Origin of the sequence: Streptomyces sp. NBC_00557 (genome assembly GCF_036345995.1) — a bacterium.
GTDB lineage: Bacteria > Actinomycetota > Actinomycetes > Streptomycetales > Streptomycetaceae > Streptomyces.
The window spans coordinates 1-57,367 of the sequence record NZ_CP107797.1 but is presented as its reverse complement, the minus strand read 5'-3'; the positions used below and the strand labels follow the sequence as shown (position 1 = coordinate 57,367).

The window sequence follows — 57,367 nt, the reverse complement described above, 5'->3', positions numbered from 1 at the left end:
CCCCTCCTGGACAACCGGTACGCAACGGACGTGTTCCGCCCGCGGCTTCAGCGGGCGGTACCGCGGGCCGGCCGAGAAGGCGGAGCGGCCTGGGCGGACGCGCCGCCGCGGGACGGGCCCCGGACCGTCCCCTCGTCCGGGATCGGCTTGGCGGGTCCGCCGCGGGGACGCGGCACCCGGCGGCGGACCCGGGCGTCAGGGGAGGTCACCGGGAGTGCCTGTGGCGCCCCGCTGAACCGCACGGCGTATCCCCGCGGCCCCTGCCCGCCACACGCCGGCGTCCCTGGCATCCGGCGGAGATACGCCTCCGGCTCCCGCTGCGGCTCCTGCTGCGGTACCCGCCGGCCGCTGTGGCGCTCTCCCATGGCCGTCCCCTCACACTCAGCCTCCCCACGCTAGCTCCGCCGCGTCCCGTCCGTCCGTTTTCTCCAGCCGTCCGCGAACGGTCCCCGACCTGCGCTCATCCGGGGCGGACACCTGCTCGCGCGGTACCGCGGGCCACCGGCCCGTCACCCGGCGTCGCCCGCGCGGCCCTCAGCCGCCCAGCAGGTCCGGACGCAGCCGCCGTACGCCGCCCGGCATCAGCATGGCGTCGAGGTTCTCGTGGTCCGGAGCGCAGCGCAGTACGCGGTCGAACCCGCCGGCGCACAGGGCTCGCTCGGCGCGCGTCGCGCCGTGCTCGTGCAGTCGGCGCCCCGACACGAGCAGCCGTATTGCCTCGTCGAGACCGAGCACGCCCGCCACGTACGCCGCGGCGCAGGCGCCCGCGCCCTCACCGGCGACCGCTGCGACCCGCGGCACGTCCCACTCCCGCCACAGCCGGAACAGCGCCACCTGGTAGGCGAACAGAGCGGTGCGGCGGAACTCGGCGCGGTGCAGCAGGCGGGCGTCGACACCGTCCTGCGGGGCGAACACGGCGGCGGCCAGCGGCACCGGCAGCCGCCGGTCCGCCACCCGGCACGTCGCGTCGAACGCGGCGCGGAACTCGGAGCACGCCCCGTACAGGGTCCGCGCCACGGCAGGCCTGACCCCCGGCCCGGAGGCGAACAGCACGGCCGTGTCGCCGTCCGGGTCGACCACGACGGGCCGCCCCCTCAGGGCGGAGTGGCCCGCTTCCCTATTACGCCGTAATAGCCCGGCCCAGCCGGACGCCACCCTCACGGGCCGTCCCCCTCTCCTGCGGCGGTAGGGGCCGACGGTGGCGTCCGCCGCTCGAGAACCGGCCGAGGCGCGCTCGAACTCCGCCGGAGCCCCGGAAGCCGAGGTCCGATTCAGCGCTGCTGCGCGCCGGGCACCAGGATGTCGTGGACGTGGGCGACCCGCCCCGCCGCGTCGAACCGGAGTTCGGCGACCAGCGACCAGGTCTCGCGTCCGGCACGGGCGGTCGCCCGCAGCACGACGACGTCACCGTCGGCGAGGACGCTCTCGACCGTCAGCCCGAGCCCGTCGGGCAGGGCCCGCCCGCCCGGGCCGCCGGGACCCGCCCAGTGCCGGGTGAGCCGGTTGACCTCGCCCCGGTTGCCCGCCGCGACCAGTTCGAGGACGAGTTCCTTGTTGCGCTCGCGCAGGCAGCGCGCGGTAAGGAGCTGGTGCAGCACCCCGCTGAGGGGCTCGGTCAACGTGGGCGCCATGACGAGAGGTCCTTCCTCATGGTTCGTCATCCCGTACAGCCGTCACCGAAACCATGCCCGCCACTGCTGGAGAGGCGATGGAGCACGGGTGAAACACAGCGGACCCGGGGAAATCACTTCGCGCTTTCTCACGTTCCGTGAAGGCATTCCGAAAAGCTTCAGCCAATTCCTGCCGCTTTTCTTGAATTGATTTCGGCCGGATTCATTCGCCCGGCCCTCGCCGCCGGGGGCGCACTGGTGAAACGCGCACTACACCCCTACGTACAGGGCTGTTCGCACACCTCCTTGTAGGGGGGTACGGACCGTTGCCAGGCCCGACCGCACCCACCAGGATGGATTCCTGGTTCTCACCGCTCTGGCGCCCCCGGACGGCATTCCGTTTTCCGGTGTACGTCGCCGCGCGTGAATCCGACGACCTGGTAAGCCGTGGGCCGCTCGCGGGCTGGAGGTACGTGTGCGAGTTCAACCGATGCCCGGACTGAGCGTGAGCGTCGACGCGCAGGGGCGCCTGGACGTGGTGCCGGAGCCGTCGGCACCGGCCCGCGCGGTGCGCTGCGGTCCCGTCGGTACGGCGATGTGGCTCGCCCTGCGCCGGCACAGCGGTGACGTGGGCGCCGCGGCCCGCATGCTGGCGTCGCTGTGGGGCACCGAACCGGCCGACACCCTCGCGGACATGGACATCTGGGTCGACGAACTGCGCGACGCCGGTCTGGTGCGCACCGAGCCCTGACCGGCGCGTGCCGCGTTCCGCCACGGCTCCACCACCCCTGTAGGGGGTGTGGTCAGGCTGGTCCAGGTTAGGGGTGGACCAACCGAGACGGGGCGACTATGACGTTGGTCGGAAGGACCACGGCGATCAGGACTCTGACGGATTCCTTCACGGACTGTGCGGAGGGGCACTCCCGCACGGTCCTCGTGGAGGGGCCCACGGGCTGCGGCAAGAGCGCGCTCGTGCACCTGCTGGTCGAACAGGCCGCGGCCGCGGGGGCCGTCGTGCTGTGCGCGACCGGCTTCCCCGCCGAGCGCGCCACCGCGTGGGGCGTGGTCCGCCAGCTGCTGGCCGGCCGGTCCGGGCCGGCGCTGTGGGAGAACACGGCGGACCGGACACCGCGCATCGAGGACCTGCAGGCCCTCTGTGCCGAGCTGCGCGAGATGAGCGAGAGCAGCCCGCTGGTGCTGTGCCTGGACGACGTCCACCACGCCGACGACGAGTCCCTCGCCTTCCTCCAGTACCTCGCCCGCTACGCACGGCCCTCGCGCATCCTGCTGGTGGTGGCCACCACGGTCCACCACGAGGCCGGCGACCCGGCGTTCACGACCGAGCTGATGCGCCAGCCGACGTTCCGCCGCATCCGCCTGGAGCGTCTCGGGCCGGCCGAGGTGACCGCACTGGCCGAACGCGCGGGCTGCCGCGAGCACGCCTCGCTGCTGTACGAGACCAGCGGCGGCAACCCCCTCCTGCTGCGTGCCCTTCTGCAGGAGCGCGCGCTCACGGCCCCCGCCGGCTTCGCCGCCTCCCGCCCGGGACCGACCGCACCGGCGCACCACGGCACCTGGCCCCCGGCAGCGGCCGAGGTGCCCCGTGTCCTCACCGACCGGACCCGCCCGCCGGCGCCCGCGCCGCACGCCCCTGCCGCCGCAGGCCCGGCCGGTGCCGCGGCCACCGGCTGCACGGCCGGCCCGGTCCCGGACGTCGACGGCCCCTTCGTCCAGGCCGTCCACGCCTGTCTGTACCGCGTCGGCGCCACCGCGGCGGCGGTCGCCCGGGCCGCCGCGCTGCTGGGCGAGGCCGCCACGCCGGAGCGGATCGCGGAGCTGGCCGGCCTGGCGCCGCCCGCCGTGCGGCAGGCCATGGCCGGCCTGCACGGCGCGGGTCTGCTGAACGACGCCGGCTTGGCGCACCCCGCCGTGGGCGACGCGGTCCTCGGCGCCCTCGCCCCCGCCGACCTGGCCGCCCTCCACCGCCGGGCGGCCCTGCTGCTGCACCGCCGGGGCAGCCCGGCGGTGGAGGCGGCCGGACACCTGCTGTCCGCCGCCGCCGTGGCCGGTACCGCCCGGTCGGCCACCGATGAGGAGACGGAACTGCTGTGCGACGCGGCCGAGAGCCTGCTCGCCGAGGACGACGGCCGCGGCGCCCTCGGCCTGCTGCAGGCGGCCCACCGGCTGTGCGCCGACGACGTGCGGCGCGACGGTGTGGCGATCCGGCTCGCCCAGGTCACCTGGCGTTTCGACCCGGCCGCCGCCGAGCGGCTGGTCACCGGCCCGCTCGCCGCGCTGCGCGAGGGCCGCCTCGACGGCGAAGGCACCCAGCCGCTGTCCCAGCTGCTCCTGCTCCAGGGACGCCTCACCGACGCGGCGCGCCTGCTCGGCGACGGTGACCCCGAAGGGGAGGAACCGGGCGCCTCGCCGCTGGACATGGTGATCGACGCCGGTTCCGCCGCCGAACGTCTGCTGCGCTCGGCCAGTCCGGCCGAGGCGACGATGACGCCGATCGTGCAGGCGCTGCGCTCGCTGCTGCTGTCCGACCATCCCGAGCGGGCCGTCCCCTGGAGCCGCACCCTGCTGGAGGACGCGGAACGGCGTGACGCGCCGGGCTGGGCCGCGGTGTTCGCCACCCTGCACGCGCAGGCGCTGCTGCGCATCGGCGACCTGGCCGAGGCCCGCGCCTACGCCGACCGGGCCCTTCAGTCGCTGCCGGAGCGCAGTGGCGGGGGCCTGCCGTACGCGGCGACGGCGGTGCTGATCCGCGCCCACAGCGCCATGGGCCACTACACCGAGGCCTCGCGGCTGTGCGACCGGCCGGTGCCCGCGGTCCTGCTGGACAGCCTGGACGGGCTCGCCTTCCTGCACGCCCGCGGGCTGCACCATCTGACGGGCAACCAGCCGCAGGCCGCGCTCACCGACTTCCTCACCATCGGCCGGATCATGCAGGCCCAGGGCATCGACCGGCCCGCCTGCCTGCCGTGGCGCACCGACGCCGCCCAGGCGCTGCTGCGGCTGGGCAAGTCCCAGCAGGCCGAGCAGCTGGTGCTGCAGCAGCTGGCGCTGCCGGACGCCCGCCGGCCCTGGGTCCGCGGGGTCTCGCTGCACCAGCGGGCACTGACCACCGGACCGGCACGGCAGCGGATCTCGCTGCTGGAACAGGCGGTGAACGAACTCCACCGCTCCGGGGACCGGCTGGCCACCGCCCACGCGATGGCCGATCTCGGCCGGGCCCGGCAGTCGGAGGCGGGCGCCCCGGCGAAGGGGACGGCGACGATCAGGGCGGCGTGGAACCTGGCGAAGGAGTGCGGTGCGACCGCGCTGTGCAAGGAGATCCTGCCCGACGCCCCGCTCAGCGACCCCGCGCCGGACCGCGCCGAGCGGCCGGGACCGGAACGGCTGGAGGGCACGCTGAGCAGTTCCGAGCAGCGGGTGGCGACGCTCGCGGCGCAGGGACTGACCAACCGGGAGATCTCCGCGAAGCTGTATCTCACCGTCAGCACGGTCGAGCAGCACCTGACGAAGGTGTACCGCAAGCTCCGGATCAGCGGACGCGGCGATCTGCCGTTCGCCCTGTCCCCCGACGGCCCGCCCACGACGGCCGGCCACCTGGTTAGGGGTGAGTAACGGGTTCCCCCTGCCGACACGACCGGTATTCCATCGAGACACCGACGACATACAAAAGGGTGAGGTCAGCAATGGCTTGGGACAAGAAGTTCGAGGAACTCCTGCGCGACTACCTGCCGTTCCTCGACGCGGAGGAACCGCTGGAGGCCGACACCGACCTCAGGGTCTCGGGTCTGGACTCGCTGGGTGCGGTGGAGCTGCTGGGCTCCCTGGAGAGCGCCTACGACATCCGCTTCGTGGACGAGGCCCTCTCCCTGGACACCTTCGCCACTCCGGCGGTCCTGTGGGAGACGGTGACCCGGTTGCAGGCGGCCGCCTGAGCCCCTGCGCGAACACGCCGAAGCCGCCGTCCCCGGATGGCGGTTCGGCGGTTCGGTGCTGTTCCGTGTCGTGGCGGGTGGGGCGTGCCGTGCTCTGTGGTCCGGGCGGTGCCGCCCGTCACGCCGCGAACAGGTCGAACGTCGAGGTGCGGCGCGGCCCCGCGAGCACGTCCAGCTGCGGATCGACGGCCAGCATGGCCTGGTGCAGGCGCTGCAGCTGCGGCGAGGGTTCCACGCCGAGTTCGTCGATGAGCCGCATGCGCAGTCGGCGGTAGACCTCCAGCGCGGTGGCCTGCCGGCCCGACCGGTACATCGCCACCATGGCCTGCGAGTGCAGGCCCTCGTGATGCGGATGGCGGGCGGTCAGCTCGGTCAGCTCCGCGATCAGCTCCGCGTGACGACCGAGCCGCAGATCGGCGTCGATGCGCCGCTCCACGGTCACCAGCCGGCTCTCCTGAAGCCGCATCACCTCGATGTCGAGGACCGGTCCGGCTTTCACGTCGACCAGCGGTGCGCCGGTCCACAGGTCGAGTGCCTCGCGGAACTGCGCCGCGGACGCCTCGTTGTCCCCCGCCTCGAACGCGGCCTGTCCCTGCCTGACGAGTTCCTCGTACCGGTGCACGTCGACACAGCTCTTGTCGATCTGCAGCAGATATCCCCCGTGCCGTGTGGCGAGGACGTCCTTCGCTCCGGTCGGCGCGCCGGGGCCCATGGCCGTACCGAGCCGCCTGCGCAGTTGGAGGATGTAGGTCTGCAGGGTCGTCAGCGCGCTCGCCGGAGGTTCGGTTCCCCAGAGTTCCTCCATGAGCGTGGGAACGGGCATGACCCGCCCGGGATAGAGCGCCAGCAGCGACAGAATCTGTCGCGGCTTACCGGCCGTCGGAACGATTGATCCCCCGTTGACCTCGGCACTCAACGGACCCAGAACCTGAATCTGCATCGGTGGCCTCCCCACCTCGTCGAGTTCCTTGTCCAGTTCCTTTTGGTGGCCTGAAATTCTCCGCCACCACGCCACGCTAGCCGTGTCCATGCCCCCCGAGCGATTTTCTGTAGCGGTCCTCCAGCGGCACTCCAAGTGGGGTGTTGCGTAAGGCCGGTAAAGCACTCAAGAACACGTGTACCAATGCTGGAAATGAACTGTCGATTCCGGTGTGGAATTCGGGACGACGGATAGCCTTGCGGGCACACGATCTCTTCCCGCCCGCCGATGTGAAACGGAGACGCGATGCGAGCGCCCGGTTCCGCCTCACCGGCAGACGCGCCGGCGACGGTCCCCGCGGTGCGCCTGTTCCTCTTTCCGCACGCGGGCGGCTCAGCGCTGATGTACCAGAACTGGCCGGCGCAGTTCCCCGCCGGCTGGCGGGTGACGACACTGGACGCGCCCGGCCACGGCACGCTGGCGGGGCAGCCGCCGCTGAGCGACGGTGACGCCCTGGTGGCCCACCACCTCGACCGGCTGGCCCCCGAACTGGGCGCCGGGGAGCCGGCGTTCGCGCTGTTCGGCCACAGCATGGGCGCGCTGGTGGCGTACGAACTCGCCCGCAGGCTGACGGCGCGGGGCCGCCCTCCGGTGTGGCTGGGCCTTTCGGCCTGCGGTGCGCCCCGCCGGAACGGCCCGCCCGTGCCGGCGCGCGCCCGGGAGCTGTCCGACGAGGAGCTGCGGCGCCGGGTCGCCCAGCTGGGCGGCACCCCTCCGAAGGTGCTGAACCACCCTGGCCTGTGGCGGTACTTCGCGCCGGTCATCCGCGCCGACCTGCGTCTGGTGGAGAGCTGGCGTCCGGCGCCCGCCGGCGAACCGCTGCCGGTGCCGGTGTCCCTGTTCGGGGGCGCCGAGGACGCGGTGGTGGGCCCGGCCGCGCTGGAACGCTGGAGCGGGCACTGTGCCCGGCTGCTGGCGACGCACGTCTTCCCGGGAGGTCACTTCTACTTCCAGGACGACCTCGCGGCCGTGGCCCGGGCGGTGACCCACGACGTGACCGAGGCCCTGCGCCCGGCGTCCGCGCCCGGCCGCTGAGCCCCCTGGTGCCGTCCGCGGACTCCCGCCGCCCAGCTGGAAGGCGCCACGCCGACGACAGCACCTGGTGCCCCGACAGGCAGCGTTCGCCCCGTCGCGACGCCCGGCAGGCCCTCTTGCCGCACCGGCCGAAAGCCGGAGTACGTCCAGTACGGGGACGTCCGGCGGGGCACTAGCCATGCGTCGCGCCCACGGGCTCGGGCAGGGCGATGGTGTGCGGCGTGGCGCGGCTCCAGGGGAACCCGTGGTGCAGCTCGAGCAGCGGGGCGCCGTGTTCGTCGGCGGGTACGGCCACGGCGGCCAGCACGTCCGGCACCGGCTCCAGCTCCAGGAACCGCCAGCGCCCGGCCGGATCGTCGGCGGGCGGCCGGAAGGCGAGCACGCCCCGGTCGTCGGCCAGGGTGAAGCAGAACTCGTCGAAAGGCAGTCCGAGGCCCAGTCCGCGTGCCTTGGAGTACGCCTCCTTCAGGGTCCACAGCCTGAGCACCCGCCGGTCCCGCTCCCGTCCCCGGGCCGCGCCGGCCACCCACTGCTGCTCCTCGGGGGTGAAGGTGGTCAGGATGGTCTGCAGGGCCTGCGCGTCCCGGCCGAGGCCCTCGACGTCGACTCCGATGCGGTGCCTGCGGACGATACCGAGCAGGCTGTAGCCGCCCGCGTGGGAGAGGTTGAAGTCCAGGTGGTCGCCGCCGCGCGGCAGGCCGCCGGGCAGCGGCTGCAGGAAGGGCCGCCCGCGCGAGGAGCGCCAGATGACCAGTTCGGCCTCGGCGAGGCCGGCCTCCAGCGCCAGCGCGCGACGGACCAGGGTGTGGGCGACCAGGTACTGCCGGCGGTCGCGTTCGAAGAGGAAGCGGGCCGCCGTCTTGTGTTCACGCTCGTCGAGCCAGTGCGAGGCCAGGTCTGCGGCGATGGCCGGCGGCAGGGCGTCGTTGGGGCACAGCCACAGCTTCACCGGGGCCTGCGTCTCCCCGAGCGGTGCGGGCCCGGCACTGAGGGGCTCCGGTGCGGTGATCGTCATGGCGCCGCTTCATCCATCCGCCAGGAGCCGGGCGGCCTCGTCGACGCCGATCCTCTCGCCTCGCACGGCGTCGAGCAGCGCGACCACCTCGTCCTGGGACAGCGGGGGCCGCTTCGCGGCGACGGTGACCGGCTCCTGCCTCCGCTCCGCCCTGGCCGGTACGGCACTGCCGGCGCCCGGCGCGGCCTGGGTCACCGTGCCCCGGGTGCGGGAGGCGACGTAGGCCGCCATGGCGGCGAGGCTCGGATGCTCGTGGACGGTGACGGGGCGTTCGGTCAGGCCGTAGGCGCGGTTGACGGCGGCGGCGAACTCGGCGGCCAGGATGGAGTCGATGCCCAGTTCGGCGAAGGCGGCACCGCCGTCGATCTCCCAGGGGTCGCAGTGCAGGATCCGCGCCAGTTGCGCGCGCAGGCTCTGGAGCACCGCGGCGGAGGCACCGGGGTCCTGGACGGCGGGGGCCTCCTCGGCACCGCCGCGGACGGCTGCCACATGGCGGGCGAGGAGGGCCGGCGTGGGGTGCTCGTAGAGCGCCGCGGCGGCGATCCGGACGCCGAAGTGCCGGCTGACCGCCGCGACGAACTCGACGGTGAGCAGGGAGTCCAGGCCGAGCACGGGGAAGGGCTGTTCGGGGTCGACCCGGTCGGGGTCGACGTGGACCACGCCGGCCAGCACGGCCGTGAGCTCGGCGAGGATGTCGCCGCGGGCACCGAAAGGTGCCGTCGGCTCACTGGTCATGGTGGATGCCTCCAAGGGATCGGCCCCCGCGCCGGAGGGTCAGTGGGTCGGTGTCAGGGGTCCGGCGTACGGGCGGTGCGTGGTCCGGGGAGCCGGGGCGGGCGCCGCCGGGCCCGGCGTGGTCTCGGGCGCGGCCATCAGGATCGAGTGCTGCAGCCGGCGCAGCCGCGGTGACGGTTCCAGGCCCAGGTCGCGGCCGAGCGTGGTGCGCAGCTGCTGGTAGACGGCGAGGGCCTCGCCGCGGCGCCCGGAGCGGTGGAGCGCGAGCATGAACTGGGCGTGCAGGTTCTCGTGGGTGCGGTAACGGCTCGTCAGCACGGTCAGCTCGGCGAGTACTTCGCGGTGCCGGCCGAGCCGCAGGTCCGCCTCGATGCGCTGGTCGAGTGCGCACAGCCGGCTCTCGTCGAGACGCTTGGCCTCCATGGCGAGCTGGACCCCGGTCTGCACGTCCGCGAAGGCGGATCCCGACCACAGGTCCAGGGCGGCGGCGAGCGTGCGCGAGGCACCCGCGAAGTCACCGGCGTCCATGGCCCGGTAGCCCTGTCCCGCCAGCCGTTCGAACTCGCGGACGTCACTGGTGCCGCCGCCGGAGGAGAGCAGGTATCCGCCCGGCAGGGTGAGCAGCACGTCCTTGGCGGTACGGCGTGCGCCACGGTCACCGGATTGCTCCGCGGTGTCGTGGGCGAGCGCCGCCGCGATGAGCTCGCGCAGTTGCAGCACGTAGGTCTGCAGGGTGGTGCGCGCGCTGCGCGGCGGCCGGCCCGACCACAGTTCCTCGATGAGCGAGGCGACCGGCACCACCCGGTCCGCGTGCAGCGCCAGCAGCGCCAGCACCTGGCGTGGCTTCGGCGCTGTGGGGGCCACGGACACCCCGTTCTCCCTCACGTCCAGTGCGCCCAGTACGTCGATGTCCACGCCGTCTCCCCTAGTTCACCTGCGCTGCTGGCACTACACGATTTAAAAACAGCGCGCACGGTATGTCAATAGCAGACCGTACGTTCTGTTTTTAACAACTCTCAAGTGACGGCACAGCAGGTCTCGAAGACCGCCATTCACCTGCAACTATGGGGTAGGTCAGCAGCGTTGACGGCACGCCAGGATCCGCCTCGGACCGGCCCGCATTCCCGCAGGAGGGAGCGATCCGCCCTCGGACCCTGACTGAACAGACCGCCCAGCATCCTCATGCAGTATCAAACAGACCAACAGGTTTGGTCTGTTGGCCCTACTGCGGGGGGTTGCCGTGCTTGCGGGAGGGCAGGTCGGCGTGCTTGTGGTGCAGCATGGCCAGCGACCGGATGAGGACCTCGCGGGTCTCGGCGGGGTCGATGACGTCGTCCACGAGGCCGCGCTCGGCCGCGTAGTACGGGTGCATCAGCTCGGCCTTGTACTCCTTGACCATCCGCGCCCGCATGGCCTCGGGGTCCGGCGCCTCGGCGATCTGGCGGCGGAAGATGACGTTCGCGGCGCCCTCGGCGCCCATGACGGCGATCTCGTTGGTGGGCCAGGCGTAGGTGAGGTCGGCGCCGATCGACTGGGAGTCCATGACGATGTAGGCACCTCCGTACGCCTTGCGCAGGATCAGCGAAATCCTCGGCACGGTCGCGTTGCAGTAGGCGTACAGCAGCTTCGCGCCGTGGCGGATGATTCCGCCGTGCTCCTGGTCGACACCGGGAAGGAACCCGGGCACGTCCAGCAGCGTCAGGATCGGAATGTTGAAGGCGTCGCACATCTGCACGAAGCGCGCGGCCTTTTCACTCGCCTCGATGTCCAGCACGCCGGCCAGCGTCTGCGGCTGGTTGGCGACGATGCCGACCACGTGCCCGTCCAGCCGGGCGAGTGCGCAGATGATGTTCCGCGCCCAGCGCTCGTGGACCTCCAGGTACTCGCCGTCGTCGACGATCTCCTCGATCACCCGGGTCATGTCGTAGGGCCGGTTGCCGTCGAGGGGCACCAGGTCGAGCAGAGCCTCACCGCGCCGGTCGGCGGGGTCGGCGGACACCACCCGCGGGGGGTTCTCGCGGTTGTTCTGCGGGAGCAGCGACAGGAGGTAGCGCACCTCGGCGATGCAGGTCTCCTCGTCGTCGTAGGCGAAGTGGCACACGCCGGAGGTCTCCGCGTGGACGTCGGCGCCGCCGAGCCCGTTCTGGGTGATCTCCTCGCCGGTGACGGCCTTGACCACGTCCGGGCCGGTGATGAACATCTGCGAGGTGTCACGGACCATGAACACGAAGTCCGTCAGGGCGGGGCTGTAGGCCGCACCGCCCGCGCACGGGCCCAGCATCACCGAGATCTGCGGGATGACGCCGGAGGCCTTGGTGTTGCGCTGGAAGATGCCGCCGTAGCCGGCGAGGGCCGAGACGCCCTCCTGGATACGGGCGCCCGCGCCGTCGTTGAGCGACACCAGCGGCGCGCCGGCCGCGATGGCCATGTCCATGATCTTGTGGATCTTGGTGGCGTGGGCCTCGCCCAGCGCGCCGCCGAAGATCCGGAAGTCGTGCGCGTAGACGAAGACCGTACGGCCCTCGACCGTGCCCCAGCCGGTGATGACACCGTCGGTGTACGGCTTCTTCGCCTCCAGCCCGAACCCGCTCGCCCGGTGCCGACGCAACTGCTCGACCTCCTGGAAGGACCCCGGGTCCAGGAGCAGCTCGATCCGTTCCCGTGCCGTCAGCTTGCCCTTGGCGTGCTGCGCCTCGGTCGCCTTCTCGCTGGGGCCGGCCACGGCCCGCGCACGGATCTCGTGCAGCTCGCCGACCCGCCCGCGGATGTCGGCGGGACCGGCCTCGGCCTCGGCGGCGGCCATCGTCATCGACATGTCGTCAGATCCCTTCCTGAAGGGGCGAAAGCATCCATCACTGCCAGCTGCGCGATCCCTGGTAGGCTCGGGGCCGCCGCCACCAGCGCGAACCATTGATCGGCCGCCGCTGTGCGTCCTCCTCCGCCGGCCCGCCGCGCAGGGCGAGCAGTACGACGGTCAGTGCGGCCAGTTCTTCCTCGGTCGCCGTGCCGCGCTCGACGCGCAGAGCCGGTTCCCCGTGGTCCGTGTCGCCCATGCCGCCTCCTCTTTTCGGCCACGGTCCGCCATGGCGCTCAAGAGGGGGTCTCGGCCCGCTAGAGAACCGGTCGGCGCCGGCGGCGGTCAGGTACTGCGCGCCCGCACCGCCCGCAGGGCCCGGGACAGTGCCTGCGCGCTCTCCGCGGCACCGCCGACCCCGGTCATGACCACGGCCGGGGTCTCGCCGGTCTGCTCCGCCGTGCGACGGGCGATCTCAAGGGCGACCCGGCCGGCCGGACCGGCGCCGCACAGGATCAATTGCCGCCCGGGACCGAGCATTTCCTGGAGGGTGCCGGGCGACACGGCCCGGCCCGTCACGCTGAGCAGCACGATGCGCTCCGGCCCCGCGTGCTCGTGCACGAGCGTGTCGTACGCGCCGGGCGTGACACCGGGGACGGTGACCAGGCACACCACGTCCGCCTGAGCCTCCCCGGCCCGCAGCACCGCCAGCGCGAGCCGGCTGCCGCCCGGGCCCGGTGGTGTCATACGGGGCACCTCGGAGCTGCCCAGCAGTCGCAGCGCGTCGGCGACGGTGAACGTCTCGTCCGGGTGCTCGGGCAGGCTGCGCAGCAGGTGCAGGCACTGCGAGAGGGTGCCGGAGGCGTCGGTGTCGGTGAACCTGGCCCTGTCGTACAGAGCGGTCAGCACCAGGGCGCCCTCGGCGTCGTAGTGCGCGACGAGGGTGACCGGCAGGGTCGTGTCGCCGCCCGCGCTGCGCGGCACACCCACCCGGATGCCCTGCGCCGCCAGTTCGGCGCGCAGGTTCTCCGGCAGTTCGGGGGGGTTGTCGAAGCGGACGGTCGTCTCGGTGAGGCCGGGGCCGGGGGCCCGCCCGCTCCACTCCTGGATCCGGTCGGCGCAGACCCAGGCGTAGGGGTCGAGGTCGAGCGCGGCGTCCCGCACCTGCAACAGCAGGTCCACCAGCGGCGCCGCGGGGTCCACGGTCACCGTCATCGGCAGCGGGTTGCCCAGCAGTCCGGGGATGTCGGCCGCGGCCCGCAGCGACATGTCCCGCCCGGACAGGTGCACGCCGAAGGCCACCGGCAGCGGCCCGTCGGCCCCGGCCGCCCGGTACAGCAGCAGCGCCCACACCACGTGCAGCGCGCTGCTCTCCCCCGCACCCCTGCCCGCGGCCCAGGAGCGCAGCCGGGAGGTCTGGGGCGGCCTGAGCCGGCGCTGGATCCGGCCGGGCCCCTCGGCGTGCCGGGGCGGTCCGCCGGGGCGGCCGGGGCTGACGGCGGCGCCCGCGGGCGGCGCGGCCGCCGCCCAGAACTCCCGGGCCCCGGCCGGGTCCTGGCGGGCCAGCCACTCGGAGTGGTCGCGGATGTCGGGCCGCCGGTCACCGCCGGGCAGCATCCCGCCGGCGAGATAGGAGCGGTAGAACTGCCGCAGGAGCAGGCGTGCGCCGCGCTCGTCGAGCAGAGCCCGGTGATAGGTCACCAGCACACGGGTGGGCGACCGCCCGGCGCCGGTCGTGTCCGGCGGCCCGTCGAGCAGCGACACCCGCAGCAGGCCCGGCCGGTACAGCTCGAACCCGCGGGCCCGGTCCTGCCGCAGCAGTTCGCTCCAGCCGACGGCGGCGTGGACATGACGTACGACCTCCACCACCGCGCGCTCGTGCAGCACCAGGCGGGCGGCACCCGACCAGTCGAAGGACGCCCGCAGCACCGCCTCCCGCTCGGCGACGGACTGCCAGGCGGAGATGAACCGGGTGAGGTCCAACGGGCCCGCCCAGTCCCAGAAGATCTGCTCCACGTACCGGCCGGGGCCGCCCTCGGCGTCCACCGCCGCGGTGAGCAGCTCACGCTGGTGCCCGGTCATGGTGATCGTGCCCGCGGCGAGCGGTGCCAGCAGGTCCGCCAGCAGATCGTCGCTCAGCGGCAGGCCGGGTGTGGCCGGGCCGCGCGGCGTGAGCCGCAGCAGATGCCGGCCGGGGCGCCCGGCGTCCAGGGCGCCGTCCAGTTCCACGTCGTACGCCGGATGGCGCTCGGCGACGCGGGCGGCGATCGCCTCGGCCTCCGCACGGGCGAGTCCGCACAGCTCGAAGACGAGTGGTGACGAGGTCCGGGTGCCGAGCGGTTCATGCACCACGGCAAGGACGGCGCCCGTGTGCGAGTGATGACTCCTCATCCGCTGCCCGGGGCGCCGGACACCTGTGCCGCAGCAGCGGTGCCGGGTACCCCGACCTCCTTTTCGAATCGTTTCTGCACAGCGTTTCCGGCCACGGCCCGCCACCCCCGCCCGAACCGGCCGCCGACGCCTCGCCTCACCGCCGTCCGGGGCCCCGCGCCCCCGGAGGACCGACGACGCGGGGGCCCGGCGGCTCCCTCAGGGGGGTCCTGCCCGGCTCGACGGGTAAGGGCGCCCGGAGCCTGCCCTCCGACGTCGGCACGGCATCCAGGCGGTGCGCCTCGCTCACCAGGAAGCGTTCCTGGACGAGATGGGTGGCGAAGGCCCACTCCCCGGCCGTGTCCCCGGTCAGCCCGGCGGCCCCCGACGCGTCCCATGCGAAGCCGACCGCCGAGAAACGGCGCCGCATGCCGTGCCCCAGCGCCTTGGTGTACGCCTCCTTCAGCGTCCACAGCCGCAGGAACCGGTCGGTGCGCTCCTCCTCGGGCAGGGCCGCCAGCAGTTCGGCCTCCCCAGGAGTGCACACGTGCCCCCGCAGCAGCTCGAAGGAGATCCGGCGCCCGGCCGGCTCGGCGTCCACGCCGACCGGGCCCGCGCGGCTGACGCCGACCACGATCAGCTCGTCGGTGTGGGTGAGGCTCACCTGCAGGTCCGCACCGAGTCCCCGCAGCACGGGCCGCCCGCCCGGCAGATAGGCGAGGTCGAGCCGCCCGGCAGGCACCTGGAGGGCAGCGGCGGCGGCGTGCTTGACCACCACCCGGGAGACGGCGAAGCTCAGCCGCCCGGCGGGGGCCGGGTGCTGCCGGTAGCGGGGCCAGTCGCGGCCGAGCAGCGTGCGCAGCCCGGGATCGAGCAGGGCGGGTGCCAGCCACTGGCCCCACGTGGTGTGCACCACCGCCCGGCCCGTCTCCTCGATCCGCTCCTGCACCTCCTCCCACGGCCCGTCCGGCCCGGGCACGTGACACGGCGGCGGAAACGGTCCCGCCGGGACGCGGACCCGCGCGCTCACCACCGCAGCCTCGTCGCATATAGATCGCAGTCCAGGCCGTGCGCCCCGCGCCGGGCCAGCTCCGCCCACACGCCCGGCTGCGGATCGGGGGTGCGGTCGGGCAGCGGCAGCCCGAGCCGCTCGGTGATCCGTCCGAGCGCCAGCAGCGCCCAGCCGGCTCCGCCGAGGAAGGGCAGCCGTGCCCCGGCCGCCGCTTCCCGCACCCCCAGCACGGCGCCGGCCAGCACCAGCAGGGCCTGGCGGTCCGCCAGGGCACGTGCCGCCGGGTCAGCGGGATGGTGCGGGGCGGTGGCCGCGCAAGCCGTGGCCACCGCCCGCCGCTCGACGACCAGTCTGCGGCCGACCCGGGCGAGCGCCGCGGTGGCGGGCTCGTCCGCACCGGCCAGCCGGGCGGTGGCACCGGCCAGTGTGGCCGCGACGGCCGGCACCCGGTCCGCGCCTGGCGCCACGGCGGGAGCGGCCTCGGTGATCCGGAACAGCGCCGCACACTCCGTACCGTCCCCCGGCCACGGGCCGTCCGCTTCCCTCAGCCCGCGCACGATGCGGGCCTGCGCGGTACTGGCGGCCGTCCAGTCGACTCCGGCGAACGCCCGCTCCCGGACGATCCTGGCCAGCGTGCGCCGCTCGGGCGTGTCACGGTGGAAACCGCACTCGTCCAGGACCAGTTCGAGATCGCCCAGCAGCTCACCGACCAGCTGGGGTACGAGATACCCCACGACGGCGGCGAGCCCCTCCCCCTGCTGCGGCGAGGGCCCGGGGCCGTCCGCGCCGCGCTCCTGTGGCGGGCCGGACCGCAGAGCCACGGCCGTCAGGCTCTCGCAGGCCAGCAGATCCGCGAAGGCCGAGGCCAGGACCGGCTGCCACTGCCTGACGCCGGGTTCGTGCCTGCCGAGGCCGTCCACGATGCCGGCCGCACCGCGCAGGACGCCGCCGGCCGCCGCGGTCAGCGCCCCCGGCCCGAGCAGCGCGGCCGCCGGGTGCGGCACCGGTGCGCACAGCAGCGGCCGGATGCCCCAGGCATGAGCGAGGGCGAGATCGCGCCGGAAGAGCGGGCGCAGGGCGCGGGCGAGCCGGTCGGCGGCCGGCCGCGGCTCCCCGGCGCCGGGCAGGCCGGCGGGAGGGGCCGGCACAGTGCCGTGCTCCTGGGCCCACAGGGCGGACCGGCCGTAGGGGTTGCCGGGATCCCGGGGGTCGCCGAGCAGTTCCTCCAGGCGCGCCGCTTCGGCCGCCGGCTCCGCGGGGTCAGGGGCTGTCCGGGGCGTCGGGGGCCGCCCGACACGCGAGACGGGCCGGGTCAGGGCCATCGCCGATCTCCTCGTCGTCGTGGTGCCGGTCGCCGTACGGTGGTTCTCCGGCGGGCTCATCGCAGTCGGCGTACGGCGCTCTCGGCGTGCCACCGCGCCAGGCTCAGCGCCTCGGTGCTGGAGCGGCCCAGCCACTCGCGCACATACCGGCGGGCGTCCACGAGGAGGGCGCCGCCGCCCAGGACGGCCTCCACCGCGCTCTCCCGGAGCATCACGTGGTGGGCGGAGACGACCCGCACTCCGGTCTCGTCGGGCTCCAGGTACCACTCCCCGTAGTGCGCGGCGACGGGGTCGGGTGTCACGGTCTCCTTGTGCACGATCCGTCCGGCGGCCGGGAAGCACAGCCGTACGGCCTCGGAGAGGATCGTCTCCCCGGTCTCCGGGGCGCAGGTGTGCAGGACCGTCGTCTGCACACCCGGTCGGTCCTCGGTGACCTGGGCCCGGTCGACGTCCGGAACCAGGTCGGCCCAGTCCTCGATGCGGTAGAGGAAGTCGTAGACGAGTTCGGCGGAGCCGGAGACGTACACGCTGTCCTCGAAGGACAGCAGCAGTTCGTCCAGCCGGTCCCAGCGCTCGGCCGCCCGGCGCAGCTCCTCCAGCTCGGCCCGCACGTCCGTCTCCAGGGTGCCGGGCGTCTCGTGGGGCCCGGCGGGGCGCTCATGGCGCAGGGTCAGCAGGCACCTGCCGTCGCCGTCGGGCGCCACGCTCCAGGTACCGGACGTCGGCGCTCCGGGCAGCAGGGCATCGCGCCGTTCGAACTCGATACGGCGCTCCTGTGGCCGCAGCACGCGGCGGGCGAGGGCGGAGGACACCTGGCCGCCGAGCAGGTGCCACAGCCGCAGGTCCTCCTCGGTGCCGTCGAAGTCGACGCGTTCGACGTGAATGTAGGGGGCCAGCAGAACGGGCCAGCGGGGGGCGTCGACGAGCAGGCCGTAGACGACGCCCGCGGGCGCCGCGACCGGGACCGTGTGCTGGGCGGCGTGCACTCGCTGCGACGACATGCGCGACCCCCTCCTCCAGGTGTGATCAACGCTGCACCGCAGGGCCTGAGCGGGGCTCGATTCCTGGTGGAGGAGGTGGTGGCTGAGGGCTCGTCAGCCGACGGGGGCCACGGACACGCCCGTCGTGGGGCGGGCCGTGAGGGTGTCGGGGCCGGACATCAGGATGGAGCGCTGCAGCTTGGCGAGCGCGGGGGACGGTTCGAGGCCGAGGGTGCGCACCAGGGTGGCGCGCAGGCGCTGGTAGGCGTCGAGCGCCTCGCCGCGGCGCCCTGAGCGGTACAGCGCGAGCATGTACTGGCCGCACAGGCTCTCGTGGGTGGGGTACCGGTTGACCAGCACGGTCAGTTCGGCGAGCAGCTCACGGTGCCGGCCGAGCCGCAGGTCCGCTTCGACGCGCTGGTCGAGCGCGCACAGCCGGCTCTCCTCCAGCCGCTTGACCTCGGTCTGCAGATGAGGACCCGTGTGGACGTCGGCGAGCGCGGGCCCGGTCCACAGTTCGAGCGCCTCGCGCAGCAGACGGGCGGCCTGGGGGTAGTCCTCGGCGTCCATGGCCCGGTACCCGGAGCCGGCGAGCCGCTCGAACTCCCGCACGTCGCTCGTGCCGTCGCCGCCCTTGAGCAGATAGCCACCGGGCACGGTCAGCAGCACGTCCTTGGCCTGGCAGCGCTTTCCGGCGTCGTCCCCGGGGCCGTTCTCCAGGGCGGCCGTGATGAGTTCGCGCAACTGCAGAATGTAGGTCTGCAAGGTGGCGCGGGAGCTGCGCGGGGGCTTGCTCCCCCACAGCTCCTCGGACAGGGCGCCCACCGCGACGACCTGGCCGGCGCGCAGCGCCAGCAGGGCGAGCACCTGGCGCGGTTTGGGCGCCGTAGGCGTGATGGACACCCCTTTGTGCCGTACGGCGAGTGTGCCGAGTACATCGATGTCCACGCCGTCTCCCCCGTTCCCGTGCGGTCTGCAGCGTTTCCCTAGCACCTCGAGTAAAAAACAGCGCGTGCGGTATGTCAATGCCAAACCGGGAAACCTGCTTGCTCTCCATCCGCACCCGAGGATCGCTCAATTGACCGGACCAACGCCCCGGAAGAAGCCGGGCAAACGGGACAATCAACAGAAGAGTGCCGGTAGCGCCGGGGTATTTGACCCAGCCATTACCAGACCGTGCATGCTGTTTTACTGGAGAGACCCCTGTGTCCGCGTCTCGTCCGACACTGACACGAGCACACGCTCGGGAACAGCCGCCAACCGCGGCATGATGAAGGACCAGAACTGCGCCATGCGGTCGGCCGAGAGCCAGTCGTCGTCCGCCGCCGAGACCAGCTCCATGCCGACGGTCGCCGCCACGATGGTGGTCGTCGCGTCATCCGGCGAGACCCCGTCCGCCAGTTCGCCCGCGCGCTGCGCTTGCAGGACCAGGTCGCGCACACAGTCGTGCCACCAGCCCAGCATGGCCGCACGGCCCTTCCGGGAGGGGTCACCGCTGAGTTTGAAGCCGGCCCTGACCACCGGGTCGTCGGCGACGGCCAGCAACAGGCCGGACATCACGGACATGAGCGACTGCAAGGACGTCCCTGCCGCGTCACGGCAGCGCTCGGCCAGCTTCTCGACCGAGTCCGCGGCCGCCGACTCCACCTCGGTGGCCAGGGCGTCCTTGCTGGCGAAGTGGAAGTGGAGAGCGCCGGCGCTGACCCCTGCGCGCCTGCTGATCGCCGGAAGGGAAGCGAGGGCGTACCCGTCGGCGGCGAACACCTCGGCCGCCGCACGGATCAGGGACTGGCGCGTCCGTGCCGCCCGCACCTGCTTGACCATCACACCCTCCTCCTCAGCGCGCGGAGACCTGAGGCGCTCATACGCCTGCCCCGGACCGGAACAACCACGCGGATCTTAACAAACCGCACGCTTGGTACATTTTTGATCGTCGGCGTTGTTCCTGGTCGGGCGGATGTGACCGGCGGCTGCGCGGTGGCGCAGCGCGCTGGGGATCCTGCTTCGCTCCTGCTTCTGGGCAGCCTTCCCAGAACATACGCAGCTTAATGAACCTGCCACGCGGTTTTCCGGTCCGCCCAGCGCGCTCCGCCGATGTTCAAGCGGTTCCTCGGCCACGCACAAGGCACAAAGCGGCGGGACTCCGTCCGCCCCGGTGCGGGGGCGGACGGAGTCCCGCCGCCGGCCTCGCCTGCGCGTCAGTCCTGCGGGTCCAGCAGCACCGGCAGGGCACGGTAGGAGTTCATCAGGAAGCTGGACATCGGCTCCAGCTCCTGCGGAGCGCAGGCGAGCCGCATCCGGGGAAAGCGCTCGAAGAGCGCCGCGAAGGCTCCGGTCGCCTCCACCTCGGCGAGCGGCGCGCCCATGCAGCGGTGCGCGCCGTGCCCGAAACCGAGCGTGTCGCGCTCGGGGCGCAGCACGTCGAACCGGTCGGCGTCCGGGCCGTAGCGCTCGGGGTCCAGGCCGCCCGCGGCGAAGTTGACCAGGATGGGGTCGCCCTTGCGGATGAGGACCCCGTCCAGGTCGATGTCCTCCACCGCGAACCGCATCGGCGAGTAGGCGCCGGGAGTGTGCACCCGCATCGTCTCGGCCGACACGTCCTGCCAGCCGGCCCGGCCGGCACGCACGTGCTCCAGCTGGTCCGGGTGGCTCAGCAGCGCGCCCACGGCGTTGGTGATCAGCGCTGCGGTGGTGTCCTGTCCACCGGCGATCATCAGGAAGAGCGTGCCGAGCAGTTCCGCCTCGCTCAGGCGGTCGTCCTGGTCCCGGGCCGCGATGAGCGAACTGGTCAGGTCGTCCCCGGGCTCGGCCCGCTTGTCCTGCACCAGCTGCGACAGCAGCATGAAGGCCTGTATGCGCGCGGCCTCTATCTCCTGTCCGGGCAGGGTGGTGCTGAAGACCTTGTGCAGAGCGACGCACAGGGCGTCCGTCGGTCCTCCCTGCGGGACTCCGAACAGCTCGCAGATCACCCGCATGGGCAGTATCTCGGCGAAGGCCGTCCGCAGATCGACCGGGGTGTCGGCCGGGAGGGCGGCCAGGCCGTCGACGAGTTCGGCCGTGATCTCGGCGACCCGGGGGCGCATGGCCTCGGTGCGGCGCGCGGTGAAGGCCCCGGCGACCAGCCGGCGCAGCCGCGCATGACTCTCCCCGTAGGCGAACAGCATGTTCTCGTTCGCCACCCACGGGTACAGCGGCCACTCCTCGGTGATACGGCCCTCGATGAAGTCGGGCCAGTGCAGACGGGCGTCCTTGGAGACGCGAGAGTCGGTCAGCAGCCGCTCCACGTACCGCTGTCCGACCACGGCCCAGGCGATCACACCGCCGGGCAGCTGGACCTGGACGGCGGGTCCCTGCGCCCGCAGCATGGCGGCTTCCCCCGCCAGGTCACGCCCGGTCACGTCCAGGGCATAAGGACACACAGCAGCCGTATTCATCGTCGTACTCCCCGGGTCGGTCTTGCACAGATGGCACCTTGCCCAGGGGAGGGGTCCCCCGCCCTCCCCTCCGGGGACGTACGCGGTCACGCCCCCGACGACTGTTCAGTTGTAGCTCCGCTCCCGCCGGTTGTCAGCCGGCGGCCGGGACCTTCTCGGCGGCCTCACGCAGCCGCAGTGCCTCCGCGTACACCCGGGCACCCCGGTCGGCGGCCGTGTCGAGCTGCATGAGCACCGCGGGGACCGCGATGCTCGCCACCAGGTGACGCTGAAGGTCCGACACCCGCTCCGGCAGGTCGGCATGATTCGACATGATCTTGGACAGCATCTGCACGCCGGTGAACGCCCCGACGAACATCCGTGCCGTCGCCGCGACATCCACGTGCGGCAGCAGCTCGCCGTTCTCCTTCGCCTTGCCGAGGATCTCGATGTTGTGCTCGATCCACCCGCTCATCGGCACCCTTCGGTCCAGGCCGTCGCTCGGGGCCCCCTGCTCGACCGTCAGGCGGATGCTGCCCTGCACCAACGGATCCCCCTCCGACAGCAGATGGGCGAGCAGGAAGGCTTCGTCGATGCCCTGCTGGAGCATCAGTTCCTGCGGCGGCGGGGGCGGGATCGACGCCAGCTGGCCGGCCAGCACCGCCTGCGCCAGCTCCTCCTTGGAGGCGAAGTGGAAGTACAGCGCCCCCTTGGTGACGTTGGCCCGGTGGAGGATCTCCGAGATCGTCGCCGCCTCGTAGCCCACCTCGGCGAAGACTCCAGCAGCAGCTACGAGGATGGCCCGCCTCGTCCTGATGGCCCGTTCCTGCAACGCCACGGCCCTCACCTCCGCTATCGGCTCGGTGACGGTTACTTTCCGGGAAGAAAATAAACCGACAGGTTTGTATCTTGCCATCCCCCAGCCATGCGATCAACTGTGACGGAGAAGATCAGCCGCACATGCCCCGTTTGTCGGCAATGCCGTCGGCTCGTCGGGTGACCAGGGAAGAAGAAAACCTCACGCGCGGTATTTGACGTTGTTTCCCATAGCGCATGCCACTGCGGATAGTCCGGATTGCGCTCTGCAGAATGGGATATTCCGCTACGCAACACCAGGCAGATGCCTCAAGGATCCTCTGCCAACGGCTCGCGCTTTGCCATTTTTTGGCTTGATAAGAAAACCGGTAGGTCCGTATCTTCTGGGTCCTGCACATCCCTACTCGGATCTGCGAACTGACGGGGGAGAGGGACATGGCCCTTCTGACAACCCAGCCGTGCATACAGACCGCCGCTTCCGGCGATGCCACGGCGTCTCAGCCACCGCTAACCGGCCTGCCGGGCGACCACCCGAGGACTGACCATCTCCGGGCCGGCCGGCTGGACGATCTGAACGCGATCGAGACGCTCGCCCTCGAGGAACTCGGCAGCATCGACGCCACGCCCGCTCAGGACATGGCCCGGCTGCTCTTCGGCGAGGGCGGCGAGCGCGAGCGGGTCCACGAGCGGTGGCGCCGGCTGATCCGCAACGAAACGTTTCGTCACCGTCCGGGCCGCTCACCTGCCCAACAGACGGTTCAGTCCTACGAGTGGCTGCGGCTGGTGAACGACGCCATCGGGGAGCCCGAGAGCCTCGCCACCGACCCGAGCCTGCTGGCGAGCCTGCACGAGTGGGCCGCGATCGTGGACGGCGGCGGGGGCCTGTGCACGGTGGCGAGCATCCACTACAACCTTTTCCTCGGCAGTCTCCTCGACCATGAGCCGTCGGAGCACCGGGATCTGTCCGAGTTCACGTCCATGCGACGCATCGGCACGTTCCTGTGCACCGAACTCGACCACGGCAATGACGCCGCCGCGCTGGAGACCACCGCCGAACTCGACCCGTTCACCGGCGGGTTCGTCCTGCACACCCCGCACTCCGGGGCGCAGAAGTTCATGCCCAACACCAGCACCACCGGCGGGCCCAAGACCGCCGTGGTCGCGGCCCGCCTCATCACGAACGGTCAGGACCAGGGCGTGTACCTGTTCCTGACCCCACTGAGCGACGAGCACGGCCTGCTGCCGGGCATCCGGGTACGTCGGCTGCCCATGCGGCCAGGCGCTCCGGTCGACCACTGCCTGACCGCCTTCAACCGGGTACGGCTGCCGCGCGAGGCGCTCCTGGAGGCCGAGCACGGCCGCCTCGGCCACGACGGCGTCCTCACCAGCACCCTGGGCAACCGCCGCAAGCGATTCCTGCGTTCGATCGGCCGGGTCACCGTGGGCAAGATATGCATGAGCGGTGCGGCCGTCGGCGCCTCCAGGGCCGCGCTGGCCATCGCCGTCCGCTACGGCGAGCACCGCCGTGTGACCGGTCCCAAGGCGGGCCAGCGCATCCCGGTCAACGCCCACCGCACCCATCACGGCCGCCTGCTGAAGTCGCTGGCCACGGCGTATGCGATGACCTTCCTGCACCGGTCGGCCGTCACCGCGTGGACTCGGCACACAGACGAGACGCGCGAGGAGGCGGAGCGCCTGGTGGCCGTCGCCAAGGGATGGATCACCTGGCAGGCCCGCGCCATCACCACCGAGTGCCGTGAACGCTGCGGCGCCCAGGGCCTGTTCGCGGTCAACGCGCTGGCCGGCTTCCCGGACTACGTCGAGGGCACCGTGACCGCCGAGGGCGACAACCTGGTGATCTGGGCCAAGGCGGCGGCGGAGCTGCTCTTCGCCACCGCGGCCACCGGGTCCCGGACCGCCGCGCGGACCGGCCCACGGGAACTGACCAACCCCCGCTTCCTGCGCTCCCTGCTGGCACAGGCCGAGGCGATCTGGCAGAGGCGGGCGCGGGCCGCGCTGCGCCGTGGGCCCGCCAAGGATCCGGTGGCCCGCTGGAACAGGGCGTCGTCACCGGCCCTGGAGATGGTCTCCGTGCACGCCGGGCTGCGGGCCGCCGACGCCTTCCTGGAAGCGGCGGAGCGGGTGACGCAGCCCGAGACACGGCAGCTGCTGGACGGGCTGTGCCTGCTGTTCCTGCTGGAGCAGATCCGCAGCCACACCGGCGACCTGCTGATGGACGCTCACATGAGTGCCGAGCAGGTCGGCGAACTGCCGTTCGTCATCGACACGGTCGTCGACGGCCTCGCTCCGCGCATGAGGACGCTCGTCGACGCCTTCGACCTGCCCGAGGAGTACCTGGCCGCCATCCCGATCGCCAACGGCGGCCGGGTTCCGCTCGCCGACTACGCGGACATCGCCGAATAAGCCCACGGAACGCCCGGGGGAGCAATAACCCGCTCCCCCGCACGGTTGTCGTTCTCGGTGCCGGGTGTGGCTTCGGGCCCACCCGGCACCGGTCTGTCCCCGTACCGCCGCGCAGGCCGTCTACAGCGGCGACGACACCGCCCCGCCCTCCGACCGCTCCGTCTTGCGCCCCTTGCTCCCCGGCGCCAGCGTGCGCGGATCGACGGCCTCGGCGGGCGCCCCGGTGGCGTACAGCCCGTCGGGGACGGTGTCCCGGTCGTGCGGCAGCAGCCAGAACACCCGGCGCCGGAAGGTGCCCGACGAGCGCGACGGCTTGGCCTTCGGGCCGAGCAGCGCGTAGCCGACCATGCGGCCGTCGCGGTGGTAGGCGGGCCTGCCCCGGCGGGACGGGAGCCGGTCCAGGCTCTGGCGGACGTAGTCCAGGGCGCTGATGTCCTCGAGCCAGACGAGGTCGACCTCGTGGACGATCTCGTCCTCGGCTATGAGGGCACTCATACTGACTCCTCGTCGGCGGCCAACCCGATGCCCGGATAGTACTTGCGCTGGTTGGACAGGATCATTTCCTTCGGCGACGCCAGTCCCACCACCTCCCGGACCCGTGCGGCGAAGGACCGGGACGACACGGCCGGGGCGCCCTCATTCTGGCACCAGGTCCGGTAGGCCGCGTAGAGACCGGCCTGTTCGGCCCTCAGGCCCGGCTCGCGCCGGCAGGACTCGCCGAGGAAGCGCCCGATGTGGTCCTCGGTCTCCGCGTACGCCGTGGTGGCGATGCGCACGGCCTCCGGGCCCAGCAGGTCCCGCTCGCCGTTCAGGTAGCGCCGGGCGCCGGTGACGAGCCAGTTGAGGATGCCGGCCCCTTCCTCCGTCACGAGGATGTCGGCCAGGTTGTCGACCTTGCGGTGGTCGGGGACGACCCGCTCGAACGGGATCAGCCGCATCCGCCGCCAGAACGCGAACCCGCCCGTGCCCACCTCGGGCCGGTGGTTGCCCAGCAGCCACAGCTTGTGCGTCGGCTGGAAGCTGAAGAAGTCCTGCCGCATCCGCCGTGCCTTGATGCGGTCGCCGCCGGTCAGCAGCTTCACCCGGGCCTCGTCGAACCGGTCCCCCGGCTTGACCTCGCTGCACACGATGACCCGGCGCCCGTGCAGCTCGGCCAGGTCGGTGGGGTGTCCCTCGTAGGGGCGGGCCATGAGGAACCCGGGCGGGGCCGCGTCCGCGTAGTCGCCGACGAGCTTCATCACCACGTCCAGCAGCACCGACTTGCCGTTCTTGCCGGAGCCGAACAGGAAGGGCATCACCTGGCCGCCGACGTCGCCGGTGATGGAGTAGCCCAGCAGCAGATGCAGGAAGTCGATCATCTCCCGGCCCTCGGGGCCCTCCCCGAAGGTGTCGGTGAGGAACCGGTCCCAGCGCGGTGTCGGCATGGGTTCGGGCGTGGCGGTGGTGGAGCGGGAGTGGAAGTCCTTGTTCGGGTCCGGCACGCGCTTGAGCCCGGTGCGCAGGTCGACGATGCCGCCGGGGGTGCACAGCGCGTACGGATCGGCGTCCAGCAGCGCGGCGTTGAGCACCATGCCGGGCGCCGACTTGGCCTGGGTGAGCATCGCGTTCATCCCGCTGGTGCTCAGCGCGCGCCGGCGGTGCTGCTGCAGGGCGGTCGTGCTGTGCACGCCCCGCGGGTCGGTGGTGGCGAGGGACTCCGCCAGGTCGCCCGCGGCCCAGAGCACGGTGTCGTCCTCGTCGATCTGCCAGCGGGTGCTGTCCCACCGGAACCAGCCGAGCCCCGGCACGTGCCGGTAGTCGTTGGCGTACAGGCTGACGAAGAGTTTGGCGTTGCCGCGGTCGCTGAGGGTGTCCGGCAGCAGCCCGTCGGGCGTCGCCTCCGCGGCGGCTCTGGAGCCGTTGTGGCCCTTCATACGGCCCTCAGGGGCGCTGTGGACGCTGTGGGCCTGTGCGGGGGCCTGGGGGCGGCTGTGCGCCTCTGGACGTGCCTGGGGCACGCTCTGGGCCAGGATCTGCGCGGCGACCTCCCCTGCGTCGAAGAGGGCGTTGTCGTGGCCGCTCTTCACGGGCGGCCTCCCGGGGTCAGCGGGCGGGTGCGGCCCGCGCTCAGCCCGCCGCGGATGACGGCGCCGTAGCGCCGCTCCTGCCCGGGGCGCGCCTGTCCGGCCGCCTCCCGCAGGACCCGCTCGGCCTCGGCCTCGGCCAGCAGCCCCGCGGCGACGAGCCCGCCGGCGGTGTACGCGGCCCGGTTGAGCTTCTCGGTGAACCCCGCGCCCTCCGGTACGGCGGCGCAGGCGGCCACCTCCGCCAGCAGCGGGGCCAGCGCCCGGCTTCCGGCGCTGCGGCCGCCCGAGGCGGCCAGGACGGCCTGCCGGGCCCGCGGCGGCACCGGCCGGGGCGTGGGCACGTCGACGGGCGGCAGATGGCCGGTGCGCTGAAGCTCGCGCGCCAGCCAGGCGGGCAGCGGCGCGGGCTCGCGCGCCGTGCCCACGGCCTCGTACGTCCCCGCCTCGGTCACGGTGCCCGGAGCGACGATGTACCCGCCGTGCGCCCGTACGTCGACCTGCCAGGCCAGGGCCCTGCCGCCGCCCGAGCCGGAGGAGCACTGCCAGCGGTGGCCACCCAGGGCGCGGTACCACACGTGCAGGCCGCCCGAGGGCGTGCGCACGCGCAGGGTCGTCTCGTCGTCGGCGGGGGAGGCCGCACCGCGCAGGGCGGCCAGCACCCCGATCGTGTGGAAGCCGTTGGCGAGCCCGGTCAGGTCGACGGTCTCGGCGATGTCGATGCCGGGCAGCAGGCGGTCCCGGCCGGGCAGTTGCCGGGGGTGGGCGTCGATGTCGATCACGACCAGTCCCGCGGGCCCGCAGGCGACCCCGACGCCGAACTCCGGGTGGGCGCGCCACCACTGCTCGATACGGGCGAAGTCCAGCGTGGCGGCCCGGAATCCGTGGCACCAGCGACCGGCGGCAGAGCAGCGGCACCCCCGGTGGGTGTGCCCGGGCTCACGGCAGGCCGCGCAGTTGCCCGCCGGCGTCTTGCGTCCCGGCGCCAGCGGATGGACCGGCCAGCCACGGCCCGCGCACCACCGGGCGATGGCCAGGGACCGCGGGACGCCCGGTACGGCGGGAGCGGGCCGCGGTGAGTCGCTGCGTAAAACCCGCAGCTCATCGGCCATGTGTTTCCCCCGTCAGCGACCGAAGCGACTCAACAACAGGCACAGAGTAGCGAAGCAGCGATAAAGCCGGGGTCATGGGAACGAAGAATCGATTCCGACCGCCCGGAGGGCGGCCAGCGACCGAAACAGCGACTCAAAGCGACTGAAAACCCGTTGCCCTATACATCGGTCGCTGCTTCAGTCGCTGTCGAAACCGCAGGTCACAGACCATACAGCCCTCAATTAGCGACTCAAGCGACTCAAGTTCCGTACATATAACGCGCACACGCGCGCACGCACACACGCGAATGTCTCCATATACCCGATCCTTGAGTCGCTTCAGTCGCTGTTCGGCCCGAAAACCCAGCCTGACCAGGCCTTTTACCTAGCGACTGAGCAGCGACTCAACAGCGACCGACCCGGGTTTCGGTCGCTGTTCTTCAGTCGCTGTCCCTCCGCCGCCGTCCTTGAGTCGCTGCCCGCGCAGCGACCGGAGCGACTCAAGCGACTCTGGACCGAACCTGGATGACCGTTTCTTCACCGGGGCGTCTCACCCGCACCAGCGACCGAAGCGACGGAAGCGACCGACCGGCCGTATCCACCGCGTGCCGGGCCTCCCCGGCTCCCCCCGGCCTCCCGGGCGGGCCACGGGCGCGCCACCCGGAAACCCGCGCGCGCCCCGGCTGCGCCGGGCGTCGGGGCAACGGGGGCGGACCACCGGGAGCCGGAGCAACAGCGGTCCTCGGCCGTCACCCGCTTCCGGGCCGCCGCGCAGCTCCCTGGACTGCGCAGCCCCGGGATCCCACCACCCCGGACACCACCCCCGTCCGGGCCTTCCCCGTGGGCGGCACCCTCACCCCTCGTCGGCCACCGCCTCCCGCTCCCGCCACTCGGCGACCCCGCAGGCGATGGCGACTCCGGCGGGGTTGTTGGTGCTGATCCGGGTGAGAGGGAGGCCGTCCGGGCGCTGCAGGTACAGCCAGTGGACGGTGGCGCCGTGGCTGTGCTGGCCGTAGCTGGAGGTCTCCGTCCGCTCGGTGACGCGCACCTCCGGCCAGGTCATGGCATGGGTCTCGGTCCGGCCCCGGGTGACGACGATGCCCCGGTCGAAGACATACAGGCGCAGGTCGCGGTGGGTGAGCCGGCCCTCGGTCCGCAGCGCGGCCGCCGGGATGGCGACGACCAGGGCGAGCAGGACCCCGGCCAGGGCCGTCAGACCGGCGCCGTGCGTGGCGCCGAGCAGGCCGAGCCCGGCGATCAGACAGCCCAGGGCCGGGAACACCGACACGCAGCCGAGCCCGGTGAGCCGGCTGCCGATGTGCACCGCGTGCGTCCGCTCCCCCAACCCGCGTTCCTCTGCCGCCCGTTCGGCTCTGTGCAGCGCCTCCGCGTCCGCCTCGGAGCTGAGCGTGCCCCCGGACCATCGCCCGCCTCCCCCTCCCCGTACCGGCCCCGTGACAGGTTCTTCTCCACCACGGCCGTCACTCAATCGAAGGACATGCTCGGCGGGACGGCGTGTCGCACTGGACGCGTATGCCCGTGGAACACCTCTCCTCGACCTCCCCCCGGCACGCGACACGATGTGCGATCCGCAAGCGATCCGGCGATAGAAGCGATGCGTGACTGGGATAGGGTGCGGCCCGGGAGGTGAGCCGCGTGCCCACTCAGGACGAGCTGTTCAGCGCCGTCGACGCGCTGCTGGAGGAAGTCGCCCAGAACGACCTGCCGGCACCCGCCGAACGCAGGCGCCTGCGCGAGGCCGCCGGGCTCAGCCAGGCCCAGGTCGCGGCCGCGCTCGCGACCCGCCGGGAGACGGTCGCGAGCTGGGAGTCGGGCAGGAACGAGCCCCGGCCGCCGCAACGGGCCGCCTACGCCCGCTTCCTGGACAAGCTGGCCGAACGCTTCCCGGCCCCGCCGGAGCCGGCCCCTGAGACAGCCGGCGCCCGGATGGAGGGACCAGCCCCGCTCGAGCCGTCCCCGCAGACCCCCACTCCTCCCCCGGCGTCCGAGAACCCCCAGCCCTCGCAAGCCCACCAGCCCTCGGAGCGCCATCAGTCCCTGGAGGACCACCAGCCCCGCGAGGCGACGGCCCCCCTCCCCCCGCAGCCGGACACCCGGGCCACGGCGAACGCCGCGCCCGAGCCGCCCCGGCGAACCGCGACGAGGCCCACGACCACCCCCCGGCCGAGATCGGCGTCGAGGCCCGCGCCGAGGAAGCCGTCCAGGACGACGCCGTCCAAGACCCCGGCAGCCTCGGACACCACGGCCGAGGCCGCCGCCGCCCGCTTCGAGAACGGCCCCCTCGCCGTCGTCGACCTCGACGGCGACCAGGTGGTGGCCTACTGCGTGGGCGGCCTCGTCCTGGACGTGCCCGCCAAGAGCCTCCCGGCGCTGGTGGACTGGACGCTGACCGAGGCCCGCCTCGGCCAGGCCCGGCTGCACCGGCACGGCCGCGACGCCGACCCCGTCCTCGTCCTCACCTCCGCCGCCCTGGAGCGCTACGGCCTGCCCGTCACCCTCTCCCCCGAGGAACGCCGTGCCGGACGGCTGCAGGACAGCCACAAGGTCGTCAAGCAGGTCAAGAAGGCCGGTCTGCAGCTGACCCAGCTCGGCTTCGGCCCGTGGGCCCGCCTCTACCGCGATCCCGAGGGCGCCCGCCGCCGCTGCGTCCAGCTGTGCATCCCGTCCTGGGGCGCGCTGCCCGTCGAGGAGTGGGACGACAGGAACGACCCCCGCCTGCCCACCATGCCGGCCGCCGACCTCGCACGCTTCCTCGGCACCTACGCGGAGCGGGTCATGACCCCGCGCGGCACCACGGCCGTCACCGGGCTCGAGCTGATGACGGCCCTGCGCCCGCCCACGCGAGCCGAGAAGGACCCGGACACCGGCGAGTTCCGGCAGGCCTTCAACGCCGACGCCCTCACCGGGGTGTACGACGTGGTGGAGTGCGAGGTGCCGGACGAGCACCCGCTGCTCAAGGGCCGGTTCGCCCGCCACCACCAGCGCACCCCGGCCGAGATGCTGCTGGAGGAGCCGTACGACTGGTGCCGGGAACTCACCGACGACGAGTGCATGCAGCCGTATCTGGTCGCCATCGACGTCAACATGGCGTTCGCGGCGGCCGCCAACGGCCTGACCGTCGGGCTGAACGGGCCGACCCACCTCACCGGCAACCCGCCCTTCGACCCCGCGCTGCCCGGCTCCTGGCTGGTCGACCTCTCCCACGTCGACCTCTCCCGGGTCGAGGTCGGCGGCCGCACGCTGGACGCCGACCGGCTCCCGTCGCCGTTCACCCCGAGGGGCGAGCGGCCCGAGGGACCGGCCTGGTACGCCACACCGACCGTGGCGTACGCGGTGGAACTCGGCTTCGAGGTCGCGCCGATCGAGGCGTACGTCCGCACCCGCACCGGCCGCTATCTGGACCCCTGGTACAAGCGGCTGCGCGACGCCTACATCGCCACCATGGCCGACCTCGGGGTGAGCACCGGCATGGCGGGCGAGGAGTTCCTGGAGGCCATGGCCCGCTCCCGGCACGCCGATCCGACGCTGGCCCTGGTGCTCAAGGCCATCAAGGCGACGGCCAAGGGCGGCATCGGCAAGCTGCGTCAGCGCAACCGGGGCCAGGTCCCGTACTACGAGCCCTGGCCGGCGCTGGCCCGCCCCACCTGGCGCCCCGACATCCGCGCCGCCGTTCTGGCGACGGTCCGGGTCAGCATGCACCGCAAGATCATGAAGACGGCGGCCGCCACGGACCGCTACCCCGTCGCCATCGGCACCGACGCCCTCGTCTACCCCTCCCCCGGCCCCAGCCCGCTGGACTTCCTGCCGTACACCCCCGATGGCAAGCCGGTGCCGGGCACGTTCCGGCTGGGCGTCAGCCCCGGCATGATCAAGCACCAGGGCACCCAGACCGTGCTGTGGGCGGAGGAACAGTTCGAGCAGCACGGCGGGGTGTTCAACATCGCCAACCACATCAAGAACGACGGCACCGCCGCCGAAGGGGAGTAGCCGGTCATGGACTCGGTAGGGGACAGCCTGGACCGCGCGCTGGAGCAGGCGTTCACCCGCCCCATCCCCAAGAGCGCACCGGCCCGGATGAGGTTCCTCGTCAAACAGCTCAAGGGCACCAGGCCGGTCGCCGAACTGCTGGGCATCTCCCAGCGCACGGTGGAACGGTACGTGGTCGACCAGTTGAAGCAGCCCCGCCCCGAACTCGCCGCCCGCCTGGAGCGCGAGGTCCGCCGCCGCTGGCAGCCGCAGGTCCGGGCCCGCGCCAAGCAGAGGGCCGCCACCACCGACGGCCTGGTCTTCACCACCCGGGCCAGGTTCGGCTTCACCGCCGCCCCCGGCACCACCGACGACGCCCGCATCCGCGACATCACCCAGGCCCTCCCGCCCCGCTGGGCCGAGCGCCTCTTCCAGGCCCGAGACGCCGGAGCCACCGAGGACCAACTCCTGCAGATCGCGGCGGAAGGCCTCGGAGAGATGTACTTCCGAGCCGACAACACCCGAGCCCAGGGCCTGGACGTCCAGTTCACCGACGTCGACCAGATCGACATCTCCCTGTAGCCGCCTGCGCCTCACCGACGAGGACCGACCTATTACGCCGTAATAGCCCTCGCCCTCCGCCTCCCTCCCCTCAGCCCCGCCCTGGCACCACCGAGCCGGCCCCCATGCCCGTCCACCGCCGCCGCGCCCGGCTCACTGCCCCCTATTACGGCGTAATAGCTCTCCGGCTCCCCCACCCACCGACCCGGCCCGCCGAACATCGATCGGCTCCCCGGCACCTATTACGCCGTAATAGCTCTCCCTTACGGCGTGACAGCCTCGCCTACGCCGTCCCGCTCGACTGTGCCTGCCAGCGCCTGAGGCCGTCGTGGGCTGCCCGTGTCCCTGGGTGGTTCGGGCCCAGTCGTCGCCGGCAGTCCTCGTACAGCTCCGCGAACATACGAGCGGCCACCGCTGTGTCGCCTGCGGTTCCCAGCGACTCCCCGAGATTGGCCCGGGTGGCCAGGGTGTCGGGATGGGCTGAGCCCAGCAGCCGCTCCTGGTCGTCCAGCAGTTCGGCGTATGCCGTCGCGGCCCCGGCGGCGTCGCCCGCCCTTCTCCTCATGGCGGCGAGCCTGCCGCGGACAGTCAGGACGTACGGATGGTCGGGCCTCAGCACCCGCAGGCACGCGTTCAGCAGGTCGGCCAGGACGCTGACCCCGCCGTCGGCGTTGCCCGTCGCGGCTCGCCAGAAGGCCAGGTTGGTGCAGACGGCCAGGGGCCGAGGGTGTTCCGAGCCCAGAATGCGAAGCGAGTCGGCAGCGAGTCCGGCGAAGGTGCTCTCCGCGAGGACCGCGTTCCCCGCCTGCCTCAGCCAATAAGCGGTGTTGGCACGGGCGCCCAGGGTCTCGAGGTGGTCAGGACCCAGAACCCGTTCCACGCCGCGCAGCAACGCGGCGAAGGCGCTCACGGCGCCGTCCGCATCCCCCGACATGCCTGTCATCTGCGCGAGGTTGGCGCGGGCGGCGAAGGTGTCGCGATGGTCGGGACCAAGAGTGCGTGAGCGAGGCTGCCATCTGTCCGCTCGCCCCAAGACTGCTGCCGGTACGGAAGAGCACTTCATCGGCGTCGGGGCGGAACAGGGCGGTCCCGGCGAGGTGCTGAAGCACCTGGGCGTTGTCGCGCAAAGCGCGGTCGAGCGCGACGTCGCGCTCGACCGCGAGCCAGGCTGCGATCAGGGCATCGGCGGCGACGCGAGCGAGGCTGTCCTGCTGCTGCGAGGACAGGGTCTCGCGGACCGAGCGTTGGATCAGGCTGTGGATGCGTACGGCCCGATGGGGCGCGTCGGGGGTGTGGTCGACCAGGTTCAGGCGGTGCAGAGCCCGCAGAGCGGCGACCGACTCGTCGGCGCTCACCCTGGTGGGTTCCCGGTGGTGCCCGGAGGCGTTCGGACTCGTGCGGTGCTCGGCGTACGCGAGGGCGGGTTCGCCGGCCAGGGCGGTTGCGGGGATCACTTACTGGAAGTGCCCGCCCGCCGCTGCAGGAACCCCAGCGGCCTCGCACGTGGCGCGGGCCGGCGCCGCTCCCCGTCGGCCTATTACGGCGTAATAGCCCGGCACCGCCCTGCGAGCTATTACGCCGTAATAGCTCGCAGACAACAAGGGACGGGCCGGCCGCCCCCAAGGCAACCGGCCCGTCGCTGTTCCCGCAGTGCTCACTCGCCCTGCACGGCAGCCTCCTCGGCGAAGGACTGCGCCAGTTCGGCGAGCCGGGCGGGGTTCCGCTCCCGCCCCTTCTTGCACAGGTACCGGAGCAGGTCGAAGAAGGTGTCGTCGTTGTCGATGTTCCGGTCCAGGAGCATGGCGAGGGGCCCCGGCTCGTCGTACGGCACCCGGCGCGGATGGGAGCCGCCCGACGCATCCGCCTCCGCATCGGCGACGGACGTCTCCGCCCGCGGCTCGGGCACCTCGGCTGCACCAGCGGCCGGCGCAGACGCCCCCGCTGCTCCCGCCGCCGGAGCTTCCGACTTGGCTCCCCCTATTACGCCGTAATAGCCCTCGGCCTTCGCCGCCCGCCGACCGGAAGCGGCAGCACCGGCTCGCTCCCTCGGTTCCGCCGTTGCGGCCGGGCCGGGTTCCTCGCCTCCTATTACGCCGTAATAGCTCCCCGACTCCCCCGCTCGCCGGCCCGACCCGGTGCCCCCGGCCGGTTCCGCCTGCCCGGCCCCCGCCGCCGTGCCAGGATCGCCGTCTCCTCTTACGCCGTAATAGCCCTCCCGCTCAGCCGGCCGCTCCGACGCGGTGGGCGCAGCGCTCTCGCCTCCGCTCGCCTTCTGCCGCCCGCGCCGCTCCTCCTCCCGGCGCGCCCGCTCCTGCTTGAGCTCCTGGAGCGCGGCCTCCTGCTCAGCGGCCGGCTTGTTGGCCACCGCGCGCAGCAGATCGATCGGCTCCTCGCCGATACGGCGCTGCAGTTCGGGAGTGAGATTGAGCAGGGCCAGCCGCTGCGACACCCACCCCTGCGAGCGGTGGAGCCGCTTGGACAGGGCGGTCTGGCTGCCGTGGATGGCCAGCAGGCGCCGCAGCGCCCGCGCCTCGTCGAGCTCCCCGAGATCGCTGCGGTGGATGTTGGCGACGAGCGCGGACTCCAGGAGTTCCTCGGAGTTGGTGCCCTGGTCGTCGCTGACCATCACCTTGACGGCTGGGAGCCCTGCCTCGCGGGCGGCGGCGAGCCGGCTGCTGCCGTCGATGACGACATGCGTGGTGTCGGGCTCGAGGTCGGCCTCACGCTCGGGGTTGGCCTTGATGTAGGCGTCACGGTTCATGACCGTGATCGCCTGCTTCTGCCCGTGCGTCTTCAGGCTGCCCGCGAGATCGGTCAGGTCACCGAGACTGGACCGGGGGTTGTCGGGGTTGAGGCTGATGCGGTGCGGCGGAAGCTCGGTGGGCGGGGCGACCCCCTCGGTGGGCACCCCGGTGGCGGCGGCCACGGCCTGGCGGCGCGCGCTGACCGAGCGCACTCCCCCGCCGAAACGGCCGGCTCCCAGCTGGTCGGCCTTGCTCATACGATCTCCCGGGCCAGTGCGCGCATCCCGATCGCCTGCTGCGACTTGGGTGCGTAGGACAGCAGCGGCCGCTTCATCCGGACCGCTTCCTTCTGCTCCTTGAGGTCGCCGATGAGTCCGACGACCCGGGGATCCTTTATGTCCACCCAGCCCTGCAGCGAGGAGGTGGCGATGAAGCCGCGCCGCGAGTCGTACAGGTTGACGACGATGCCCAGGTAGTCGATGTCGACCTGCAAGTCACCGCGCAGGTCGTCGATCTGGGTGGTGAGCAGCTCGTAGGCGTCCGCCGAGCTGTCCTCGGCCTGGACGACGATCAGCGCACCGGACTGACCGGGCTTCTCCCCGTCGCGCCGGCGGCCGTAGTACGCGGCGGCGTCCATGCTCAGGCCGAGGCTCGGCGGGCAGTCGACGAGAATCACGTCGTAGTCGGCCTCGAGCGGGGCGAGGGCTCGTTCCAGTGCCGCCTCCCTGGCGCGCACCGCGGACAGACGCACATCGAGCAGGAAAGCGTCGTTGCAGGCGGGCAGCAGATGGAGCCGCCCGCCGAAGGTCTCGTCGTCGATGGAGACGATGAGATCGCGCAGGTCGCCCTTGGGGTCGCCCGCCATGTGGTTGGTCAGGCTGTCGCCGTTCATCGGCAGGGGAGTGGCCCCGAGCTGGTTGGTCAGGTGGCACTGCGGGTCGAAGTCGACCAGCAGGACCCGCATCCCGAGCCCCGGCAGGTTCTCCACGCTGAGCGGGTCGTCGCCGCCCGGCACCTCGCTGCCCGGCACCTCGTCGTCGGACGCCTCGCTCGCCCGCAGGGCCTCGGTGAGCGCCTTGGCCACCCGCACCGCGTGCAGGCGCTCGGTGTCCTCGGCGAGCGCCTCGCCGAGGCCCGCCGTGATCGCGGTCTTGCCGACACCGCCCTTCTGGTTGCACACGATGATGCGGCGGGTGATCTCGGGCCGCTCCACGTGCGGCGCGGGATTGGAGTCGAGCCACAACTGCACCGACTGCGCCAGGCCCTGGATCAGCGAGACCCGGCGCTCGGTCGCGACCTGCCGGAACTCGTCCCACTGGCCGGGCGGCAGGAAGGTGGAGAACGAGTCGGCACGCGAGGTGTCGACGGCCGGGGGAGTGGAGGCGAGCGTGCACCAGTCCCGGATGCCCTGCTCGACGGCCGCCTGGATCTCGATCCCGTGCTGGGCGGCTCTGACCTTGAGGTTCTGCCGGAGCCATCCCGGCAGCTTGGAGACGACCTTCTCGCGGTCGCTGGAATTGGCTGGCGAACTCATGGACGACACCTTACTAACGTCCAAGATCTTTGGAAGCACCGACACGTTAGTTGCTTCAGTCTGACGGGGTGTAAGGCACCGTGCCGACGCCCCCAGTGTCGGTCCTGGAGCTCTTACGCCGTAACAGCCCACGCCCAGAAGTCTCCTGCCGTACCGCCCGTTCCCGGGTGCGGGTCACAGCCCCCCACGGGCATCCGCCGTTTCCCGGTGCAGCTCCGTGAACGGACCCGGACGTGGCTGAGCAGCGTGGTACCAGGGGCCTTCGCCGGCCCCTGGACCCCGCTGCCCCGGCACTTCCCGGCGCGCATCCGTTTCGTCGTGGCCCGGACCGTGCGCGCCGGGAAGCACCGGGTTCGTGTACGCGCGGCTCCGTCGTCGAGCAGGACTCGAGCGGTCCGAGGTCCGCTGTCGAGCGAGGCCTGTCCGGGGCGACTTGTCGTGGGCTGAGGTCGGTCGGGCGGTTGGGGGGAGTGTGACCGGCAGACCCTGGTACGTCGCAACAGCCCGGCCAGTCATTACGGCGTACTAGCCCACCGATTCCACTCCCGCCTCCCCGGACGGGTCGCCCGCCGGATACCGAGGTAAGAGAGCGCACCCGCCATTGCGGCTCTGACCTGCGTAAACACATCGAACAACCCAGATCGGGAGAACTGGCAGGCAGTTCCGCCAATCGTGCACGGCGCTCCACGGATCGTGGTGCCCAGATCCCTCGGACGTACCACCCGGTCTCAGGAACCGCACACCACGTTTCCAGGAACTGGCACCCGGTTCAGAAGAACTGCCACCACGACTGTAGGAACCGGGTACCACGATCCTGCAGACGTACCAGATTGACGTCACGTACATGAGTCGACCGCTCGGAGCAGTCCTGAGTGCACGAGGAGACCTTGACGGAGCGACAGGCGACACGGCCGACAGGCGGAGTTGATTGACTTCATGCTCATGTACGTTAAGTTCATCTGGTCGGCCTCACGGTCGTCCCTCATGAACCACCAATCACCCCCCTTCCACGGAGGGCCCGTTGGGAGCAGTACGCAGACTGGTCGACGCCGATACCGGCGAGCCGGTCCCCTATGCGCCGTATGCCTTCTCCGGCCGGCACACACAGGTCGACAAGGCACGAGTCGAGGCGATCACCGAGTCCAAGGCGTTCACGCCCAGCCAGAAGTTCCTCGTCCTGTGGTGGATCGGGGTCTCGCCCGAGGGCATGGAACCGCTGCGGGCCACCGGAGCGGACATCGCCAAACGCGTGGGCATGTCCCCGGATGCCGTAGGAAAAATCAACAGGAAGCTGGCCAAACACCGCATCCTGGTGATCCGAGGACGCATCGGCAACTACAACTTCTACCGGATCAGCCCGTACATTGCCTTTCACGGCACAGGGATCGAACAGCGTGAAGCCGTGAAGACGTGCAACCCGCCGGACATCCCAGGATTCGACGAGAATGCCCCTGCACGGTGGGAGGCCCAGTGATCAGCACCGACGACAAGCAGAAGAACCTGGAACTGCTTGAGAAGACGGCCGGCATGAGCGCCAACCAGCGTCTCGTCGTCATGCTGTACGCCCTGCACCCGACCGACCGGTCCGGCGCCGTCCTCGAAACCGCGGCCAACCTGGCCAAGCTCGTCGGCATGGCGCCACCCGTCTTCTCCCGCACCCGTAAGCAGGTCATCGAGGCCGGCTGGCTCGAGGAGACCGAGAGAATCGGGCACATCAAGTACTACCGCCTCGACCCCAAGCGCATGGGGGAGAACGTCGTCGTCCCGCTGCGCCGCGCGACCTGACGATCGCAGGAGCGCACCTCATTGACGTCACGTACATGAGGTGCGCTCGTCAGGACGTCTCGCTTGCCCCGAACGCAAGGACGACGGCCGCCGGGCACGCACACGTACGGTCTCGGCCGCCATGGGGCGGCCGAGACCGTATCGCTGCGCTCTGCACTTGCGGAGAGGGCAGGATTCGAACCTGCGTGGACCCTCGCAGGAGTCCGACTCCGGGCTTGCCGCCCTGGTCCCCGATCAGCCACTCCGGGCACCTCTCCTCGCTCCCGGCCCCGCGGTCTTCCCGCGGTGCCGTTCACGTGTTTCACGATGCCAGGCCGGACTGACGCTCCTCTGACGCGCCGCTGACCGGTCGTACGCATCACCTGCGTAGGCCGTCAGCTATTACGCCGTAATAGCGCCGATCTCCATTACGGCGTAATAGCCGCCGACCGCAGCACGATGACCGGGGGATCGGGCGGCCGCCGACCAGACTGGCCAATTGTTGCTCAAAGTAACGGCACTGTACTGTCCCGGCTGACATCATCAGCTCTACTCGCGGCAGCTCTCGACGAAAGGTGCGCCGGCGAGAGGACCGGGCGCCGGTGCGACATGCCGAAGCGAGGACTGCTCGCTCATCGCACGCTGACGACGGTCCAGCCTGTTCGTGGGACGTCTTGGGGGCGCCGTCGATGAGTTGGGTTCACCACGCCTGGTTAGTGGACTACGCCTTACCGGCCTGCGTGAGCGCGGCCATCGCCTGGGTCGGCCTGGTGCGCGAGTTCGCAGGCAAGGGACGGCTGCTCGGCAGCTGGGCCTCGTCCGCCCTGACGCTCCTCGTGCTGGCGATGATGGCTGCGGTGGCAGCCGGCGCGGTGGCCCTCCTGCCGCACGCGGCGTCGATTCCTCCCGTGATCGCGGGCGCGGCGACGGGCGCCACCGCGCTGCCCCGGCGCAAGCAGGAGGAGACGGCACAGCCGTACGTCAAGTTCATGACGCTGGGCATCGCCCTGGTCAGGGAACGGCTGGTACAGCGCGTCCACCTGGACGCCTGCACCTGGTCGGACCGCTTCCTCGACGGCATCGAAACGTCCACCCAGCTCAGGGTGTTCGTCCACGACCTCAAGCTGTACCTGCTGGAACGGCACCCGCTCGCCGCCGACACCAAAACGATCAACGCCATCTACGCGGACGCCGAGAAGGCGATCGACGTGGCACTGGACGTGCAGACCAGCATCGACGAGGCATGCCGCGAAGGTGAGGTCACCTGGCAGCGCGACCCCACCCTTGAGGAGCTCATCGCCCGGCGCCAGGCGTTCGGCACCGCACTCGCCGAGTGCGGACACCTCCTGCGCTTCGCCTACGTCCACGGCCGCCGCAGCCAGAACGAAGAACTCCGCGCCCTGCGCGCGAAGGCCACAACCAACGACGCATTCCACAGCCCGGGGCTGCCCCCGCAGCGCCGCTGGTACGACCGATGGCTGGCCCGCGGACGATAGGCGGACGACGAAGCACGGCGACGGGTCGGCTTTGAGACAGAAACGGCGGCGGTACGGACGCTCAGTGGTGTGCCGGGAACCCCGCGCTTCTGGTGGCAGATGCGCCCGTGCTGCCACTGGCTGCCGCCTGCGGCCGGGGACAGAAGGTGATCTGGACGTCGGCGTCCAGCGCCTCCGCTACGGCGGCGAGGGTCCGCACCGTGAGATTCGCATCCCCGGACATGATCTGGCTGACACGACCCGGACTGACGCCCATCGCCTTCGCCAGATCGGAGCGGCTCTTGCCCAGCCCCGCCAGTACGCCGGCCAGCGAGGCCGTGGCCTGCCTCGCCACCCGTGCCGCAGCTAACTCGGTCCGGCTCTCGTCACGAGCAAAAATGCCCACGTCTCACTCCCCCAACTCACATGGTGGTAGCGCCTGTTACCACTCCCTCAGAATGCCACCTTTAGCTATGGCTAAAAACTCGATTGGTGAAAAATCTACCCCCCACGCCCTGCCCCCCAGGGGCTGACCTGCGGAAACCCCGCAACGAGACTGACGCAAAGTCACCCTCTCGGACCACCAGCGGCCGCATGCTCTGCACTCCATCCGCCGGTGAGCTGGCGGCGCGCGGTGACGAGGAGCCAGGTGTTCCCCAGGAGCGTGCACAGCAGGACGACTGATGGCAGGGGTACGGCCCGGCAGGAGGCGCTCGGGCAAGGGTTGACCTGTGGCTGCTCCAGGCCGGACAGGCCGACGTAGGTGCCGCGTGGCGCAGGGCGGCATGGTGCCGCATGAGCACGTCTGCGTAGTCGGCCGGTGCGATCTCTGATCCCACAGATTCGTAGTAGGTCCACAGCGAGATGGCGAAGGCATCACGCACATAGACTCGCGGGGCGACCCGAGGCTCGAGCTCGGCCACCGGGGCGTCGACCTCGGCGAGACGGCAAGCCCCCTCTACTTCGCACTCAGAACCAGCCAGGTGCGCCAAGGGAGCGACCCGAGCCAGTACATCGCACGGGACCAGGCGCAGCACGACGTAGTCGAGTTGTTGATGACGATCACATCGTCGACCCGGAGACCCAGCTCCGCAGTGGTCGTCCGTCCTGCCTCGACTGCGCGACGGAGTTCCAATGGCCCCCTACCGTCCCCTCATCTCCAGGCCCCATTGCTGCTTTCCACCGACACAATCACGGCACCCATCTCGACGCGTCCGCACCGGCTGGACAGCGACCCAAGCGACTGAACACCCGACACAGGCCGTTGGCTTCCTAGCCGGCCGCCGCACTGGTGACCGAGGTCCTGCCCACGGCACCGACCGGGGCGACGGTCTCGTCGCCCCAACGGCGGCTGTCCCGAAGGCGCCGCGCCGCTGCCCGCGACCGCCTCGTCCGCCGAGTCCTTCGGCCGACACGTGGTCATGGACCAGTGCGATGCGGAAGAAACCCCCTAGTGATCAATCTGCGCGATGTGCCTTCGTGGCACGGTCCGGACCGAGAGACCGTCTTACGTGATCGAGCGAACCTGACCGACCCGGATGGCCTTGGCCACTTCGCTCAGGTCGTTGTTCAGCTGGTGATCGCGTCCGGGCAGCCGGTGCACCTGAGCCTGTGGAATTGCGCGGGCATAGAGGTCGGCATGCAGCGGTGGGGCGGTCTCGTCCTCGAGTCCGTGGAACACATGCACCTGCGCGCCGCGCGGCAGCCTGGCGCCGAGATCGCTGGGCAGCTCGAACTCGGTGCCTGGCCAGCCGCCCTGGCCGACGAACGGAGCAGAGAGCAGCACGATCGCTGCAAGCCTGCGCTCCGGCGGCTGCTCGGCGAGTGTATGGATGAGGATCGTCCCGCCCACCGAATGGCCGGCCACGACCGCGTAGTCCTCGAGGTCCGCCATCTCATGCCGGATCGCCGGGCTCCACCGGGCGTAACTCGGGTCGCCCTCGTCGGGCATACGCGGGTAGCGGACCTCCTGCTCGTCCCCGAGCTCTCGCCTCAAGCTGTCGACCAGTTTGTCGTCCCATTCGTCGTGCGCGCCTGCTCCGCCGCCCTGGATGAACAAGACCTGCTGAGTCCCTGTCATGGCGATCGTCCCTCGTACGGTCGTAGAACCCGGCTTTTACCCGCTGCTGGCCGGTGTCAGCCCTGGGCGGAATGGGGGTACGTCTGGTCGAGCGTCACGACGGTCTTGCCATGCCCCGCCAGGAACCCGGCTATCGCTCCAGCGGAACTCCGAAGATCCCACCGGAGGCGCCGCGGCACGCGGCTCAGCCGGTTGTTGATCAAGGGGTGTCGGCCTTTGCCTCCGATACCTGCAACCTCAAGGTGCAGCGTGCAGACGGCGTTCGGCTGTCCTCGCATTTCTCCATGGGGCCATGGTGCCGACAGCGGCGGCTGAACACCCCCGGCCGCCTGGTATCCGTTGGCGCTGCGGTGCGGCCCCTGCGTCAGCGTGCCCGGCGGCCGGCCGGTGGGCATCCACGGACGGCGGCTGACGCCGAGGCGGAGTCGGGGTCGCGGCGCCGCAACTCCTGGCGGAGCCGGGCGAGCGCACGGTGCAGAGTGCTCTTGACCGTTCCAGGCGCCATGCCGAGGGCGGCGGCCGTCTCCTCTGTGGTCATCTGCTCCCAGTGCCGCAGCACCACGACGCTGCGTTGTTGGAGCGTCAGCACTCGCATGATGTCCATCAACAGCGCGCGGTGGGCGTGCTGTTCGGCGCAGTCCTCGACGGGTGCGTCCGGAAACTGTTCGATGGGGAGCTCCTGCAGCTTCTGGGCCCGCCACCACTCCGTGCGCGTGTTGATCATGACGCGGCGCAGATAGGCGTCTGCACGCTGCTTGTCGGCCATGCGGTCCCACTGGGGGTAGGTGCGCAGTAACGCGGTCTGCAGCAGATCCTGGGCCTTGAGCGGGTCGGGGACCAGGCGCCGGGCGCTGCGTAGCAACGCGTCGTGCCGCACGCGGACGTACTCTTCGAATTCCAGCACCTCGCCAACGGGCTTACGAGCGTTCATGATCTGGCTCCTGTTCTGTGGGCATGAGCATCCGGGACGTGCCGCGCGGCCGACGTGGGATGACACCGGGCGGGCCGAGGCGCGCCCGCCCGCCTGGTGCCGGCTGTCGCTCGCCGTCGCTCAGGCGCGAACAGCGGTCGTCTTTGATCACGATGGGCCGATGGCCGGGGCGCTGCGGCGGTTACCCCCGAGCAGCGCGGCACGCTGCGGTGGTGCCCGAGGTGCCCCATGCCTGCCATGGGGCACCTCGGGGGGGCGGTGGGCGCTACACCGTCAGGTCGCCCGACGGATTCAGAAGTTGCCGGCGTTGAGGGCCTTCTGGAGCTGGGTGGTGGTGCTGGTGTCCCAGGCGTCCTGGGGCGTGAGGCCGAGGTGCTTGTTGAGGGCGGTGACGGTGTCGGGTCCGGTGACGCCGTCGGCGGTGACCTGCAGGTAGGTCTGCAGGGCCTTGACGGTCAGTGGCCCGAAGGCGCCGTCGACGTCCAGCACGGCCCCCGTCTTGGTGTTGAGGGCGCGTTGCAGGGCGGCGCAGGTGGCGGGCCCGAACTGGCCGTCCACGGCGAGCGGTGCGGGGGCGGCGACGAGAGCCTTGGGCTTGATGACGCCGGTGCGGCCGGCGAGGGCGGCCTTCATCACGGCGGCGGTGTGCGGGCCGTACTCGCCGTCCACAGTCAGCTTGTGCTTCGACTGGAAGGTGCGCAGTGCCTGGTCGGTGGCGGGCCCGAACTGGCCGTCGACGGTGAGGCCGGCCTTCTGCACGGTGTTCAGGTTCGCCTGCAGGGTCCTGACGGCCTTGCCGGTGGAGCCTTTGCGCAGGATGCCGTCGTGGCTCGGCATCGGGGCCGCACCGTCGTAGGCGGGGCGGCCGTAGCCGACCACGCAGGCGCGGCCGCGGACACGGCGGCGGAAGGCGTTGGAGGTGTTGCCCTCCAGGGTGGTGATGGTGCCGTTGGAGTGGACGGCCTCCACCAGGCCGACGTGGTCGATGCCGCTGATGGACCGGCCGCCGGAGAAGTCGAAGAAGACGACGTCGCCGGGGCGGATACCGCCCAGACCGTAGTGCCAGCGGCCGTGGCTCTGGAAGGCGCGGGCATGCGCGGTGGTGAGGGCGAACTTGCCCATCACGGCCTTGAGGTTGTCGGAGTGGGCGGCCTCGTAGCTGATGGACATGTCGCACCACGGGCCGGAGAAGCCGTACCACGAGGTGATGAGGTTGTGGTTCGAGCCGGGCGGGTGCTCGGTGGTGCCCAGCAGCTTGCGGGCGGCGGCGATCATTCCCTGTGCGGTTCCCATGGCAGGTCTCAGAGCTCCATGTCGTCGGGGAGTGCGTCGAGGTCGGAGGCGACCTCGTGGGCGGGGTCCTGACTGACGCCGGTCTGGTCGGGGTCGATGTCGAAGACCCCCGCGCCGCCCTGCGGGTAAGGCGGCGCCTGCTCGTTCTCACTCATGAACACTGGCTCCTTCATTGCTTCACTCGGGTGGTGGGGCCGCCTGGCCACGTGCTCGTGCCGGAGCTTTGTTGAGCCGTCCGACAACTGACGCCGGGCCTGGGCGACCGCCGTGCACCACCGAGTTCAGCGGGACGGGAATTGAATGGGCAGCCGGTTCCGCCGCCCTGAACAATGGCCGCGCCGCAGGTCACGGGTATGGCGTTGCCGCGGTGGCCAAAGGAGAGACCTTCGGATTGCGCTCCTGCCACGAGGTTGCGTACCTTGTCCGGCCTCGCGCCGCATCCACGGGGGAAGCGGACGGCCCAGAGGGGTGAGCTGTCGATGGCGGGACGTCGTGAGAGTCCGCTCGATCCCAGCACCGGGCCGGTGGCACGGTTCGCGGCCGAGTTACGCAAGCTCCGGGTGGAGGCCGGGAGTCCGACCTACCGGGTGATGGCGCAGCGCACGGGTCAGGGGACAAGCACCCTGTCGCAGGCTGCCGGTGGTGAGCGGCTGCCGACCCTGCCCGTCGTACTGGCCTACGTGAGGGCATGCGGCGGTGATCCGGAGGACTGGGAGGAGCGCTGGCGGCAGGCGGCCGCCGAAGTAGCGGCGGAACCCCGCGCCGAGGACGAGAACGCCGAGCCCCCGTACCGGGGTCTGGCCCGCTTCGAACCCGGCGACGCCGATCTGTTCTTCGGCCGCGACGAGCTCACCGACCGCCTGGTAGAGCTGACCCGCTCCCGGCGGTTCACCGCCGTGTTCGGCCCGTCGGGCAGCGGCAAGTCCTCTCTCCTGCGGGCCGGCCTCATCCCCCGCCTCCGCAACCCGGACCAGGCCACCCCACAGCCGGCCGCGCTACGCGTCCTCACCCCAGGCGAACACCCCCTGCGCACCCACGAGCAGCGGCTGACCCCGAAGGACGGCGACGGGGACACGTGGCTGATCGTGGACCAGTTCGAAGAGCTCTACACCCTCTGTCACGCCCCGGCCGAGCGCGACCAGTTCATCGACCGCCTCCTGACCGCCACGGATCCCGGGAGCAGACTGCGCGTCGTCATCGCCGTGCGCGCCGACTTCCTCGGCCATTGTGCCCAGCACCCGCGGCTGACGGCCGCGCTGCAGGAGGCCACCGTGTTGGCCGGCCCGATGAGCCGTGACGAGTTGCGCGACGCCATCGTCAAACCCGCCCAGACCGCCGGGCTGATCGTCGAACGCACCCTGACCACGCGCATCGTCGAGGAGGTGGAGGGCGAACCTGGCGCCCTGCCGCTGATGTCCCACGCCCTGCTGGAGACCTGGCGGCGCCGCAAGGGCCGAGCCCTCACCGCTCAGGCCTACGACGCGGCCGGAGGTCTCAGCGGCGCCATTGCCCGCACCGCCGAGAACGTCTACACGCGTCTGACCCCGTCCCAGGCCGAGCTCGCCCGCCGTATCCTGCTCCGCCTCATCACCCCCGGCGAGGGAACCCCCGACACGCGCCGGCCCGCCCCTCGCACGGAACTCGACTTCGGCGACCCCAGCGACACAGCCACCGTCCTCGAACACCTGGCCCGCGCCCGCCTGCTCACCCTCGAGCACGACACCGTCAACCTCGCCCACGAGGCCCTCATCGTCGCATGGCCCCGACTGCAAGCCTGGATCAACGAAGCGCGCGACCGCCTGCGCCTGCACCGCCAACTCACCGACGCCGCCAATGCCTGGCAGAGTGTCGACCGCGACCCGGGAGCCCTGTATCGCGGCGTGCGGCTCGCAGCGGCCGAGGAGGCATTCGAGACGACCGGTTACCGTGCCGCCCTCACTACGCGGGAAGCGGAATTCCTCACCGCCAGCCTCGAGATGCGCCGTCGAGAACAGCGGGCGGGTGCCCGCGCGACCCGGAGGCTGCGCATCCTGATCGCAGTGTTGTCCGTGTTGAGCCTGGTCACGTCCGTGACCGCCGCGATCGCCTTGCAACAACGGGCCAGCGCGCGCACCGAGCGCAACACCGCCATTTCCAACAGGATCATCACCGAAGCGGATCAGTTGCGGGGCACCGGCATGTCCGGCATGTCACCGCAGACCCAAGACGTGTCGCTCGCGGCCCGGCTCGATATCGTCGCCTACCGTCTACGGCACTCTCCGCAGGCTTATACAAACCTGGTCGCAGCCACGACCGCCGTGCTGTCCACGACCCTCAGCAGTGAGCCGGACTCGGCTGGCAACGTGGTGTTCAGTCCGCGCGCGCAGGTCCTGGCCGCCGTGGAGGCAGATGGTTCCGGTCCGGCGCGGGTGCAGTTGTGGAGCACCGCCGCATCCGCGCATCCCGAGCGGTTGGGGCACCTTCCCGACGACCGCCGCACCGAAGTCACCGCGGTGGCGTTCAGCCCCGACGGGCACATCCTGGCCGCCGCCACCGCTCCCAGCGAGGGCAGCGATACAGACACCGGTACTCCGGCAAGACTTCAGTTGTGGGACGTAACCCGTCCAGCACATCCAACCCTGGTCGGCACCAGTGCTTCTACCCCCGACAGGGTCGACACGGTGAACTTCAGCCCCGACGGGCGCACCCTGGCCACCACGGGCGACAGCGGCAGGATCCGGCTGTGGGACGTCACCGATCCGGTATCTCCCCGACTCCTTAAACCCCTTCTGCGTGGTTCGCGCAATGGCTTCGGCGCCGTAGCCTTCGCCCCGTGGGGTCACCTCCTGGCCGCGGTGGAAGAAGACCGAGGTGACGCGGTGGGCTTGTGGGACGTCGCCGACCCCGCACACCCCCGCCGTGTGTGCGGCCTACCGTCCCAGCACGTCATCGGACTGGCATTCGCCCAGCGGGGTCACCTCCTGGCCACCACGAGCGGCGGGAAGGAGGCCTCGGTACAGATGTGGGACGCCGCCGACTCCGCACACCCACGACGCCTCGGTGAACCGATCACCGCTGATTCCGCCGTAGTTGAAGCAGCCCAGCTCAGCCCGGACGGTCACACCCTGGCCGCTGTCGAGGACGGCTCGGTGCGTCTGTGGAACGTCAGCGATCCCTCCAACCCAATGCCCTGGGACAAACCTCTCGCGGTATCCACCGCTTCCGTGGCGTTCAGCCCCGACGGGCGCAGCCTGGCCACCGGCGGCGACGGCGTTCACCTGTGGAGTCTGCCGGGAAGGGTTCTGCGCGGCTACCCCGGTCCCGTCCACCAGACAGCGTTCGACTCCACCGGCCACTTGCTGGCCACCGCCGGCGATACCGTCGGGGATCAGGACAACCCCGACATGGAAAGTGCCATCTGGCTGTGGGACACCACAGACCCCGCCAACCCCCGGCGTGTGAGCGTCAGTCCCTGCCACTCGGTCCACGCGATGGTGCTCAGTCCCGACGGACATCTCCTGGCTACCTCGACTGCGGAGGTGGACGGCAGCGCGGTCCGGCTGTGGGACACCACCGATCCGGCTCGGCCCAGAGTCGTCGGGCACCTGCTGGACCGCCGTGGCAGCGAGACCATCGCTGTGGCGTTCGGCGCCGACGGACACACCCTGGCCACCGCGAGCACCGATCAGAACGGTGACCGCGTCCGGCTCTGGGACACCAGCAACCCGGCCTACCCCAGACGACTAAGCACGATCCCGTCTCCCGGAATCGTTACGATGGCGCTCAGCCCCGAGACGGACCTCCTCGCCGTCGCGACCAATGGCAATGACGGCCGCAGCCAGGTACAGCTGTGGGACATCGCCGACCCGGCACACCCGACGCGCTTGGATCGCCTGTCGACCGGACACCGCGCCACCGGGGACTTCACTCCCGTGCTGGCGTTCAGTCCCGATGGTCAGCTGCTGGCCACAGCAGACAGCGGTACGAACCTCACCGACGTGCGGCTCTGGGACACCAGTGAGCCAGCTCACGCCGAACGTCTAGGACACCTGCAAGCCGGAGGTAAAGATGATCTCGGGCTCGTGCTGGCGTTCAGCCCTGACCGGCGCATCCTGGCCGCTACAGGCGCCGGCGAGGACGGAGCCAGGGTGCAGTTGTGGGACACCGCCGACGCGGCACACCCCACGCGTCTGGGACACCCCCTCTCGGGCCACACGGACACCGTCAACGCGATGGCCTTCAGCCGCCAAGGACACACCCTCGCCACCTCCGGCAACGACGGCACGGTTCGACTATGGGCAACAGACGCCGACCAAGCCATCGCACAGATCTGCGCCGCCACCGGGAACACCCTGACCACCCAGCAGTGGCATCAGTACGTCGGAGCCCTCCCCTACCGATCGCCCTGCCCGTAGCGCGCCTCCGCGGCGTGCTCTCCTGGGGGGGGGGAGTGGCGGTCTGCTTCCAAGGTGCGGGTCGTGTGAGCGGTGCGGGGTGTGGGTCAGGGGTCGGGTGGGAGTCGTTCGCCGGTTTCGGTGTCGTAGGCGACATCGGTCGGTGACAGGCGGTTCTGTCTCGAGGGCGGTTTTGTGCTTTTCTTCCATGTTTTTCTATCGGTGGCTGCGTGCACTGTCACGTCGGTGAGTGGGTCCTTGACTGGTACGACGATCTGGGGGTCCTTGGGATACCACTGGTCACTCTCGAGGGTGTTTTGGGCGGTGTTGCCTGTTGGGTCGTCGATATGCAGGAACTTGGTGGTGCGGTGGAAGTACGGGCGCAGTTCGATGACGACGCGCTGCTTGTCGGTGCTTCGTTGGGCGATGGCGTCTGTTTCGACATCGTCCATGTGCAGCTTGGCACCGGGGCGTTCTTTGTAGGCGGCGGCTTTGGCCTGCTGCTCATGGGTTTGCTGCTGGTCCTGGGTGTGCTGCACGACGCAGCTGCCGACGATGGCCAGGGCGGCGATCGCTGCAATGCAGGGCCGGGTGCGCCGGTGCGGTCGTGTCGACTGGGTGCTGCGGTCCTGGGTGTATTCGGGACTCTCGGTGCCGAGGGCGATGACCTGCCTGCCTGCAGCCTGCATCTGGAGGGCATGGTGGAGAACCTCAGTCGGTGTGCGGACCGCATGCTCTTCGCCGCCCTGCCCGGATGCACCGTCACCCCTTCGCCCGGGCGCGTCAAGAAGGAGCCCGCCGACTGTGATGGGCCCCTGCTGACCTTCATGGAGTTCACCGCCGAGGTCCTGGCCTGGACGACGTGGTGGAACACCGAGCACCGCCCTGACGGCTTGACCGGCCAGACCCCCATCGGGGCATGGCAGGTGGATCCCTCGCCGTTCTCCAACATCTCTGAGGCCGCTCTATGGGCTCTGATGCTGGAGGACGACGGCCGGGTGCGGAAGCTGACCAGCCACGGCGTGCGCTGGCGAGGCCGCGACTACGTCGGTGCGTGGATGGCCGGCCGGGTCGGCCGCAGTATCCGTATCCGCTACATGCCTCATCGCGATCACGAGATCGAGGTCTTCGACCCCGCCGGGCAGCACCTCGGATCCGCTCACCTCGCCGACGCCGCCAAGCCCGAGCAACTCGATGCCCTGCGCCGCACCCGTACCGCACGAGCGCGCCGCCTGCGCGAGGAGGCCAAGAAGGCTCAGGCTCTGCGCCGGCAGCGCTTCGCCCCGGCCACCGTTCCCACGCCCGCGCAGCGCCTGGGCGCCGTGACGGCAGCCGAAGCCGTCTCCGGACTCCAAGCCGCGGCCCACAGCGACATGGCCACCCTCGCCCTCCCCGGCCTGATCCCACCCGCACCGCCACCCGAGGACTGGAACACCCCGCCCAGCCTGCGCCCCACACCCGGGCCTCAGCCCGCCGACGGCGAAGGAACGCGATGACAGGCCAGCTGCCACCCCGGGAAACGGACCACCACACGCAGCTCCCTGACGCTGCAGTGGTGACAACCCGCGCGCTCCTGGCCGCCCGGGAGAACATCACGGACACGATCGAGGCCGGGGCGATGATGTGCCTCCACGGCCCGGCCGGCGTTGGTAAAACCCTCGCCGCCAATGTCTGCCTGCGCGAGCTCGAACGAGCCCGTGGTGAGGAGGTCTGCCGGATCGCTTTCCGGGCTCGCCCCACCGCCCGCGCGGTGCGCCACGAACTCTTCGCAGCGCTCGGTTTGCCGGGCGAACCTCCGCGTCACCCGTCCGAGTTCGACCGGTTGCTCCTGGACTCCCTCGCAGCCCAGCCGCGTACGTTGGTCGTGGACGAAGCGCAGTGGCTCAATCGGGAGACGTTTCGAGTACTTCCGGTTCGTCTGGGATCACCCGTACTCGCAGATCGCGATCGTCTTCGCCGGTGGTGAAGGCGCGCACAGCGTGTTGCGAAAGGAGCCGATGCTCTCCTCGCGCATCTTCATCTGGCAGCACGTCACCAGGCTCACCCTGGGAGAAGTTCGGCAGGTCCCCGCTCTACCATCCGATCTGGGCCAGAACCGACCCCGAAGACATCGTCTTCGCCGACCGCCACGCAGCGCACGGCAACTTCCGCAACTGGGCCCGGCTCACCGCCCACACCCTCACCGCCCTCCAACGGACAGGCCGCCCGAACCCTGACCGGGAAACGCTCCGCTGGGCCTTCAGCAGACTCGCATGAACGTGGCGCTGCCTCAGAAACCTGACGCGCTGCCGCGTTGCGCCATGCTCCGAGTCCACCCATGCGGGAGGTACGGCACACGGTCTCCTCGTGCCTGCCCTCTGCGGTGGCCGCCGGTTCCGGGTGCCGGCCGGTGACGCGGCTCCACTCGTCCGGTGACGCCTGTCGCTGATCAGTTAATGTGCGCAGTGGTGCGTGTGCTGACCTGGGGTTTCGCAGTTTGGTTGAACGGGTTGGTGCTGGGCTTGGCTCGCTGATTCTGCACAGGGGTGTGACTTGTCAGCCGTCTGACCTGTGGTGTCGGTCGGGCCGGGCGCCGGTGTGCAGGTTGGTTGGGTGCTGCGCAGTTTGAGTGGTTGCCGGTGGTGCGGGACGGCTCGGCGTGTGGGCTGTGTGGCCCTGTACGGGGTGTGGGAGTGCTCAGTTGCCCAGGCCGCGTTCCAGCATGTGCACGGTGGTCTCGCTCAGTTCGACGGTCTGTCCGGTCAGCGCGAGCACGGTGTTGAACTTGGTGAACAGGTCTGCCAGGCGGTTGAGGAGTTGGGCGTCACGGAGCCGCTGGATGAGGTTGGGGCGGCGGGTGAGGGCGCCATATGCGGCGTCGGTGGTTGTCTCCAGGGCGTAGCGGCCGCGCAGGCGGGCTTGCTGGACGGCGGCGAGCATGTCGTTGAGCCGGGTGAGGAGGAACTGCTTGTCGGCCTCGTTGAGTTCGGAGGCCAGGACGGCCTCGATGAGGTCGTTGATCATGGTGGTGAGGTGTTGGCCGTCGGTGTCGGTCAGGCCGGCCTCGACCTGAGCTCGGCGTAGCTCGTGGGCGCAGCCGAGCAGGCTGTAGATCGCGGCGCTGCTGTCCGCGTCGCCGTCCTTGCTGAAGTGCTGCCACACGTGGGAGACCTGGTGGCCGGCTTGAGCGGAGGCCAGCATGGCGGCTTCGACACCGGCCAGGGGACGGAGCATGTAGTCCTGTTGCTCGGGATCGCTCACCACGGCCCCGACTGCTTGGCGGACTTGCTGGGGCAGCATCATCGCTGCGGACAGACGTGCGAAGAATTCAGCGCTGTCTGTGGCGAGGGGTGTCTCCTCGTAGGTGAGCGCCCGGGCCCAGGCATTCCAATTGCTCACGTTGGGGCCTAGTTCCTTGCCGGCCTTGCAGAAGTCGATGAGGAGGGCGTGGAGTCTCTCGGCCGGGTTGTCGACGCACTCTGTCACTCCGTCAGCGTAGCGGGGAGGACGGTGGGGCGGGGCGGGCCGATGTGTTCAGGCTTGCTGGTCATGGTGGTGTGCCGGGGCTGACATCTACGGCCTGGGCCGTTTTCGGTGGGTGGTAGCCGAGGTGGGTGAGTTCGGTTGGGCCTGGCTGGCGGTACGTCCATCGCGGGTGTGCACCGGGGTGGGGGCTGGGGGCGTAGTTGATCCGGTGGTTGAGCCGGTGGGGGTAGAGGGCCGGGTCTTGAAGCCAGGGCCGGCCCAGGAGGGCGGCGATGGCGTTGTGGACGGGTGGTGCGCTCTGGGGTCGTTCGAGGGCCAGAAGCGTTCGGGGGTGGTGGGCGATGTATTGGGCGAGGGTGATGGTTTCGGGGTAGGTGATGGCTGCTCGGGCGAGGGCGTACCACAGGCGGGTGCGCTTGTTGCTGGCGATGCGGCGGGCGCGTGCGGGCCAGATGCGTTCTTGCGCGGGTGCTGTGCGCCGCCAGGCTTCGGTCAGGGACGTGGCCTGTGCGAGGGCGTGGTCGGCCGCGGTGCCCCAGCGGCGAAGGAAGCGGATGTGGGTGCGGTGGGCGGCGAGGATCTCCGGGGTGTGCCCCAGATCAGCGTGTTCGATGGGCAGTTGGGTGCCGGCGAGGGTGTGGCGGCCGAGCATCCAGGTGTGGTGACGGCGGCAGATGAGGCGGCTGTCGGGCAGGTACTGGCGGACGGGGTGTCTGTGGCCGGTGCGGGCGAGGGTGCAGCCAGGGCAGCCGGTGACGGCGTTTACCGGGGCGGGCTGGAGCCGGGCGCGGGCGGAGGCGGGGTTGGGCTTGTCGCGGTACTGGTCCCACTGGGGGAGGGCGTAGGAGAGATGTTCCTCCGGGACCCCGGTGAACGAGGCGATCAGGCGGCGGCTCGGAGCGTTCAGGTACAGCTCGATGCCGGTGTGGGGGGCGTGTGGCTGGGTGCGTTCCTTCTTGAGGTGGGGGCGGGGGATGCCCAGGCCGTTCAGCAGTTCTGCGGTGGTCAGGTGGTGGCGGCGGGCCAGGCGCTGGATGTAGGAGGCGGTGGTCTCCCATTGCAGCGGGGCCACGCGCCGGATGCTGGGGCGCGGGGGAGCGCTGGGCATGTCAGGTCCTGGCCGGTGGCCGTGCGGTCTGTTCGGCGAGTTGGTCGACCTCGATGTCCGCCAGCAGCCGTTTGTTGATCTTTTCGGTGCCGTCGAGGATCGCGGCGATGGCGGCTTCCCTGACGAGGGCGGAAAGGCTGCCGATCCTGCCGGCGGTGCGCTGGTGGAGGTAGGCGGCGTGTCGTGTGAGGGTGCCGGGGCGGTGGTGGGTAAGCCGCAGGGCGCTTTCCATGCCGCCGACCAGGCCTTCCCAGGCTGTGCGCTGTGTGGTGCTGCCGTAGGCCAGGGGAGGGTTGCGCACCATCTTGAACCGCCCGGCCAGCTGCGCACCGCGGTTGCCGGTCAACAGCGGGGAGGCCTCGATGGCGACGCCGGCATAGACGAACGTGGCGGGGATGCGTTCGCTGAGGTGCTTCATCTGGTCGGAGGTCTCGGCGCCGACGCGGGTGCGGGTGTTGAGTAGATGGACGTCGTCGACGAGGACGAGCTGGGTCGCCAGATCGCGAAGGGCGCCGCAGACGATGTCGGTGATCCGCGCCTGGTTCATCGTCTTTCCGATGGGCAGGTCGAGGAACCGGGCCAGCTCGGAGACCAGCATCTTCGGTGTGGCGGCGGGCGGTACGGACAGGAAGATCACGGGCAGTCGCTCGCCGGTGCCGGTGTGGCGGGCCCGGTCGGCGAGGTGGAAGGACCGCCCGAGCTGCTGCAGAGCGGTGGTCTTTCCGGTGGTGGGCGGCCCGGAGATCATCAGCCCCCGCCGGGCGGTGCCGTTGTGGTGCCGGTTGAGGATCATCAGCCGCCGCAGGGTGAGGGAGATCTTGTCCATGACCGGGGTGGAGAGGATCACGAACTGGGAGTGGTAGTCGAGGCGCTCCTGAAGCGTCCACGGGCCCGGGCCCGACAGGCGAGGGGGTTCGGCATCGAGGAACTGCATCCACTCCCGCCATGTGGTCGGTGAGGCGAACGGGCCGGTGTGTGCGGCTGCCTGGCCGGGGACTACCACTGCTCTGCCTCCTGATGGGCGTCGAAGACTTCCCAGGCATCAGCTGTGCCGGCGACCGGATCGTCGGCGTCGTCCTGATTGGGCTCCTCTTCGCTCAGCCGACTCACCTCTCGGGTCCCGAGCACGCCGGTGTCCGCCTGTGGGAGCACGCCCGTGGGACCTGCCCCCAAGCCGGTGGCCGGCTCCTGGCCGCGGGTACCGGCGGTCTTGCCGCCGGCGCGACGCAGGAGTTCGTCGAGTGCGCGGGCGAGGTGTTCCTCGTGTTCGGCACGTCCTGCGCGTTGGTCGACGACGGTACGGATATGCCGCCAGGCGGTGTCGGTGAAGGGTCGGCTGACCAAAGTGCGGTGGATCCATCCCGCCTCGGCCCAGCCGGTGGGCAGACGCACCCAGCAGCGTGAGGGCTCGTAGGGGTTGTAGTGGACCTCCCACTTGCCGTCCGGCGCGGTGGAACGCTGCCGGTGGCCGTTGAGGGCCTTGCTGTCGTAGGTGCGGTAATCGAACCGGATGCCCTCGGCGCCGATCGCACACCGCCGGGCGGGGAGCAGCTCGATGTAGTCGGCGGCTCTCAGAGGGACAGGCACGTGCCCGGCGATGCCGACCAGGGCCGCCCACATCTCGTTGGGCGTGAGCGCCAGCTTGGGCATCAGAGGGTGGCATAGTGCCCGGTGCCGCCGTTCCTGCCACCCACTGACCACCCACTCGTCCAGCAGGTCCTGAAGCTGGGGCAGGGTCCAGCAGGCTTCGTCCTCGACGCGGTGGCCGCGCCGGCTGATGTGGCAGCCGGTGTAGCCGGAGACGTATTGCGCGAACAGCGTCCCCACCGATCCGAAGCCGCGCTCCACGTGGCCCTTCGCGGGCGCGGACGCGGGCGGGCACGGCTGGACAGAGATTCCCAGATGCTCGGCGGCCGCGAGAAAGCACTGGGAAATGAACACCTTTCCCTGGTCGATGACGACCGTGGACGGGAAGATCACCGGTCGCGCAGCAGCGCCCTGCATCCGGGCATCGATGCTTAACAGCCGCTCGTAGGGGATCACCGAGGAGGCCATCGCCAGCACTTCGGGCCAGGCGGGCCGCAGGGGCTCGGGCACGACGGTCTGCGCGAGGAGGACTGCCGCGTCGACCGCCTTCGTTCCCCGCGGGCGCAGCACGGCAGCGGTGATACTGCGGGTGGCCACGTCCATGGCCATGGTCAGTTCCAGCCGCCCGATGCGCCCGTCCTCGAGCACGGCCAGTACGTCCAGCGGGGTGCTGTCCATCATGACGAGCTCGCCGGGCCGCGCTACGACGGTGGGCGTGAACGGCGGCTCAGGCCGACTCGTCCGCCAGCGCTGCTGCACCGCAGGGCCCAGCAGCCCCTGGCCGTCGGCGACCGCATGGACCAGCCGATTGAACGTAGCCACCGGCGGCACCTTCACCGTGCCTGGTCCGTAGGCGTCCTGCAGCAGCCAGCCCACCTGCCGACGCAGTCGGCTCAGCGTCCCGGTGGACCGCTCCCGCTGCGCCTCCAGCGCTGCCCTGATGGCGTTGACCACCCGCTCGTCGGCACGCCCCCACGGCGACCTCGCTCGTGTCGTACGCCCGTCGACCAGCCCCCACACGCCCTGCCTGCGGTAGCGGGTGCGCATGCGCCGTACCGTGGCCACGCTGACCGGCTCCCCCTGCTCGGTGAGCTCCGCCGCCTTGGCAGCCTCCCGCTCGGCGAGGCTGCGCAACTCCGGGTCGAACTCCTCGCGCGGAGCACCCCTCCCGTCTGGCTCCGGATGACCCGTCTCGACCTCGCGGATGTGCCGCTCCCAGGCCAGAGCCTTCTCGCGGACGCCTGCCTCAAGGCTGGCCAACGGCCCCCACACCGGCGCCCGGCGCGGCTCGGCACAGCCGGCCACCACACAGAAGTCCTCGTCTGCATACAGCTGCGTGAGCAGGAGCACCTGGACGCTCCCGTCCTCATCCACGATCCGGCATCGAGGCCCGTCCAGCCCCGCCAGAGTGAACACACCACCGGCGAAGCGGATCTGGTCTCCCACCTCCACCACATGCCGCACAGTGCTCACCGCTCGTGCCGTCCGGCCGCGGCAACCAGAGTGCTTTCGGTGAGCGGCCGGTCCAGCGCCGCGGTCAGTTCACCACTCCACAAGCCGTGGTAGACGACCGGCAAGGTCCGGATCACATCACCGAGCGCGGCAGCCCCCTCCACCAAGGGCCGTCGAGACGCGAAGACGTCACGCAACCGGCCTGGACGGACACTGCCCGCGCAGCGCGGGTGGCGGTACCCCGACAGCCAGCGCACGTTGGCCACCACCACCGGATCCGCGGCAGGCTCGACCCGGTACTGCCATCCCACCTCCTGCGCACACTCCTCCAGCACAGCCTGCACACCGGCAAGACGGCGCGGTGGGAAGCCGGCACCGAGGCAGTCCACGAGCACGTGACCTCCGTCAGCGAGGCGCGCGGCCAGCTGAGGAGCATGGGCTACCACCCGCCTGCCGTCCCGCCACACGAATTCCAGCGGGCGGCACGCCAGCCCTACCACCCGCCGTTCCTGGTCCAGCAGCATCAGGCGGTCCCTCATCGCCGTGCTCCCGTAAGCCACCAACCGACCCGTGGTGGCCGCCCACCACCAACCAGGAGCCAACCTTCTGCCCCGGCGCACCGCGAAGCCACGCACCGGCGGGCAGTCAGCCGGCGCCAGTTCAGCGGCCACCTCCAGCCACGACCGCTGCTCTGGCAGACCGTTCGCGCCGATGAACCGCACATCGACATCCCTCACACGGACCCGACCCCCCGACCGGTGGTCACCACTCGTGCTGCTCACGCGTCCAGTGAAGAATTGACCGGTACACCTGCACAATGCGCAGATCGAGAACGCCCCCGTACTGGGTGAAAAGCTTCCGATGCACCAACGGAGCGGCTACGGCCTTGGTATGACTGCACATCAGCCCGCTTGCGGGGCCCGAGTCTCCCCGCCATCGCGGAACACTGCGCAGGTTCATCGGGTACTGCGCAGTTGTTGCAGTGGCCGGCCACTGGAGGTGCGGCACGTACCGCCGAGGGGGCCCGAATCCAGTTTCAATCCATATCTCACTTTGAAGCAAAGCCAAGAAGGGCCTTCAGGCGGCAACCATTCCGGCCGTCATCCGCCAGTCGCCCTCCACCTTCCCAGCCAGCCTGACCCAGCGACCGCTCACCCCCTCCAGGCGCGTTTGTTGGGCGGGGAGCGCAGCGGACCCGCCGACCCCGGACTGGAGCGGAGCGGAAGGCCGGGGTCGAGGGCGAAGCCCTCGACCGCTCCGGGAGCGCAGCGGACGGAGCATCAACCTGCCTGCGAAGCAGGCAGGTTGCGCGGTGCGCGCAGCGCTCCGCCAGCGCTCCCGCGGAGCGGAGCGCAACCCCCGCGCGCAGCGCGGGGGTTCGCTGACTCCGGGCGCAGCCCGGAG

General features: G+C 71.2%; 48 protein-coding genes, 1 tRNA gene and 2 pseudogenes. 14 read left to right on the top strand and 37 right to left on the bottom strand.

Features of this window, described 5'->3' with window-relative positions; translation table 11 throughout:
- Window positions 1-534: 534 nt before the first annotated feature.
- Both OG956_RS39095 and OG956_RS39090 read right to left on the bottom strand, forming a co-directional pair.
- The gene (locus tag OG956_RS39095; RefSeq protein ID WP_330343108.1) at window positions 535-1,080 is read right to left on the bottom strand and encodes a hypothetical protein; all 546 of its coding nucleotides are present in this window, start codon (window positions 1,078-1,080) and stop codon (window positions 535-537) included.
- Window positions 1,081-1,271: 191 nt separating this feature from the next.
- Window positions 1,272-1,631 carry a hypothetical protein gene (locus OG956_RS39090; protein WP_330343107.1) on the bottom strand — a complete coding sequence of 120 codons (360 nt, stop codon included), beginning with the start codon at window positions 1,629-1,631 and terminating at the stop codon, window positions 1,272-1,274.
- A gap of 469 nt (window positions 1,632-2,100) precedes the next feature.
- On the opposite strand from OG956_RS39090, the gene OG956_RS39085 reads away from it, so the two are divergent.
- The 4 genes and pseudogenes from OG956_RS39085 (at window position 2,101) to OG956_RS39070 (ending at window position 5,560) form a co-directional block, all read left to right on the top strand.
- Complete coding sequence (locus tag OG956_RS39085) at window positions 2,101-2,361, top strand: PqqD family protein (RefSeq protein ID WP_330343106.1); 261 nt, start codon at window positions 2,101-2,103, stop codon at window positions 2,359-2,361.
- A 95-nt stretch (window positions 2,362-2,456) separates the two neighbouring features.
- Window positions 2,457-2,891 (top strand): annotated as a pseudogene (locus OG956_RS39080) (ATP-binding protein); the annotation flags it as partial.
- Window positions 2,892-2,957: 66 nt separating this feature from the next.
- Complete coding sequence (locus OG956_RS39075; RefSeq protein ID WP_330343294.1) at window positions 2,958-5,240, top strand: helix-turn-helix transcriptional regulator; 2,283 nt, start codon at window positions 2,958-2,960, stop codon at window positions 5,238-5,240.
- A gap of 71 nt (window positions 5,241-5,311) precedes the next feature.
- Entirely contained in the window at window positions 5,312-5,560 is a 249-nt protein-coding gene (locus OG956_RS39070) for a phosphopantetheine-binding protein (protein WP_330343105.1), read from the top strand.
- Window positions 5,561-5,678: 118 nt separating this feature from the next.
- Here OG956_RS39070 and OG956_RS39065 read toward each other — a convergent pair whose 3' ends face one another.
- On the bottom strand, window positions 5,679-6,500 hold the full coding sequence (locus OG956_RS39065) for an AfsR/SARP family transcriptional regulator (RefSeq protein WP_330343104.1): 822 nt from the start codon (window positions 6,498-6,500) through the stop codon (window positions 5,679-5,681).
- Window positions 6,501-6,839: 339 nt separating this feature from the next.
- Between OG956_RS39065 and OG956_RS39060 the strand changes: the two genes are divergently transcribed.
- Window positions 6,840-7,574, top strand: a complete 735-nt coding sequence (locus OG956_RS39060; RefSeq protein ID WP_330343103.1) for a thioesterase II family protein — start codon at window positions 6,840-6,842, stop codon at window positions 7,572-7,574.
- 172 nt (window positions 7,575-7,746) lie between these two features.
- On the opposite strand, the gene OG956_RS39055 is transcribed toward OG956_RS39060, so the two are convergent.
- The 13 genes from OG956_RS39055 to OG956_RS38995 all read right to left on the bottom strand — a co-directional run bounded on the left by OG956_RS39055 (window position 7,747) and on the right by OG956_RS38995 (window position 22,053).
- The gene (locus tag OG956_RS39055) at window positions 7,747-8,589 is read right to left on the bottom strand and encodes a 4'-phosphopantetheinyl transferase family protein (protein WP_330343102.1); all 843 of its coding nucleotides are present in this window, start codon (window positions 8,587-8,589) and stop codon (window positions 7,747-7,749) included.
- A gap of 9 nt (window positions 8,590-8,598) precedes the next feature.
- Window positions 8,599-9,324, bottom strand: a complete 726-nt coding sequence (locus OG956_RS39050; RefSeq protein ID WP_330343101.1) for a phosphopantetheine-binding protein — start codon at window positions 9,322-9,324, stop codon at window positions 8,599-8,601.
- Window positions 9,325-9,363: 39 nt separating this feature from the next.
- Window positions 9,364-10,239: an AfsR/SARP family transcriptional regulator gene (locus OG956_RS39045; protein WP_330343100.1), complete on the bottom strand. Its 876-nt coding sequence runs from the start codon at window positions 10,237-10,239 to the stop codon at window positions 9,364-9,366.
- Between the two features lie 307 nt (window positions 10,240-10,546).
- Window positions 10,547-12,139 carry an acyl-CoA carboxylase subunit beta gene (locus OG956_RS39040; protein WP_330343099.1) on the bottom strand — a complete coding sequence of 531 codons (1,593 nt, stop codon included), beginning with the start codon at window positions 12,137-12,139 and terminating at the stop codon, window positions 10,547-10,549.
- Window positions 12,140-12,176: 37 nt separating this feature from the next.
- Window positions 12,177-12,377: an acyl-CoA carboxylase subunit epsilon gene (locus OG956_RS39035; RefSeq protein ID WP_330343098.1), complete on the bottom strand. Its 201-nt coding sequence runs from the start codon at window positions 12,375-12,377 to the stop codon at window positions 12,177-12,179.
- An 86-nt stretch (window positions 12,378-12,463) separates the two neighbouring features.
- On the bottom strand, window positions 12,464-14,470 hold the full coding sequence (locus OG956_RS39030) for a condensation domain-containing protein (protein WP_330343097.1): 2,007 nt from the start codon (window positions 14,468-14,470) through the stop codon (window positions 12,464-12,466).
- 175 nt (window positions 14,471-14,645) lie between these two features.
- Entirely contained in the window at window positions 14,646-15,437 is a 792-nt protein-coding gene (locus OG956_RS39025; protein WP_330343096.1) for a 4'-phosphopantetheinyl transferase family protein, read from the bottom strand.
- Between the two features lie 77 nt (window positions 15,438-15,514).
- Window positions 15,515-16,882, bottom strand: coding sequence for a hypothetical protein (locus OG956_RS39020; RefSeq protein ID WP_330343095.1), 1,368 nt, complete (start codon window positions 16,880-16,882; stop codon window positions 15,515-15,517).
- The gene (locus tag OG956_RS39015) at window positions 16,879-17,823 is read right to left on the bottom strand and encodes an SRPBCC family protein (protein WP_330343094.1); all 945 of its coding nucleotides are present in this window, start codon (window positions 17,821-17,823) and stop codon (window positions 16,879-16,881) included. Before OG956_RS39015 ends, OG956_RS39020 begins: the two co-directional genes overlap by 4 nt.
- A 93-nt stretch (window positions 17,824-17,916) precedes the next feature.
- Window positions 17,917-18,750, bottom strand: a complete 834-nt coding sequence (locus tag OG956_RS39010) for an AfsR/SARP family transcriptional regulator (RefSeq protein WP_330343093.1) — start codon at window positions 18,748-18,750, stop codon at window positions 17,917-17,919.
- 240 nt (window positions 18,751-18,990) lie between these two features.
- Complete coding sequence (locus OG956_RS39005; protein ID WP_330343092.1) at window positions 18,991-19,626, bottom strand: ScbR family autoregulator-binding transcription factor; 636 nt, start codon at window positions 19,624-19,626, stop codon at window positions 18,991-18,993.
- Between the two features lie 374 nt (window positions 19,627-20,000).
- Window positions 20,001-21,200: a cytochrome P450 family protein gene (locus OG956_RS39000; protein ID WP_330343091.1), complete on the bottom strand. Its 1,200-nt coding sequence runs from the start codon at window positions 21,198-21,200 to the stop codon at window positions 20,001-20,003.
- Window positions 21,201-21,369: 169 nt separating this feature from the next.
- Window positions 21,370-22,053 (bottom strand): ScbR family autoregulator-binding transcription factor, encoded by a 684-nt coding sequence (locus OG956_RS38995; RefSeq protein WP_330343090.1) that lies wholly within the window; start codon window positions 22,051-22,053, stop codon window positions 21,370-21,372.
- A gap of 413 nt (window positions 22,054-22,466) precedes the next feature.
- Between OG956_RS38995 and OG956_RS38990 the strand changes: the two genes are divergently transcribed.
- On the top strand, window positions 22,467-24,455 hold the full coding sequence (locus OG956_RS38990) for an acyl-CoA dehydrogenase family protein (RefSeq protein WP_330343089.1): 1,989 nt from the start codon (window positions 22,467-22,469) through the stop codon (window positions 24,453-24,455).
- 120 nt (window positions 24,456-24,575) lie between these two features.
- Here OG956_RS38990 and OG956_RS38985 read toward each other — a convergent pair whose 3' ends face one another.
- The 4 genes from OG956_RS38985 to OG956_RS38970 all read right to left on the bottom strand — a co-directional run bounded on the left by OG956_RS38985 (window position 24,576) and on the right by OG956_RS38970 (window position 28,954).
- Window positions 24,576-24,950, bottom strand: coding sequence for a DUF6009 family protein (locus OG956_RS38985; RefSeq protein ID WP_330343088.1), 375 nt, complete (start codon window positions 24,948-24,950; stop codon window positions 24,576-24,578).
- The gene (locus OG956_RS38980; RefSeq protein WP_330343293.1) at window positions 24,947-26,368 is read right to left on the bottom strand and encodes a DNA primase family protein; all 1,422 of its coding nucleotides are present in this window, start codon (window positions 26,366-26,368) and stop codon (window positions 24,947-24,949) included. The genes OG956_RS38985 and OG956_RS38980 overlap by 4 nt, the downstream gene beginning before the upstream one ends.
- 149 nt (window positions 26,369-26,517) lie before the next feature.
- Complete coding sequence (locus OG956_RS38975; protein WP_330343087.1) at window positions 26,518-27,630, bottom strand: bifunctional DNA primase/polymerase; 1,113 nt, start codon at window positions 27,628-27,630, stop codon at window positions 26,518-26,520.
- Window positions 27,631-28,462: 832 nt separating this feature from the next.
- The gene (locus OG956_RS38970; protein WP_330343086.1) at window positions 28,463-28,954 is read right to left on the bottom strand and encodes a hypothetical protein; all 492 of its coding nucleotides are present in this window, start codon (window positions 28,952-28,954) and stop codon (window positions 28,463-28,465) included.
- A gap of 311 nt (window positions 28,955-29,265) precedes the next feature.
- Between OG956_RS38970 and tap the strand changes: the two genes are divergently transcribed.
- Both tap and tpg read left to right on the top strand, forming a co-directional pair.
- Window positions 29,266-31,617 carry a telomere-associated protein Tap gene (gene tap / locus OG956_RS38965; protein ID WP_330343085.1) on the top strand — a complete coding sequence of 784 codons (2,352 nt, stop codon included), beginning with the start codon at window positions 29,266-29,268 and terminating at the stop codon, window positions 31,615-31,617.
- 6 nt (window positions 31,618-31,623) lie between these two features.
- Window positions 31,624-32,178: a telomere-protecting terminal protein Tpg gene (tpg, locus tag OG956_RS38960; protein WP_330343084.1), complete on the top strand. Its 555-nt coding sequence runs from the start codon at window positions 31,624-31,626 to the stop codon at window positions 32,176-32,178.
- Between the two features lie 262 nt (window positions 32,179-32,440).
- Here tpg and OG956_RS38955 read toward each other — a convergent pair whose 3' ends face one another.
- The 4 genes from OG956_RS38955 to OG956_RS38940 all read right to left on the bottom strand — a co-directional run bounded on the left by OG956_RS38955 (window position 32,441) and on the right by OG956_RS38940 (window position 36,435).
- On the bottom strand, window positions 32,441-33,100 hold the full coding sequence (locus OG956_RS38955; protein WP_330343083.1) for a tetratricopeptide repeat protein: 660 nt from the start codon (window positions 33,098-33,100) through the stop codon (window positions 32,441-32,443).
- Complete coding sequence (locus OG956_RS38950) at window positions 33,015-33,512, bottom strand: hypothetical protein (RefSeq protein ID WP_330343082.1); 498 nt, start codon at window positions 33,510-33,512, stop codon at window positions 33,015-33,017. Before OG956_RS38950 ends, OG956_RS38955 begins: the two co-directional genes overlap by 86 nt.
- Before the next feature lie 299 nt (window positions 33,513-33,811).
- Entirely contained in the window at window positions 33,812-35,158 is a 1,347-nt protein-coding gene (locus OG956_RS38945) for a ParB/RepB/Spo0J family partition protein (RefSeq protein WP_330343081.1), read from the bottom strand.
- On the bottom strand, window positions 35,155-36,435 hold the full coding sequence (locus OG956_RS38940) for an AAA family ATPase (protein WP_330343080.1): 1,281 nt from the start codon (window positions 36,433-36,435) through the stop codon (window positions 35,155-35,157). The genes OG956_RS38945 and OG956_RS38940 overlap by 4 nt, the downstream gene beginning before the upstream one ends.
- 1,021 nt (window positions 36,436-37,456) lie before the next feature.
- Between OG956_RS38940 and OG956_RS38935 the strand changes: the two genes are divergently transcribed.
- Window positions 37,457-37,909, top strand: a complete 453-nt coding sequence (locus tag OG956_RS38935) for a MarR family transcriptional regulator (protein ID WP_330343079.1) — start codon at window positions 37,457-37,459, stop codon at window positions 37,907-37,909.
- Window positions 37,909-38,220: a replication initiation protein, RepL2 gene (locus OG956_RS38930; protein ID WP_330343292.1), complete on the top strand. Its 312-nt coding sequence runs from the start codon at window positions 37,909-37,911 to the stop codon at window positions 38,218-38,220. The genes OG956_RS38935 and OG956_RS38930 overlap by 1 nt, the downstream gene beginning before the upstream one ends.
- Window positions 38,221-38,380: 160 nt before the next feature.
- On the opposite strand, the gene OG956_RS38925 is transcribed toward OG956_RS38930, so the two are convergent.
- A tRNA-Cys gene (locus OG956_RS38925) sits at window positions 38,381-38,477 on the bottom strand.
- 438 nt (window positions 38,478-38,915) lie between these two features.
- Between OG956_RS38925 and OG956_RS38920 the strand changes: the two genes are divergently transcribed.
- A complete protein-coding gene (locus OG956_RS38920; RefSeq protein ID WP_330343078.1) occupies window positions 38,916-39,695 on the top strand; it encodes a hypothetical protein in 780 nt (259 codons plus the stop codon).
- A gap of 61 nt (window positions 39,696-39,756) precedes the next feature.
- Here OG956_RS38920 and OG956_RS38915 read toward each other — a convergent pair whose 3' ends face one another.
- The 6 genes and pseudogenes from OG956_RS38915 to OG956_RS38890 form a co-directional block, all read right to left on the bottom strand.
- Window positions 39,757-40,080: a helix-turn-helix domain-containing protein gene (locus OG956_RS38915; RefSeq protein WP_330343077.1), complete on the bottom strand. Its 324-nt coding sequence runs from the start codon at window positions 40,078-40,080 to the stop codon at window positions 39,757-39,759.
- Between the two features lie 367 nt (window positions 40,081-40,447).
- Window positions 40,448-40,809, bottom strand: a pseudogene (locus tag OG956_RS38910) (aminoglycoside phosphotransferase family protein); the annotation flags it as partial.
- 372 nt (window positions 40,810-41,181) lie between these two features.
- Window positions 41,182-41,754 (bottom strand): alpha/beta fold hydrolase, encoded by a 573-nt coding sequence (locus OG956_RS38905; protein WP_330343076.1) that lies wholly within the window; start codon window positions 41,752-41,754, stop codon window positions 41,182-41,184.
- A gap of 364 nt (window positions 41,755-42,118) precedes the next feature.
- The gene (locus OG956_RS38900) at window positions 42,119-42,685 is read right to left on the bottom strand and encodes a SigE family RNA polymerase sigma factor (protein ID WP_330343075.1); all 567 of its coding nucleotides are present in this window, start codon (window positions 42,683-42,685) and stop codon (window positions 42,119-42,121) included.
- Between the two features lie 291 nt (window positions 42,686-42,976).
- Entirely contained in the window at window positions 42,977-43,978 is a 1,002-nt protein-coding gene (locus OG956_RS38895; protein WP_330343074.1) for a peptidoglycan-binding protein, read from the bottom strand.
- Between the two features lie 8 nt (window positions 43,979-43,986).
- Window positions 43,987-44,133, bottom strand: a complete 147-nt coding sequence (locus OG956_RS38890) for a hypothetical protein (RefSeq protein WP_330343073.1) — start codon at window positions 44,131-44,133, stop codon at window positions 43,987-43,989.
- Between the two features lie 369 nt (window positions 44,134-44,502).
- On the opposite strand from OG956_RS38890, the gene OG956_RS38885 reads away from it, so the two are divergent.
- Complete coding sequence (locus OG956_RS38885; RefSeq protein ID WP_330343072.1) at window positions 44,503-48,372, top strand: nSTAND1 domain-containing NTPase; 3,870 nt, start codon at window positions 44,503-44,505, stop codon at window positions 48,370-48,372.
- Between the two features lie 86 nt (window positions 48,373-48,458).
- On the opposite strand, the gene OG956_RS38880 is transcribed toward OG956_RS38885, so the two are convergent.
- Entirely contained in the window at window positions 48,459-49,040 is a 582-nt protein-coding gene (locus tag OG956_RS38880) for a hypothetical protein (RefSeq protein ID WP_330343071.1), read from the bottom strand.
- 9 nt (window positions 49,041-49,049) lie between these two features.
- Here OG956_RS38880 and OG956_RS38875 point away from each other — a divergent pair, with 9 nt between their 5' ends.
- Entirely contained in the window at window positions 49,050-49,847 is a 798-nt protein-coding gene (locus tag OG956_RS38875) for a Mu transposase C-terminal domain-containing protein (RefSeq protein WP_330343070.1), read from the top strand.
- The gene (locus OG956_RS38870; protein ID WP_330343069.1) at window positions 49,844-50,317 is read left to right on the top strand and encodes an ATP-binding protein; all 474 of its coding nucleotides are present in this window, start codon (window positions 49,844-49,846) and stop codon (window positions 50,315-50,317) included. Before OG956_RS38875 ends, OG956_RS38870 begins: the two co-directional genes overlap by 4 nt.
- Before the next feature lie 710 nt (window positions 50,318-51,027).
- Here OG956_RS38870 and OG956_RS38865 read toward each other — a convergent pair.
- The 5 genes from OG956_RS38865 to OG956_RS38845 all read right to left on the bottom strand — a co-directional run bounded on the left by OG956_RS38865 (window position 51,028) and on the right by OG956_RS38845 (window position 56,634).
- Complete coding sequence (locus tag OG956_RS38865; protein WP_330335827.1) at window positions 51,028-51,816, bottom strand: hypothetical protein; 789 nt, start codon at window positions 51,814-51,816, stop codon at window positions 51,028-51,030.
- Between the two features lie 61 nt (window positions 51,817-51,877).
- Complete coding sequence (locus OG956_RS38860; RefSeq protein ID WP_330335826.1) at window positions 51,878-52,924, bottom strand: TniQ family protein; 1,047 nt, start codon at window positions 52,922-52,924, stop codon at window positions 51,878-51,880.
- 1 nt (window position 52,925) lies between these two features.
- On the bottom strand, window positions 52,926-53,858 hold the full coding sequence (locus tag OG956_RS38855; RefSeq protein ID WP_330335825.1) for an ATP-binding protein: 933 nt from the start codon (window positions 53,856-53,858) through the stop codon (window positions 52,926-52,928).
- Window positions 53,859-53,920: 62 nt separating this feature from the next.
- Window positions 53,921-55,984 (bottom strand): transposase, encoded by a 2,064-nt coding sequence (locus tag OG956_RS38850; protein ID WP_330335824.1) that lies wholly within the window; start codon window positions 55,982-55,984, stop codon window positions 53,921-53,923.
- Window positions 55,981-56,634: a TnsA-like heteromeric transposase endonuclease subunit gene (locus OG956_RS38845; RefSeq protein ID WP_330342683.1), complete on the bottom strand. Its 654-nt coding sequence runs from the start codon at window positions 56,632-56,634 to the stop codon at window positions 55,981-55,983. Before OG956_RS38845 ends, OG956_RS38850 begins: the two co-directional genes overlap by 4 nt.
- Between the last annotated feature and the right edge of the window lie 733 nt (window positions 56,635-57,367).

What these genes read in the sequence shown, in the direction of transcription:
- OG956_RS39070 (WP_330343105.1), top strand. Translation starts at nt 5,312, where the DNA reads ATGGCTTGGGACAAGAAGTTCGAGGAACTCCTGCGCGACTACCTGCCG.
- OG956_RS39005 (WP_330343092.1), bottom strand. Translation starts at nt 19,626, where the DNA reads ATGGTCAAGCAGGTGCGGGCGGCACGGACGCGCCAGTCCCTGATCCGT.
- OG956_RS39085 (WP_330343106.1), top strand. Translation starts at nt 2,101, where the DNA reads ATGCCCGGACTGAGCGTGAGCGTCGACGCGCAGGGGCGCCTGGACGTG.
- OG956_RS39065 (WP_330343104.1), bottom strand. Translation starts at nt 6,500, where the DNA reads ATGCAGATTCAGGTTCTGGGTCCGTTGAGTGCCGAGGTCAACGGGGGA.
- OG956_RS38980 (WP_330343293.1), bottom strand. Translation starts at nt 26,368, where the DNA reads ATGAAGGGCCACAACGGCTCCAGAGCCGCCGCGGAGGCGACGCCCGAC.
- OG956_RS38945 (WP_330343081.1), bottom strand. Translation starts at nt 35,158, where the DNA reads ATGAGCAAGGCCGACCAGCTGGGAGCCGGCCGTTTCGGCGGGGGAGTG.
- OG956_RS38880 (WP_330343071.1), bottom strand. Translation starts at nt 49,040, where the DNA reads ATGCAGGCTGCAGGCAGGCAGGTCATCGCCCTCGGCACCGAGAGTCCC.
- OG956_RS38895 (WP_330343074.1), bottom strand. Translation starts at nt 43,978, where the DNA reads ATGGGAACCGCACAGGGAATGATCGCCGCCGCCCGCAAGCTGCTGGGC.
- OG956_RS38940 (WP_330343080.1), bottom strand. Translation starts at nt 36,435, where the DNA reads ATGAGTTCGCCAGCCAATTCCAGCGACCGCGAGAAGGTCGTCTCCAAG.
- OG956_RS39035 (WP_330343098.1), bottom strand. Translation starts at nt 12,377, where the DNA reads ATGGGCGACACGGACCACGGGGAACCGGCTCTGCGCGTCGAGCGCGGC.
- OG956_RS38955 (WP_330343083.1), bottom strand. Translation starts at nt 33,100, where the DNA reads ATGACAGGCATGTCGGGGGATGCGGACGGCGCCGTGAGCGCCTTCGCC.
- OG956_RS38860 (WP_330335826.1), bottom strand. Translation starts at nt 52,924, where the DNA reads ATGCCCAGCGCTCCCCCGCGCCCCAGCATCCGGCGCGTGGCCCCGCTG.
- OG956_RS38975 (WP_330343087.1), bottom strand. Translation starts at nt 27,630, where the DNA reads ATGGCCGATGAGCTGCGGGTTTTACGCAGCGACTCACCGCGGCCCGCT.
- OG956_RS38870 (WP_330343069.1), top strand. Translation starts at nt 49,844, where the DNA reads ATGACAGGCCAGCTGCCACCCCGGGAAACGGACCACCACACGCAGCTC.
- OG956_RS39020 (WP_330343095.1), bottom strand. Translation starts at nt 16,882, where the DNA reads ATGAGCCCGCCGGAGAACCACCGTACGGCGACCGGCACCACGACGACG.
- tpg (WP_330343084.1), top strand. Translation starts at nt 31,624, where the DNA reads ATGGACTCGGTAGGGGACAGCCTGGACCGCGCGCTGGAGCAGGCGTTC.
- OG956_RS38855 (WP_330335825.1), bottom strand. Translation starts at nt 53,858, where the DNA reads ATGCAGTTCCTCGATGCCGAACCCCCTCGCCTGTCGGGCCCGGGCCCG.
- OG956_RS39090 (WP_330343107.1), bottom strand. Translation starts at nt 1,631, where the DNA reads ATGGCGCCCACGTTGACCGAGCCCCTCAGCGGGGTGCTGCACCAGCTC.
- OG956_RS38900 (WP_330343075.1), bottom strand. Translation starts at nt 42,685, where the DNA reads ATGAACGCTCGTAAGCCCGTTGGCGAGGTGCTGGAATTCGAAGAGTAC.
- OG956_RS38990 (WP_330343089.1), top strand. Translation starts at nt 22,467, where the DNA reads ATGGCCCTTCTGACAACCCAGCCGTGCATACAGACCGCCGCTTCCGGC.
- OG956_RS38875 (WP_330343070.1), top strand. Translation starts at nt 49,050, where the DNA reads ATGGTGGAGAACCTCAGTCGGTGTGCGGACCGCATGCTCTTCGCCGCC.
- OG956_RS39040 (WP_330343099.1), bottom strand. Translation starts at nt 12,139, where the DNA reads ATGTCGATGACGATGGCCGCCGCCGAGGCCGAGGCCGGTCCCGCCGAC.
- OG956_RS39055 (WP_330343102.1), bottom strand. Translation starts at nt 8,589, where the DNA reads ATGACGATCACCGCACCGGAGCCCCTCAGTGCCGGGCCCGCACCGCTC.
- OG956_RS39050 (WP_330343101.1), bottom strand. Translation starts at nt 9,324, where the DNA reads ATGACCAGTGAGCCGACGGCACCTTTCGGTGCCCGCGGCGACATCCTC.
- OG956_RS39075 (WP_330343294.1), top strand. Translation starts at nt 2,958, where the DNA reads ATGCGCCAGCCGACGTTCCGCCGCATCCGCCTGGAGCGTCTCGGGCCG.
- OG956_RS38905 (WP_330343076.1), bottom strand. Translation starts at nt 41,754, where the DNA reads ATGACAGGGACTCAGCAGGTCTTGTTCATCCAGGGCGGCGGAGCAGGC.
- OG956_RS38985 (WP_330343088.1), bottom strand. Translation starts at nt 24,950, where the DNA reads ATGAGTGCCCTCATAGCCGAGGACGAGATCGTCCACGAGGTCGACCTC.
- OG956_RS38890 (WP_330343073.1), bottom strand. Translation starts at nt 44,133, where the DNA reads ATGAGTGAGAACGAGCAGGCGCCGCCTTACCCGCAGGGCGGCGCGGGG.
- OG956_RS39015 (WP_330343094.1), bottom strand. Translation starts at nt 17,823, where the DNA reads ATGTCGTCGCAGCGAGTGCACGCCGCCCAGCACACGGTCCCGGTCGCG.